This window comes from Sphingomonas yabuuchiae (assembly GCF_014199595.1).
GTDB classification, from domain to species: domain Bacteria; phylum Pseudomonadota; class Alphaproteobacteria; order Sphingomonadales; family Sphingomonadaceae; genus Sphingomonas; species Sphingomonas yabuuchiae.
Genome location: NZ_JACHNX010000019.1, coordinates 1 through 57,671, shown reverse-complemented (window position 1 = coordinate 57,671; position 57,671 = coordinate 1). Strand labels below are relative to the sequence as shown.

Sequence of the window (57,671 nt, the reverse complement as noted above, 5' to 3'; positions counted from 1 at the left end):
GACCTACACGATCCGCCTGACCGTCCATCATGACGGCAGCGCCGCCGATCTCGACCGCTTCGCCGCGATGGCGCAGAAGGTCACTGCACAGCAGATCGCGATCTTCGGCGAGACGCCCGCCTATGATTACGGCACCTATACTTTCCTGGCCGATTACATGCCGCAGATCAGCGGCGACGGCATGGAGCATCGCAACTCGACGGTGATCAGCCAGGCGCGCTCGCTGGCGGCGGGCAAATTCTCGCAGATCCAGACGCTCAGCCACGAATTCTTCCACAGCTGGAATGTCGAGCGGATCCGCCCGGCCGAGCTGGAGCCGTTCGATTTCACCCGCGCCAATGCCACGCCCTCGCTTTGGCTGGCCGAGGGCTTCACCCAATATTACGGACCCCTCGCAGTGGTCCGCGCGGGCGAGATGCCGGTCGAGGATTATGTCGCCCAGCTGTCGGGCACGCTGAACGCGCTGATCAATTCCCCGGCGCGGCGTTATGGTGGACCGCAGGAAATGAGCCTGCGCGCGCCCTTCGTCGATGCGGCGCAGTCGATCGACCCGACCAACCCGAACATCTTCTTCTCCTATTATCCCTATGGCGCGGTCATCGCACTGGCGCTGGACATGGAGTTGCGGCAGCGTTTCCCGCAGCTGACGCTGGACGATTACATGCGCCAGCTCTGGCGCAGCTTCGGCAAACCCGAGCGCAGCTATCGCCCCGACGATCTGCGCATCGCGCTGGGGCAGGTGACGGGCGACCAGGCTTTTGCCGACCGCTTCTTCGCACGCAGCATCACCGCCAGCGGCCTGCCCGATTTCGCGCCGCTGCTCGCCCAGGCCGGGCTGACCCTGCGCAAGGCGAACCCGAATGCGGCCTGGGCGGGCGGCATGCCGGGTCCGCTCGACGGCGGTATGGCGCTGACTGTGCCGACCCTACCAGGCACACCGCTTTATGAGGCGGGGCTCGACAAGGGCGACCGGATCGTCAGCGTCGATGGCCGCCCACTGGCCGACCAGCAGGCCTGGACCGCGATGCTGGCACGTCATGCGCCCGGCGACCGCCTGCCCATCGTCTATCGCCAGCGCGGCGGCGAGCGCAGCGCCACCCTGACGCTGGCCGCCGATCCGACCATCGAAGTGGTCCCGAACGAAAAGATCGGCCAGCCGCTGACGCCGGAGCAGACGCGCTTCCGCCAGTCCTGGCTGGGACCGCGTCCCGTCCCGACGACCCTCTCACCTGTTCCACCCTCGCAATGATTTTGAGGCGAGACGGGAACGCCACGGCGCCCTAAAGGGTTTATCCATGTGAAGATTTCGGGGGGCGCCGGAAGTTACGGCACTTGCGGAGGGGAGGACGCCATGCGAATGCGCGTCATGGAGCCAGATTTCGTGGACGATACAGAAATTCCGAGTCATCTGGCCGCTTATCTGGACCAGTCCCCCATCGCTTTGGCTTTGGCCGATGCGCGCGATGACAATCCGCTGATTTTCATCAATCACGGCTTTCGCGAACTGACCGGCTATACCAGCGAAGATGTCGTCGGACAGAATTGCCGGATGCTTCAGCGCGATGCCGACAATGAAGAGGCCCGCGAGCGCATTCGCGAATTCCTGGCCAATGATCGTCAGGTGAACGTCCGCACCATGCTGATCAATTTCCGCAAGGACGGCTCGCCCTTCGTCAATCTGCTCTACATGTCGAAGCTGCGCCAACTGGGCGGTGAGATGCCCTATATCTTCGCGTCGCAATTCGACGTCAGCCGCTCCCAGCCCGAACGACTGGCTGCCTATGACGCGGAACTGGGCCGCACCCTGGGCAAGCTGACCCCGATCCTGGCGGAAAGCGGCATCGTGCTGGAGGGGTCGCTGACCGCGATCGCCAACACTGCCGCCACCATCGCCCAAGCCAAGCTCACCTTGTCGGATCTCGACCGGGCCGCCTTTCCGTGAGCGCGGACGCAGAGGCTCCGCAGACCGCCCCCCATCAGGATAGCACCGCGAAAGACGGGATCGCCCCGGTGCCCGTGGTCGGCATCGGTGCGTCGGCGGGCGGGCTGGAGGCCCTGCGCGAGATGCTGACCCCGGCACGCGCGCCGACCGGCATGGCGTTCGTCGTCGTTCAGCATCTCGACCCCAATCACGAATCCATGCTGGCCCAGCTGCTCGACCGGCATACCAATTTGGAAGTGCGCCAGTGCGAGGGGCTGGAGCGGATCGAGGCCGACCGCGTCTATATCATCCCGCCCGGCCGGGGCCTGGCCATTCGCGGCGGCGTGTTGGAGCTGACCGACTTCATCCAGCCGCGCGGGCTCCGTCGTCCGATCGACGACTTCTTCCTGTCGCTGGCCAGCGACCAGCAGGCCAATGCCGCCTGCGTCATCCTGTCGGGCACGGGCGCTGACGGCACCACGGGGCTGCGCGCGATCAAGGAAAATGGCGGGGTCAGCGTCGTCCAGAAGCCGGAAAGCGCCCGTTATGACGGGATGCCCCTGTCGGCGGTCGGCACCGGGTTGGTCGATTTCGTCAAGCATCCCGGCGAGATCCTCGACTGCCTCCATGCCTTCTTCGCGCGCCGCTCGGGCGATCCCAAGGAGCAGGAAGCCGAGGTCGTCGCCGACCATATCGACGATATGTGCCGGGTGCTGCGCAACGCGGTCGGCCATGACTTTTCGGGCTATAAGCGCACGACGCTGGTCCGCCGGGTCGAACGGCGGATGCACGTGCTCGGCATCGGCACCGGCTCGGCCTATCTGGCGCGGGTCAAGAGCGATGCGGACGAGTGCGAGGCGCTGTTCCGCGACCTGCTGATCAACGTCACCCGCTTCTTTCGCGACGCCGAACTGTTCGAGACGCTGCGCACCAAGGCGGTCGAGCCGCTGACGCGCGGGCGCGATCCGGACGAGGATATCCGTGTCTGGATCCCCGGCTGCTCCAGCGGCGAGGAAGCGTACAGCATCGCGATGCTGTTCGCCGAGGCGGCGCGCGAAACCGGACAGCCGCTGGCGGTGCAGATCTTCGCGACCGACATCGACGAACAGATGCTCCAGATCGCGCGCGAGGGCAGCTATCCCGCCTCCGCCATGGCCGACATTCCGGCCCATTTGCGCGAACGCTATACCATGCCGCACGCCGAGCGATTCAGCATCGCCGCGCCGATCCGCGACATGATCCGCTTTTCCAACCACAGCCTGGTCAAGGACCCGCCCTTCTCGCGGATCGACCTGGTGTCGTGCCGCAACCTGCTGATCTATTTCGACGATCGGTTGCAGCAATCGGTGCTGCCGCTGCTCCATTATGCACTGCGGCCCGGCGGCTGTCTCTTCCTGGGTCCGTCCGAAAGCGTCGGGCGGTTCGATCACCTGTTCCCCGCGATCGACGGCCATGCCCGGTTGTTCGAGCGGTCGCCCGGCTCCCCCTCCTACCCCATCGACCTGCCCGGCGGCATGAGCCGCAGCCCGCGTCGGCGCGGCGAGCGGGGCGAACGCGACGGGGGTACGCCCAGCGGCGACGAGAGCACGGCGATGCGCCGCATCGTCGACCGCTATTCCCCGCCCAGCATGGTGGTGGACCAGGACGGCGGCATCCTGGCCGCGTTCGGGCGGCTGAGCCGCTATTTCAACTTCCCCGTGACCCGTGCGGGCGGATCGAGCGCGATCACGCTCGCCCGCCCCGGCCTGCGCGAGGTGATCGGCCCGATGCTCCGCCAGGCCCGCGACGCGCGCAAGCGGATCGCGGCGCGCGACGTGGCGGTGACGACCGAGTTCGGCGTGCAGAAGGTCGAGGTGATCTGCGACCCCCTGACCGACGGATCGCTGCTGTTCCTGTTCCGCGACTCCGCGCCGTTCAGCCCGGTCGAGGCGAGCGACCTCGCCGATCTGGAGCCGGGCGACGACCATATCGAGGCGCTGGAGGACGAACTGCGCCTGACCCGCCACCGGCTGCGCTCGACGGTCGAGGAGCTGGAGACGGCGAATGAGGAGCTGAAAAGCTCCAACGAAGAAATGATGTCGATGAACGAGGAGCTTCAATCGACCAACGAGGAATTGTCGACCGTCAATGACGAGCTGAAGACCAAGGTCGACCAGCTGACCGTCGCCAATTCCGACCTGCGCAATTTCTTCGAATCGACCGATCTCGCGGTGGTCGTGCTCGACCGCAACCTGCGGATCCGCAGCTATACCGAGGCGGCACGGGCCATCTTCCCGTTGCAGCCCAGCGACCGGGGGCGGTTGCTGGCCGATGTCTCGACCCGTCTGGCGACAACCGACTATCTCGACGGCGCGGCGCAGGTCGCGGGCGGCGGCGCCTCGATGCAGCAGCGGGTGACGACGCGCGACGGCGGGCGCACCCTGTCGCTGCGCGTTCTGCCCTATCGTACGCAGGGCGACGGGATCGACGGCGCGACGTTGGTCCTGACCGACATCACCGACGCGCTGAGCCTGGAGCGTGAGCTGGCCGCCGAGCGCGAGCGGCTGGACCTGGCCATCAAGGCAGGCGGCATCGGAGTCTGGGAATATCGCGGCGGCACCGGCGAGATCTTTCTGGACGAAACCGGCCGCCACCTGTTCGGCTTCGACCCCCAGGACAGCGCGGACCAGGTGCATCAGGTCTTCGACCGGATCGTCCCCGAGGACCGGCCCGGCGTCGAGCTGGCGCTGGCAGAGGCGATGGCCGGGCGCGGCGATTTCGAGATGACGTTCCGGCTCGACCTGAACGGCAAGGAACGCTGGATCAAGGGGTTCGGCCGGGTCGTCACCGCCTCGGCGCCGCACCGGATGGTCGGCGTGTCGATCGACGTCACCGCCGAATATGCCATCGCCGAAACGCGCGAGCTGATGCTGCGCGAGATGAACCACCGGGTGAAGAACCTGTTCGCCATCATCTCCGGCATCGTATCGGCGGCGTCGCGCTCGCATGACGACGTGACCGAGATGGCCGACGATGTGCGCGAGCGGATCGCGACCCTTGGCCGCGCCCATTCGCTCGCCTCGCCCGCAGGGGAACAGCAGGCGATCCCGCTGGCCGCGCTGGTCGACGCGACGATCGCCCCCTATCGCGGTCAGTCGACCATCACTATCGACGGACCGCCGCTGCTGGTCGACCGCCGCTGCCTGTCCCCGCTGGCGCTGATCCTGCACGAATGGGCGACCAATTCGGTCAAGTACGGCGCGCTGGCGCAGCCCTCGGGCGAATTGTCGATCGGCTGGACGCTGGCGGACGGCAAGTTGCGGCTCGACTGGTCCGAGACCGGCGGCCAGGTGCCCGACGATAGCAGCGCCAAGGGCTTCGGCACGGTGCTTGTCCAGACTTCTTCACGCCAATTGGGGGCGGAGCTGGAGCGCAAAAGCCTCGATGGGCGTTTCCTCCTCAGCCTCACCTTGCCGGAGACGGTGCTCTCGCATGACTAAAACCATTTTGCTGGTCGAGGACGAATTCTTCGTCGCCCTGGATCTTCAGTCCATCATCGAGGATGGCGGCTATCAGGTGGACGGTCCCTATGTCAGCGTCGAGGACGTGCTGGCGCATCTGGACGGCGACAAGCCCGAACTGGCCTGCGCGATCCTGGACGTGCGGCTGCGCGACGGCGAAGTCTTCCCGGCGGCCGAACGGCTGCACGAGGCGGGTGTGCCGCTGATCTTTCATTCGGGCCATGCCGACGAACATGCGCTGCAATCGCGCTATCCGGGCGCGGCGGTATGCGGCAAGCCGTGCTCGCCGTCCCTGCTTCGGCGGACCCTGTCGATGGCGGTGTCGGGACCGGCCGAAGGGGATCGGGCGGCGGGGTGAATTGGGGGCACCAGGCTCGGTGAGACACCCTGCCCTCCCCCAGCCCAGTTTCAGGTAAACGATGCCCCGCATCGTTTAGGTCATGCCGGGGGCATGACCGACCTGAAACTCGCTTGCGGGAGGGGAGAAGTTTTTGGGCTGAGGCGGGATATTTATCACTCCCCTCCCGCAGGCGGGAGGGGCTGGGGGAGGGTAAGGTGTCTCACCGAGACCAACCCTCTCCACCCCCCTCAATCAAACGCCCCCCGCCCCATCCGCCCCGTCGCGCGCAAAAGTGCCGCTTGCGCCGTCAGCACATCGACCTGCGCCCGAGCCACCGCCAGCTGCGCCGCGCGATAGCTCTGGTCGGCCACCAATATGTCGATCGTCGAGCGCAGGCCGAAGCCATATTCGGCCCGCACGCCCTTCAGCGCCAGATCGGCCGCCTTCAGCCCCTCCGCACTCGCGGTCAGCCGTCCTTGCGCGGCGGTGAGCGAAGCCCAGGCCGAGTCGGCCGCCCGCACCACGCCGCGCGCCACGGCATCCGCATCGAAGCGCTCCGCCCGCCGCACCGCCTCCGCCTGCCGCACGCGTGAGGAAACGAGGCCGCCGGTCAGCAACGGAATACGCAGCGCCAGTCCGGCATTGGCGGCACTGTCGAAGCCGTTCGTCCGCCCTCCCGCCCATTGCACGCCGCGCCCATAGCCCCCGGCCAGATCGACCGCCGGAGCGCCATCGGCGCGTGCCTGATCGATGCGCGCGGCGGCGGCATCCACCCGTCGCTGCTGGGCGAGGAGCAGCGGATTGCCCGCCTCCGCCGCCGCCCGTGCATCGGCCAGTGTGCGCGGCAGGGCGGCGGGGGTCGCGATCGTCGCGTCCAGCATCCCTGCGTCACGCCCCACGATCGCGCGGTACGCCGCCGCTGCCGTTGCCGCCGCTCCTTCGGCATCGACCAGGTTGGAGACGACGCTGGCCCGCTGCGCCTCCAACTGCGCGACATCGGTCCGCGTCGCCTGCCCCAGGCGGTAGCGGGACTTGGCCTCGGCCACCTGGCTGTCGAGCCGCTCGATCCCGACCCGTGCGACCTCGACCGCCTGCTGGGTATAGAGCAGATCGGCATAGGCGCCGACGACCCGCTCCAGCACATCGGCTTCGGCATCGCGCAGGGCTTCGCCCCCCGCCGCGACGTCACCCCTCGCTGCCCGCACTGCCGAGGACACCCGCCCGCCGGTCCAGATCGGCAGGGTCGCGTTGACACCGCCCAGCGCCGAGGTCGTCCCCGTCCGCGTGCCGGTGCCGTCATAGCCCAGCCGGTCGTAGCCCGCATTGCCCGTCGCCCCTGCCGTCAGCCGCCCGGCGGCGCGTGCCTGATTGGGGGTTTCCGCCAGCGCATCCTGCCGGGCGCGTGCAGCGGCGAGTTCGGGATTGCCCTCCCACGCCGCCGCCATCGCCTCCCGCAGCGTCTCGGCCGAGGCGGGGGCGGCGGCGACCAGAGCCACGCCCATCAGCCACCACCGCCTAGTCATGGCGCAATGCCCAGGCGGGTGCGGCGCGGCTGGCCTTGAGCGACTGACCCAGCACGGTCAGTACCGCGATGGTCAGGGCCAGCGCCGTGGCGGCCACGAAATAGAGCGGCGACAGCGACACGCGGTCGTCGAACCCCGCCAGCCATGTCCGCATCGCGACATAGGCCAGCGGCCAGGCGACCAGATTGGCCATCAGCACCGGCCGCAGGAACTGCCCGACTAGCAGCTTGACGATATCGGTGGCCGACGCGCCCAGCGTCTTGCGGATACCGATCTCCTTCACCCGCCGCTGCGTATTGAAGGAGGCCAGGCCCCAGAGACCCACGCAGCCGATCAGGACCGCTAGCCCCGCACCGATGCCGAACAGGCGCGTCGCGCGGTCGTCGGCCTTGTAATATTCCTCCATGTTTTGGTTTGCGGTCTGAGCTTCGAACGGCACCTGTGGCGCGATCTGGCGCCAGATGCCCCGCAGCGCCGCGATCGTCTCACGCGGATCGCCCTCGACACGCAGGGTCGTGCGCGGGATCGTCGAGAAGCGCGAATGGTAATAATACATGGTCGGATTGACGGGATCGCGCGGCGAGAAGAAACGGGCATTCTCCACCACACCTATGATCGTGCGGGGATTGCTCCGCCCGACCGTCTTGCCGATCGCCGCCTCCGGGCTGTCGAAGCCCAGTGCCTCGGCGCCCTTGCGGTTGACGACGACGTTCGGAATCTTTCGCGCGGCGTCATCGGCATTGCGTGCGTCATCGGCCCGGTGGGAATCATCGGGCAGACGTCCCGCGATCAGCTTGATCCCGAAGGTCGGATAGAAGTTCGGTGATGTGATGATTGCCTGAAGGCTGGGGCCGGGTTCCGGCTTTCCAGCCACGGCATAGCTGTCGCTGTTCAAGCTGCTCGACCCTGGCGACGAATCCGACGTCGTGACCGATCGTACCCCTGGCAAGGCTGCCGCCCGCGCCATGAACGCCGTCAGTTGGGGTTCGGTCACGGCACCGTCGCTCGTGGAGCTGACGATCACCAGCCCGTCGCGGCGAAATCCGACATCGGTTTTGCGGACATGGCGGGTCTGCGCGACCAGCACGATCGTTCCGATCATGAAGGCGATGGCAAGCGCGAACTGGAACACCACCAGCATCTCACGGACCCGCGCCCCCACCCGGCCCCCGCCCGGCGAGCGGGACGAGGCCAGCACCGCCGCCGCCGGAAAGCGCGACAGCAACAGCGCCGGGTACAGGCCCGCCAGCCCTCCGACAATCATCGCCAGCAGCGCCAGACCGGGCAGGACCACGGCATAATCGAGCGACAGCTTCAGTCCCCCGGCGGCGTTGATCATTGGAAGGCCGAGCTCAGCGAGGATCAGACCGCCCAACGCCGCAAGCAGCGCGACAAGCAGCGCCTCCCCTAGAAACTGCCGGACCAGCACGCCCCGGCTCGCCCCCAGCACCTTGCGCATCGCGACCTCCCGCGCCCGCAGCCCAGCCCGCGCCGTCGCCAGATTCACGTAATTGACGATCGCGATCAGCAGGGTCAGTACGCCGACGATACCTAGCGTCGCCGCCGTCATCTTGCGACCCGGTGTGCTTTGCAGGTGGATATCTGCAATCGGCGTGAGCTTCAGGCTGAGATTGCGAACCGAAGTACTCTGGTCCTTCGCCGCGCGCCGGTCGACGAAGCCGCGCAACTGTGCCTCACGGCTCTTTGCCGCCTGGGAGGTCTCAAAACGCAGGATCGTCCAGGCGCGCGAACTACCCCAGTGAAACCACATCTTGTCCGGGTGCGGATAGGGCGTCTTGGCCAGCATCGAGAAGCGCAGCTCGGTATTTGGGGGCAGGTCGCGGAAGATGCCCGCCACGCGATAGTTAGCCGTTTTGCCGAGGACCGTCAGGGTCATGGTCTGCCCGATCGGATTGCTACCCGGAAAATAGCGCTTCGCGATTGTCTCATTGATCAGGACATTGTCCGGCGCTTGCAAAGCGCGGGCAGCCTCACCGAAAATCATCGGCAGGCGAAGGATCTCAAACAGGTCGGAATCGGCATACGCGAAGGGTTCGCTGGTAGCATTTTCCCCCTTCACCACATTGGCGTCAGTCTCCTGAAAGCGGGTTCCGACCGTATCCGGGAAATCCTCCCGAAGCTGATCGATCAAGCCTCCCATGGTGCTGACCGAATAGCCATCGGCTGGACTGCCCGGCATGTCCCAATATTCCTGGGTCAGATACAGCTTATCATATCCCGGCAGCCATTTCTCATACCCCGTCTCGAACCGGACATAGAGGCTGAGGACCAGGAAGACGGCGATACCCACCGCCAGGCCGCCGATGTTGAGCGCGGCGTAGAGCTTATGGCGCACAAGCGAGCGATAGAGCGACAGAAGCGCAAAGCGGTTCATGATGTGATGTCCCCCATGATCCCGGCCATCAACCGCAGGTGACGCGGGCAAAGCCGCTCTTGTCGACGGTGCACTGCGGACGGCCGCCAACCACGACGCGGGTCATGCCGCTGGCGTCGATCGCCGCCGGGCCGTTCGCCTGGGCTCGCACGCCGCCGGTGCCGCTGGCATCGACCGACAACATGCGCGTGGTCATCGCGGTGGTGTCGACATTGCCGGTGCCGCTGCTGTCGATCGACAGCGCGTCGACCGCGCCCGCTCCTCGGATCGAACCCGTGCCGTTCGTTTCCAGCGCCAGCGTCGTCACGCGGATATCCTGTATCTGGGCGTTGCCCGTCCCGGACATGGTGATGCCCACCTTCCGACCGCGCAAACCTTCCATCGTCAGATTACCGGTGCCGGACATTTCGGCCTCGAACTCCCCCGCCTCGAACGGATGCAGTCGCATGGAACCCGTACCCTCCGATTCGACGCCGCGCAGGCGCGGGACGGTGATCTCGATCGTCGCGCCGGGGCGCTTGGCACGGCTGTCGCACATGCCGTTCGGACGCGTGATGATCAGCTTCTGCTGCCGAACCTCGGCGCGGATGACCTCCAGTGAGACGGGCTGGCCGACCGCCCGAACCGAGAATGCGTTGCCGATGGTGACCACGGCATTGTCACAGCCCTCCAGCGATATCCGGTCGAAGCCCGACAGCGCGAAGCTGCGTGCAGTCTGCGCCTGGGCCGGGGTCGCGGCGACCGGCAGGACGGAAAGGATCAGCGGAAGCGGCAGGATCGTCTTCATGGCGTAACTCCGAAAAATGGGGTCAGATCGCGCGCATGGCGCTGGCGACGATGCGGCCGTCGAGCATGTCGATGCGGCGCTTGGCGAGGTCGGCATGGCTGGGCGAGTGGGTCACCATCACGATGGTCGCACCCGCATCATTCAGCCCGGTCAGGATGTTCATCACCTGCTCGCCATTGGCGGTGTCGAGATTGCCGGTCGGCTCGTCGGCCAGGATCAGCTTGGGATCGCCGACGATGGCGCGGGCGATGGCGGCGCGCTGCTGCTGGCCGCCCGACAGCTGATGCGGGAAGTGGCGCGCGCGGTGGGCGATGCCGACCTTGTCCATCGCGGCGGCCACCCGCCCCCGGCGGTCCCCCACGTCGCCGCGATAGGCGAGGCCAAGTGCGACATTCTCCTCGATGGTCAATTCGTCGATCAGGTTGAAGCTCTGGAAGACGAAGCCCAAAGTCTCGGCGCGAAACCTGGCCAGCTGCTTCTCGTCCATCGCCGCCAGGTCGCGATCGCCGAACATGTAGCGCCCGCCCGTCGGCCGATCGACCGTGCCCAGCGTGTTGAGCAGCGTCGACTTGCCGCAGCCCGACGGCCCCATGATGGCCAGGAACTCGCCCGCCGCGACATGCAGGTCGATATCGTGCAGCGCGGTCGTCTCCACCTCGTCGGAGACGTAGCGGCGCTGAATGCCTTCCAGTCGGATCATCAATCTTCCCCCTTATCGGATGTTCAGGATGTCGCCCTTCACGGACGCGGTGTTGCTGATGACGATGCGCTCGCCGGGATTGAGGCCGGAGAGGATCTCCACCTGTTCGGGATTGCGGCGGCCGATGCGGACGGCGCGGCGGCGGGCATGGGCACCGTCGGGATCGAGCACGAAGGCGGAAGCACCCCCCGCCTCCAGCCAGCCGCCGACCGGCGCCACCACCTCGCGGCTCGCAGCGCCCAGCGTGATGCGGATGTCGATCGTCTGCCCGCGATTGAGCCCGGCCGGTGCCTTGTCGAAGGTCAGTTCGACCTGGAACCGCCCGTCCTTCACCGCCGGAAGCACCTTGGACACGGTCAGCCTGGCGCCGTCCGAGCCGGTCGCCGTCTGGCCCGGCGCGACGCGGCCGAGATAATATTCGTCGACCTGCGCGACCAGCTTCCACGAGCCCTCGCTATCGACCTGCCCCGCCGGATCGCCGGGCTTCAGCGTCTGGCCCGGCTGGATGGTGAAGTTGGTCAGCCGCCCAGCGGCAGGCGCACGGATGGTCAGCGCCTCCAGCCCCGCGCGTACCGCCGCCAAATTGCCTGACAGCCTTACTTGGGTGTCGTTCAGCCGTGCGGACTGGGTGGCGGTGATCCGCGCCTCAGTGGCGCGGCCTGACCTTAGCTGGGCAAGGCGCTTTTCCTGATAGGCGGCCTCCTCCTCGAAGCTCTTCACGCCCGCGTCCGACAGAAAGCCCTGATCGTGCAACTGGCGGCGGATGCCCAGGTCGCGGCGCGCCTTGATGAGGTCATATTCGGCCTGCGCCACCTGCCCGGCGCGGTCGAGCTTGTTACGCTCGATCCCCAGCCCCTCGCTCGCCACGCCGCCCAGCTGGCTGGCGATCTGCGCCTCGCGGGTCAGCACATCGAGTTTCAGCTGCGGATTGGCGAGCGTGGCCAGCGGCTGTCCCGCGCTGACCATCTGCCCGTCCTGCGCCAGCAGCTTTTCCACCTGCCCGCCCGACAGCACGCCGACCAGCGTGGTGATGCGCGGCGTGACGGTGGCACGGACGGGCAGATAATCGTCGAAGGCGGCGCGGGTGACCTCGCCCGTTTCGATATTGGCGGCGGCGATATCGGTCGATCCGGCGGCAGGCAGCAGTCGCCAGACCAGCACCGCGCCGATCGCCAGCAAGACGGCGATCACCACCGGGCGGCGACGCCACCAAGGCACAGCCTTGCGCGCGATTACGCGGTCCATTCCCGCCCCCGGTGAAGCGCTTGCGTGTACGGGCTGTTCGGTCATCATGGATGGAGTGTCACCCCGAACGGGCGAAAAACCTAAACCCCTATGAATACGCCATTTTCACCCACCCCGGCCGAATCCGACCGTTCGTGTCCGGACGCACCGCCCGGAAATGGACGGTCCGGGGATGCGTCAAGCCCGCTCTCGATCCTCCTGATCGACGACAATCCGCGCATCGCCGAATCGCTGGCCATCGCGATCGATCTGGCGGGACATAGGCTGGATGTGGCGCAGGGGCCGGAGGACGGCTTTTCGCTTCTGGCGGCCCGGCGCTACGACGCGATCCTGCTCGACCTCAACTACGCCGCCGGGCGAACGGACGGGGCGGAGGGACTGGCGATGCTCGACCGGCTGCTCGCCGACGATCCGGGTGCGTGCATCATCGTCATCACCGCGCATAGCGGCATCCGGCTGGCCGTGACGGCGATGCAGGCGGGCGCGCGCGACTTTGTGATGAAGCCGTGGCGCAATGCCGAGCTGATCGCCAAGATCGAACTGGCTGCGCGTCGCCGCGCCGCGCCCCGCGATCATGCCGTGACCGAGGGCACCGCCGAACCCGCCCGCCTGCTGGGCGACAGCCCCGCCATCGCGCGTGTCCGCGACCTGATCCGCCGTGTCGGCCCGACCATGGCGGGTGTCGTCGTGACCGGGCCATCGGGCGCGGGGCGCGGCCTGATCGCCGCCGCGCTCCATGCCGCCTCCCACGCGGCCGGGCGGCCGATGCAGCGGATCGACGTGCGCGATCCGCTGGCCTGGACGCGGCTGGACGGCGCCGAGAGGGGGACGAGCTGGCTGCTCCGCCATCCCGACAAGCTGGACGACGTGACACAGGCCCGGCTGCTCGACCGGTTGCGACCGGAGGACCGCTATATCACCATCGCCGACGATCCCCGCGCGATCACACCCGCGCTGGCTCGGCGGATCGCGGCCGTGGAGATCGCAGCACCCTCGCTGGCCGAACGACAGGACGATGTGCCGCTGCTTGCCCGCCATTTCGCGCGGATCGCGGCCGAGCGGCACGGCCTGCCCGCGCCCCGCTTCACTCCCGCCGCCGAGGCGTTGCTGGCAACGGCGCACTGGCCCGACGAGGCACGCGGCCTTGCCGCCGCGATCGAGCGGGCGCTGTTGCTGGGCGAACAGGGCGTGATCGAGGCCGCGCTGCTCGCCCCACCGGTCGCCCCCAATGCGGCCCCGGCGCTTTCCCGCGCCAGTTTCGATCTGGACGAAAGCGAACGCGTGATGATCGAGGCGGCGCTGGTCGAACATCACCACAATGTCACCCAGGCGGCGCAGGCGCTGGGGCTCAGTCGCGGGGCGCTGTATCGGCGGATGGCGCGCCATGGGCTTTGACCTGTCGCGGCGACGCGCGGTCGCGGCGGGGCTGTCCGGGCTGGCGCTGACCGTCCTGGGTGCGGCGATGCTGTTGGCGTGGCAGCAGGGAATGCTGGGATCGATCCTGGGTGCGGGGCTGTGCGTCGCCTGGCTGATCGGAGCCGGCTGCTGGACGGCGGCGCGGACGGGACGCGGGCGTCGCGATCATGAGACGACGCGCCCGGCCCCGGACGGCCCGCCGCTGGACGCTCTGTTCGACCAGATCCCGCTGCCGCTGCTCCGCGTCGATGCCGGGCGAGCGCAGGCGATCAACCGGGCCAGCCGCCGCCTGTTCGCCACCGACGATCGGGTGATCCCGACACCGACCGCACTGCTCAACACCGGGCAGACGCAATTGCGCCATGAGGGCAGGAGCTGGCGGATCGAGCGGGTGGCGGGCACCGGCCGTGCGCTGGTGATGCTGGTCGATATCGAGGCCGAACGCCGCGCGGCCGAGGCCCATGCCGATAACGAGATGATCGATATCCTCGGCCACGAACTGCTCAACGGCCTGTCGCCGATCGTCTCGCTGGCCGACAGCGCGCAGGTGGCGGCGGAGCGTGGCGATGCGCGGCTGCCCGGAATCCTGGCGACACTGACCCGCCGGATCGAGGGGCTGGAGCGCTTTACACGGGCGTATCGGATGCTGGCCAGGCTGCCCGATCCGGTGCGGGCTATGGTTGATATGGGGGAACTGGTCGGCGATCTGTCCCGCCTGTTCACCGAGCGTTTCGGTGACCGGGTGACGCTGTCGGTCGACATGCCCGAGGCCGCGACCGGCTGGTGCGACCGGGACCAGTTGACGCAAGGGCTGTGGGCGCTGCTCCACAATGCGGCCGAAGCCGCTCTGGCCGGAACGGTCGCCCCGGCGGTGACGCTTGCCGTCATCAGGCAGGCGGACCGGCTGGTGGTGCGCGTGTCGGACAGCGGCCAAGGCGTCCCCGCGCCGGAGCGGGCACGGATCTTCCGCCCCTTCCACACCACCAAGCCGGAGGGCTCGGGCATCGGCCTGACCCTGGCCCGCCGGATCGCGCAAGGGCATGGGGGTGAGTTGAACCTGCTGCCGGTGGCGGTGACGACATTTGAATGGGTGGTGCCGCACGACCCACTTTCCTCCCCTGCAAGGGGAGGTGGCAGCGCGCAGCGCTGACGGAGGGGTGTCCGCTATCGAGAGGGCGGACACCCTTCCACCGGCTTCGCTGGTCCCCCTATCCTTGCAGGGGAGGAAGTTTAGCGTATTGCCGCGTCCATCAATTCCAGGATCGCCGTGAACGCCTCGGCATCCAAACTCTGTCGACCGACCAGAAAGCCGTCGACCCCGCCCTCCTCGAACAGCGCCGCACCGTTATCGGGCGTTACCGAACCGCCGTACAAAGCGCGTATGCCAGAAACCGTATCGCGGATCAGCCCGGCCATCGCCGCGACCTCCGCAGGATCGGGGGTACGGTCGCCACCGATCGCCCAGACGGGTTCATAGGCGATGGCGATCCCCTGCCCGTCCATCCCGGCGAGCGAACGGGTCAGTTGCTCCCGAACCACCTGCGCCGAGCGACCGGCGGCATGATCCTCCGCCGTCTCGCCGACGCAGAGCACGACCTCCAGCCCCGCCGCCCGCGCCGCGCGCAGCTTGGCGACGATCAGCGCATCGTCCTCATGATGATCGTGCCGCCGCTCGCTATGACCCAGCAGGACCAGCGACGCGCCCGCCTCGCGCAGCATCGAGGCGGAAATGTCGCCGGTATGCGCGCCGTTCGGCTCGGCATGGCAGTCCTGCCCCCCGATGGCGAGGCCCCCAGAGACGCCACGCGCCCTGTCGATCAGCGTGGCGGGGACGCACAGCGCGACATCGACCGCCGGATGCCGCCGCGCCGCCTCACCGATCGCGACGATGACGGCCAAATCGCCGCCATCGCCATGCATCTTCCAATTGCCGACCAGCAGCGGCCGCTTCGCCATCGTCACGCGCCCGGCTTGGCCAGCGTCCGAGCGACCGCGTCGCGCCACCCGGCGACCAGCGGCGCGCGGGCCTCCTCGGTCATGGAGGGCTCGAAACATTCTTCCCGCGACCAGAGCGCCTCCAGCGCATCGAGGCCCGACCACACCCCCGTCGCCAGCCCGGCATGAAAGGCCGCGCCGCGCGCCGTCGTCTCGAGGTCCGCAGGCCGTTCGACCGGCGTACGGATCATGTTGGCGAGGAAGCGGCACAACCAGTCATTTGCCGCCATGCCGCCATCGACGCGCAGGATGGCCGGGCCTTCGCCCGCATCGGCCTTCATTGCCTCGGCCAGATCCATCGTCTGATAGGCGACCGATTCCAGCGCCGCGCGCGCCAGATGCGCCGCACTCGCGCCCAAAGTGAGGCCATAGATCGCGCCGCGCGCATCCGGCTCCCAATAGGGCGCGCCCATGCCGACAAAGGCGGGGACCATATAGACGCCGTGACTGTCGGGCACTTGCGTCGCCAGATCGTCGGTCTGGCTGGCATGGGTGATGACGCCCAAGCCGTCACGCAGCCATTTCACCGCCGCGCCCGCGACGAAGATCGATCCCTCCAGCGCATAGGTCGTCCTGCCGTCCAGCCGATAGGCGGGCGTAGTCAGCAGCCGGTGCTTCGAGGCGACCGCGGTCTCGCCGGTGTTGAGCAGCATGAAGCAGCCCGTGCCATAGGTCGACTTGGCCATGCCGTGACGGAAACAGGCCTGGCCGAACAAAGCCGCCTGCTGGTCCCCCGCCATCCCTGCGATCGGGATCGCCGCGCCGAGCAGATCGGGCGTGGTGGTGCCGAAGACATGCGCATTGTCATGCACCTCCGGCAGCATCGCCATCGGCACGCGCAGCAACCGGCACAATTCCTCGTCCCAGACCCCGCGATGGATGTCGAACAGCATCGTGCGGCTGGCATTGGTGATATCGGTCGCATGCACCGCGCCGCCGGTCAGTCGCCAGAGCAGGAAGCTGTCGATCGTGCCGAACGCCAGTTCACCGCGTTCGGCCCGCCCCCGCGCGCCATCGACATGGTCGAGCAGCCAGGCGAGCTTGGTCGCCGAAAAATAGGGATCGATCAGCAAACCCGTCCGCTCGCGCACCAGCTCCTCGGCGCCGTCCGCCTTCAGCGTCTGGCACAGCTCCGTCCCGCGCCGGTCCTGCCAGACGATGGCGCGGTGGATCGGCTCGCCGGTGGCGCGGTCCCAAACGACCGCCGTCTCGCGCTGGTTGGTGATGCCGATCGCGGCGATCTGCGCCGGAGCGACGCCGCTCTCCGCGATCGCCTTGCGCGCGGTAGCCAGCGCGTCGCGCCAGATATCCTCCGGATCATGTTCGACCCAGCCCAGCGCAGGGTAATGCTGCGCGAACTCGGCCTGTGCGATGGCGACCCGCCGGGCCTGTCCATCGAACACGATGCTGCGCGTCGAGGTCGTCCCCTGATCGATCACCAGAATGTGCGACGCCATCGCTCACCCCTCTCCCTGTTTTCGTTTCGAAACGTCACACGCTTTCATATGAACGTCAATGCTTTCGTTTTGTGTTGACATGGTATAGCAAGGGGGGCGCTCAAGAACAGGGACAAGCGGCATGACGGACCACGCGATGGAGAGGATCGACCTGCTGATCGTCGGCGGCGGGATCAACGGCGCAGGGATCGCGCGCGATGCCGCCGGGCGCGGCCTGTCGGTGCTGCTGGTCGAGCAAGACGATCTGGCGAGCCACACCTCCTCGGCATCGACCAAACTGATCCATGGCGGCTTGCGCTATCTGGAATATGGCGAGTTCCGGCTGGTGCGAGAGGCGCTGATCGAGCGAGAGCGGCTGCTGGGCATGGCGCCGCACATCATCTGGCCGCTGTCCTTCGTCCTGCCGCAGACCCAGTCGCCGCGCCCCGCCTGGATGGTGCGGCTGGGCCTGTTTCTCTACGATCATCTGGGCGGTCGTGAGAAGCTGCCGGGCACGCGCACCGTCGCGCTGGAACGCTCGGCGCTGGGCGACGGGCTTTCGCCGCGAAAGGGCAAGGCTTTCGTATATTCGGACTGCTGGGTCGAGGACAGCCGCCTGGTCGTGCTCAACGCGATGGACGCCGCCGAGCGGGGCGCGACGATCGCGACCCGCACCAGGCTGATCGATGCCCGGCGTGAGGGCGACGGCTGGATCGCGGCGATCCAGACGGTGGGCGAAGCGGCGGGCGAAACCCGCACCGTCCGTGCCCGCGCGCTGGTCAATGCGGCGGGGCCATGGGTCGCCGACGTCATCGGCCGCACGCACGGCGCACGCGCCGATCGCGGCGTCCGGCTGGTCAAGGGCAGCCATATCATCGTGCCGCGCCTCTATGAGGGCGACCATGCCTTCATGCTCCAGAATGACGACCGGCGGATCGTCTTCGCCATTCCCTATGAGGGCAAGTTCACGCTGGTCGGCACCACCGACGAACCCTGGACCGACGCGCCCGCCAAGGCGCAGATCGGCGCGGCGGAAACCACCTATCTGCTCGACACGGTGAACCGCTATTTCGCGCGGAAGACCGGGGAGGCCGATATCGTGTGGAGCTATGCTGGTATCCGCCCGCTCTATGACGATCATTCGGCCAATGCCTCGGCGGTGACGCGCGACTATGTGCTCGACCTCGACACCGGCGCGGAGGGCGAAAGCCGGGCGCCGATGCTCAACATCTTCGGCGGCAAGATCACCACCTATCGCAAGCTCGCCGAGCACGCGATGCGCGAACTGGCGCGTTTCTTCCCCGCTGCCGGGGGGGCATGGACGGCCGGGGCGGTGCTGCCCGGTGGGGATATCGCGGACGCGGATTTCGATGGTTTCCTGCGCAATCTGACCGCCCGGCATCCCGACCTGCCCCCTGCTCTGTTGCGCCGTCTGACCCGCGCCTATGGTACGCGCGTCGAGGCGGTGCTGGGCCAGGGCGATCTCGGCCCCGATCTGGGCGGCGGGCTGCACACCGCCGAGGTCGATTATCTGGTGAAGACCGAATGGGCGCGCACGGCGGAGGACATCCTCTATCGCCGCAGTAAGCTGGGCCTGCACGTGCCCCCCGAAACGCCCGAGCGGCTGGCCGCCTATCTGGCCGGGCAGGGCGTCGCGTGAAGCCCACCGCCCCCGGATCGGCGGAGGTCGTCGCAAGCCGCCATGCCGCGATCCTCGACGTCGCGCGCCGGACGGGCAGCGTCAGCGTGGACGAACTGGCCGAAAAGCTGGGCGTGACGCCGCAGACCATCCGCAAGGACCTCAACATCCTGGCGGGCCAGTCGATGCTGGCGCGGGTCCATGGCGGCGCTGTCGTGACCTCGGGCACCGACAATCTCGCCTATGCCGAGCGGCGCAGCGTCGCCGCCCCCGCCAAGGCCGCGATCGGCGCCGCCGCCGCCGCGCTCGTCCCCAACGGGGCCAGCCTGTTCATCAATATCGGCTCCACGACGGAGGCGATCGCCAGGGCGCTGGTCGATCACCGCGACCTGATGGTCATCACCAACAATCTGAACGTCGTCGACATATTGGGTGGCCGCCCCTCGATCGAGGTCATCGCCGCCGGGGGGCGGGTGCGCGCCAGCGACCGCGCGGTGGTGGGCGCATTGGCCATGGACTTCATCCGGGGGTTCAAGGTCGACATGGCGCTGATCGGCGCGTCGGCGATCGACCCCGACGGCAGCTTCCTCGACTTCGACGTGGACGAGGTGCGGGTGTCGCAGACGATCATCGCCCAGGCGCGACAGGTGCTGCTGGCCATTGACGGCTCCAAGCTGAAACGCGCCGCGCCGGTGCGGGTCGGCGACATGGGCGATGTCGATTTCCTCGTCACCGACACGGCGGATGCCCGGCTGGCGGAGGCCGCGCGTACCGCCGGGACGGTCGTCGTGGAAACCGACCGCGATGGAATGTCGCAATTGGCCTGACAAACATTGGTCTGACACTGGCGCTTGACCAGCATCCCGCCTCGGCCCCTATAAGGGTCGTGATGGACAACAACACGACCCAGGACCGGCTCTACCGGGAACTCGCCCGCACGCTGATCACCGAGTTGCAGGAGGGGCGCTACCCGATCGGTACGCGCATGCCCGCCGAACGCGAACTGGCGACGCGGTTCGACGTCAGCCGTCCGGTCATCCGCGAGGCGCTGATCGCACTGGAAGTCCAGGGTTTCATCGAAGTGCGGATCGGGTCGGGCGCGCATGTCGTGGCGCTGCCGGGCCAGGGCGAGACGCCCGATTTCGGCGTGTCCGCGATGGAAGTGGCCGAGGCGCGCCTGTTGTTCGAGCCAGAAGCGGCGGCGCTGGCGGCGTCGCAGATCACCGACAGCGAGTTGGATGAGCTGGCGACCTTGGTCGATGCGATCGAGGAGGAGAACAACACGGTCGGCGGCGCATTCCATGCCGACCGCGCCTTCCACACGCTGATCGCCCGGTCGACGCGCAACAGCGCAATCCTGGAGACGATCGACCGGCTGTGGGAGCAGCGACTGCGTTCGGCCGAAAGCGTGCTGCTCGACGCCAAGGTCCGCGAGATCGATGTGCGCCCGATCGTCGAGCATCATGCCGCGATCTTGGAGGTATTGCGCTCGCGCGATGCCGTGGCGGCACGGGTCGCGATGCAGCGGCATTTGACGGCGGCGCTCGAGGGTCTGCTGATCGCCAGCGAAGCCCGCGCGGTGGCAGAGGTGCGTCAGGCGCTGGCGGCAAAGCGCGACCGGACGGCGCATCTGAAGATTTGAAGTCTAAGTGAGCCCCTCCCCTTCAGGGGAGGGGTGATTTGAATCAGAAGTTCACGCCGAACCGTACGCCCGCATAGCGGCGGAAGTCGCGCGGTAGAACCGCCTGGGTCGCCATGCGGCCGCTGAAATTGCCCGCCGTGTTGACCAGCGACGCATAATATTGCTGGTCGAACAGGTTGTTGACGAACGCCGTCACGTCCCAGCGTTTGTCATGCGAGCGCACCCCCAGCCGCAAGTCGAAGATCGCGAAGCCCGGCTGGAAGGTCTGGGGATCGGCCGCGACATAATAGAGGCTCGACTGATATTCCCCGGCGACCTGCGCGAAGCCGTCGAGCGTGTCGGTCAGCGGCGGCGTATAGTCGATCGACCAATTGCCCTTCCACACCGGGGCCTGCGGCGCGCGCACGCCGGTCAGGTCGCGACGGGCGGGCGATCCGCTGCACCCCTGCGCCGCCGTCTGCATCGGATAGCATTGCGCCGAGGGGAAGGAAGTGTACTTCGCATCCAGATAGGTGATCGCCCCGCGCAGCGCGATGTCGCGGCCCAGGCGCGCCGCCGTTTCGATCTCGATCCCACGCGTCTTGAACTTGCCGACATTGGTCAGGCGGAAATTGCTGGTGCCGTCCGCCAGCGTCTCGATCGTCTGCGCCTGGAGATCGGTATAGTCGGTGTCGAACAGCGTCGCGTTCAGCGTCAGGTGCCGGTCGAAGAACTGCGTACGAATGCCCAGTTCTTTGTCGCGCGACCGCTCCGGCTTGACCGGCCCCGCTGCCGCCCGGTTCCGGTTGAACCCGGTCGTCAGATCATAGGTCTGGCCCTTATAGCCGGTCGAATAGCTGGCGAAGGTCATGACATCGGGCGTCGCCTGATAGGTCAGGCCCAGATGATAGGTGGCGGCGGTATCGTCGGCATTCCCGGCATAGCTGGTCCGCGCCAGATTGTCGGCGAAGGTATATTTGACGCGCTCGTTCTGGATACGACCGCCGACGGTGCCGGTCAATTTCGACACGAATTCCCAGTCGATCTGGCCGAAGGCGGCGACCTGTCGCGATCCGGTGGTGGCATACCAGTTGGCGAGCGAGAAGGCCGGGCCGCGCTGGAACGGGCGATCGAAGCCGGTATTGGCGTAATAGACGCCCAGCGCATAACGGAACGCGTCCTCGCCCGGCGACAACAGGCGAAGTTCCTGCGTGAACATCCGCGACTTGAAGGCGCCGACCTGGATGTTGCTGCCGATCGCCGCCGGGGACGCGGTGTCGTCCTGGTCGAGATAATCGTCCAGGCGGAAGCGGTCAAAAGAGGTCAGCGACAGGATGTTCATCCGGCCGATATTGGCCTCGCTTCGCAGCAGCGCGCCGCCGCCCGAGAATTTGTTGTGCGACCAGTAATTGTTGCTGACGTCCTGATTGTCGCGGCCGGGCGTCACGCCGGGGAAGACGACCGACGGAGTCTGCCCCGCCACGCCGCGCAGCAGCGCGTCCGGTGCGACCGCCACGAAGGGGCGCGCGATGGTGGCGTTGCCGTCGACATAATTGCCCGACAGGGTGAAAGTGACGTCGGGCGACGCCTTCCAGCGCAGCTTGCCGCGCGTGTTGAAGGTCTCGCGACCATTGGTCTGCTTACCGTTGAAGACGTTACGGACATTGCCGTCCCAATTGGAATAGCCGGTCGACAGGACATAGCCGAGCGTATCGCTGATCGGCCCGGTCACGCTGACATTGGTGCCATATTCGCGGTCGCCGGTGACGGTTGCGTTGGCGCGGACATGGAAATCGTCGGTCGGCCGCACCGTCATGATCTTGACCAGACCGGCCGAGGCCGCCTTGCCGTACAGCGTGCTCTGCGGCCCGCGCAGCACCTCGATCTGGGCGATGTCGGGCAGGTCGGTATAGACCCGCGCCATGAAGGGCAGCGCGGCGCCGTCGACGGTGATCGCCACGGCGGTCTCGACGCCAATGCCGAAGGCCAGCGTGCCGACACCCCGCAGCGAGACGGTGCCGTTGACCGGCTGTTCGGCGGGACGGATCACCAGCGAGGGGCTGACCTTGCCCAGTTCCTGGAAGTGGCGCACGCCGTGCGCGTCCAGTTCGGCGGGGGAGATGACCTGGACGGCCAGCGGCACGTTCTGGATATTCTCGAAACGCTTCTGCGCCGTCGTGGTGACGACGATACCGTCCTTCTTGGCGGTGCCCTTCGCCTCGGCCGGATGGGCCGCTTCGGTGGGCGCGGACGGCGAGGTTTCCGCCCGAGCCTGAGTCACCGACAGCACACACAGAGCCACGCCGCACAACAGGCGCGGAACACATATGTTCATTCTTGATCCCCTCCTTGTATGAAAAGGAGGGATAGGAACGATTGCTTAAATTAAGATTATTCGGCTGTCCTACGCCTTACAGAAGTTGGAAGGTCCCGATCACCCCGCTTCCAGCGCCAGCAGGGCGAAGGTGGCGAGCCAGTGTTCGCCCATATAATCGTTGCCCAGATGCGGCAGGCTGGCCGCCAGATGCGCCTCCGCCGTGGCCTCCGCACGGGCCGCCACCGGGTGCGCCGGGCCCAGCTTCGCGGCGATCACCCGCCAGCACCACGCACGGGTCAGGTTCAGCCCGTCGAGATGCGCGATCTTGCCGTCGGTCCGGTCGGACACGATGGCGGGGGTGAACAAGGTTGCGGGCTCGCCCGCCCCGACATGCGGCAGGAAGGCGTCGAACCATGTCCGGAAAGAGGCCTTGTCGAGCACCCGGCTCATCAACAACGCCTCGCATAAGGCGGGCGACAGGAACTCGTCGCCGCCGGGCTCCCAGGCCTGACAGGCGCGATCCTGCCCGAACCAGCCCTGCGCCGCCACCGCGATCCGTTCGCGCAAGCCCGGGTCGCGCCGCTCTGCCCAGTCCCATGCCAGCGTCAGGGCGAAGCCGCTGTTGAAATGGGTGCCGACCCGCAACGGATAGGTCAGGCGCGGCAGGAAGTCGGCGAAACGGCGGGCGAAGACCAGCGCGAGCGGCTCCAGCACCTCGGCCCAGCCCGCATCGTGACGGCTCGCCTCGTCATGCAGCGCCAGCATCCACGCCCAGCCATAGGGTCGCTCGAACCCCGCCGCACCGGGTCGCTCCAGATAGGCTAGTTCGCCCGCGACCTTGTCGGCGACGAACATCGCGTCGGCGCGCGCGCGGATGGCGGGGGCGGCGTCCAGATCGGGATAGTGGCGGATCAGCCGCAACAACTGCCACCAGCCATGGACGCAGCTATGCCAGTCGAAACTGCCATAGAAGATCGGGTGCAACTCGGCCGGGGTGCGCGCATCCTCCGGCCCGTTGAGCACATGCATCAGAACATTGGGATATTCGCGCCCGACATGGCCCAGCGTCATGGCGGCAAAGCGTTCGGCGACGGATCGGTCCAACCGGGTCATGCGATCATTCCGTAAAGAAGAAGGATGTTGAAGACGAGCAGCGGCAGCGCGGTCGGCACCTGTGCGCGGATGACGGCATATTTGTCCTTCAGCCCCAGCAGCGCGGCGGGCAGCAGGTTGAAGTTCGCCGCCATCGGCGTCATCAACGTCCCGCAAAAGCCCGCCAGCATGCCCACCGCCGCGACGATCGCGGGGTCCGCGCCCATCTGTCGGATCAGGATCGGCACGCCGACCGCCGCCGCCATCACCGGAAAGGCGGCAAAGGCATTGCCCATGACGATGGTGAACAACGCCATGCCCAGCGCATAGGCCAGCACCGCGCCGATCACGCTGCCCGCCGGGATCACTGCACCGATCAGCGTACCGACAACGCCCCCTACCCCGGCCAGCGCGAAGACCGCGCCCAGGCTGGCCAACATTTGCGGCATCACCGCGACCCAGCCGATATCGTCGATCAGGCCACGTCCGGCACCGAACGGCTCAGCGGGCCGTGCGCGCAGCAGCACTCCGCATAGAACCAAAGCGATCACGGTACCCAATGTCAGCGCGACCAGCGTCGCCTGTTTGGGATCGACGAGCATAGGCACATGCTTGAACGCCAGCGTCCCGAGCAGCGCAACCGCCGGAATTATGAGCGCGGGCACGAACACCTTTGCGCCATGGCGATCCCCGGCAGGTTCCACCGTTTCGGCGCGCCGCATCCGCCCCGATGCCGCAATGCCGACCAGCGCCAGCACGAGCACACCATTGGCGACATCGCCCAGCCTGTTGCCGAACAGGAACGACAGGGTGATCAGCGCGTAAAAGGCGGCATTGGCGAAGCGCCGATCCCGCGCCGACAGAAGCGCGAAGACCGCAAAGACGATCCCCGCCACCGCATAGACCAGGTTCAGCCCGATCATCGCGCGCCGCCCCGCGACAGGCGCCGGTCGAGCCACCACAATCGCGTCCCGTGGATGACAAAGGCCGCGATTGCCGTTGGGATCGCCCAGATGGACAGCTGGAACGGCTCCAGCAGGATGCCATAGCCCTCCAGCACACCCTTCATCAGCAGGATCGATCCGACCGCCAGGAAGATGTCCTCGCCGAAGAACAGCCCGACCGTGTCAGTCGCCGCCGCCATCGCCTTGACCCGTTCCGCGTCATCCGCCGCCCCGCCCTGACGCTCTGCGGCGGCCTCCGCCATGGGGGCGACCAGCGGGCGGACGGTCTGGGCAGGTCCGGCGACCGAGGTCAGGCCCAGCGCCGCCGTGACCTGCCGGAACAGCAGATAACCGGTCAGCAGCCGCCCCGCCGTCGCGCCGCGCAGGCCCGCAACCAAGGCCCGTGCCCGCGCCTGAAGCCCCCGCCGCTCCAACAGGCCGATCACGGGCAGGACCATATAGATCGCGGTCACATAACGCGTCTCGTTAAAGGCATGGCCGAAGGTCGCGACGATCCGCACGGGGTCCAGCCCCGCCGCAAAGCCGGTGACGAACGCCGAGACGATGATGACCAGCAGCGGATTGAAGCGGAGCAGGAAGCCGCCCGCAATGACGACGATCCCGGCCAGCACCCACATCAGCGCACCCCCCGCCCAAAGCCGCCGCCACCCGGCGTCTCGATGACCAGCACATCCCCCTCGCCCATGTCGATCCCGGCGGTCGAGGCGAGATCCTGCACGCTTCCGTCGGCGCGCTCGACACGATTGCGGCCCAACTGCCCCGCCCCGCCGCCGTTCAGGCCGAAGGGCGGGACGACGCGCCGGTTGCTGAGGATCGCGGCGCGCAGGGGGTGGCGGAAGCGCAGGCGGCGGACAGTGCCGTCGCCGCCCTGCCATTCGCCCGCGCCACCCGACCCGCGCCGGATGGCGAATTGTTCGAGCAGCACCGGATAGCGCGCTTCCAGCACCTCCGGGTCGGTCAGGCGGCTGTTGGTCATGTGCGTCTGGATGGCATCGGCCCCGTCATGCCCCGGCCCCGCGCCCGCGCCACCCGCGATCGTCTCGTAATATTGATAGCTGTCGTCGCCGAAGGTCAGGTTGTTCATGGTGCCCTGGCTACCCGCCATCGCTCCCAGCGCACCCAGCAGCGTGTCGGTCACCACCTGGCTGACCTCGACATTGCCCGCCACCACGGCGGCGGGGAAGCGCGGGTTGAGCATCGACCCCTCCGGCACGATCAGCGTGACGGGACGCAGGAACCCTTCGTTCAGCGGCACCGCCTCGTCGACCAGCAGGCGCAGGACATAGAGGACGGCGGCGCGCGTCACCGCCAAAGGCGCGTTGAAGTTGGTCGGCCGCTGCTCGCTGGTGCCGGTGAAGTCGATCGTCGCGCGCCCCTGTTCGGCATCGATCGTGACGCGGACCGCGACGACCGCGCCGTCGTCCAGTTCGTAGCGGAAGCTGCCGTTCGACAGCCTCGCGATCATCCGCCGCGCCATCGCCTCGGCATGGGCCTGAACATAGCCCATATAGCGGGTGACGACGCCCTGCCCCTGTTGCGCGGCCAGTTGGCGAAGCCCGTCCGCCCCGCGCGCGCAGGCCGCGACCTGCGCGGCGAGATCGGCGATATTCTGGTCGATATTGCGCGCCGGGTAGGGCCCGCTGGCCAGCAGGTCGCGGATCGCCTGTTCGCGCATCGCGCCATCCTCGACGATCAGCACATCGTCGAAGACCACACCCTCCTCCGCCAGCGTCCGGCTGTCCGGCGGCATCGATCCGGGCGTCGTGCCGCCGACATCGGCATGATGGCCGCGTGCCGCGACGAAGAAGGCGGGCGCATCGCCGCCCGCAAAGACCGGCATGACGACGGTGATATCGGGCAGGTGCGTGCCGCCGCGATAGGGGTCGTTCAGCGCATAGACCTGCCCCTCGCGCATCATGCCCCCACGCGCCTGGATGACGGTGCGGATGCTCTCCCCCATCGATCCCAGATGGACGGGGATATGCGGCGCATTGGCGACCAGCCCGCCCTCCGCATCGAAGATCGCGCAGGAGAAATCCAGCCGCTCGCGGATGTTGACCGAGGCCGCGCTCCGCTGAAGCGCCGCGCCCATTTCCTCGGCGATACCCATGAATAGACCGGCAAAGATTTCCAGCCGGACCGGATCGACGCTTTCCTCCGCCGCCTGCGCGCGCCGGGCCGCGACGCGTTCCAGCAGCAGCGTGCCCTCGGCCAGCACCCGCGCCTGCCAGCCGGGCTCGACCACCACGGTCGACACCGGATCGATGATCAGCACCGGGCCCGCCAGCACCCCACCGGCTGCCAGCCCCTCGCGGGCGTGGACCGGCACGTCATGAGACGCCCCGGCCAGATACATGGTGACGCGATCGACCGGATCGGCGGTCCGTTCGGCCAGCGCGGGTACGGGCAGATCCTGCGCCTCGCCGCCCGCAATCGCCTCGACCCGCAGCTGCTCGACGATCAGCGCATCCTCGCCGACAAAGCCGAAACGCTGGCGATGCGCCTCGGCAAAGGAGGCGGCCATGGCTTCCGGACTGTCCCAGGCGACACCGATCGTCTGGTCGTTCCGCGCATAGCGAAGCTGCGCCAGCACGTTCAGCCGCACCGACGCCGGATCGACACCCTGCTCGGCCAGCCCCGCAATGGCGGCGGCGCGGAGATCGGCCAGCGCCGCGTCCAGCGCATCGTCGCCCAGCGGCAGGCCGACCGTCGCCTCACGCACCACGCTGCGATCGGCCAGCCCGATGCCGACCGCCGACAACACGCCCGCCAGCGGATGGATCAGCACCTGCGCCATGCCCAGCGCATCGGCGACCAGACAGGCATGCTGCCCACCCGCCCCGCCGAAACAGGCCAGCGCATAAGAGGCCGGGTCCTCGCCCCGCGCGACCGAGACGGCGCGGATCGCCCGCGCCATGCTGGCCACCGCGATCGCGACCAGCCCCTCGGCCGCCGCCATCGGGTCAAGCCGTTCGCCGGTCGTTGCCTCGACCTGATCGAGCAATGCGGCCAGCGCGCGCTCGGCGGCGGCGCGGTCGGGCGGCAGGTTGCGGTCGGGGCCGAACAGCGCGGGGAAATGCCTCGGCTGGATCTTGCCCAGGATCATGTTGCAGTCGGTGACGGTCAACGGCCCGCCGCGCCGGTAACAGGCCGGTCCCGGCTCCGCCCCCGCCGAGGCCGGACCGACCAGCAATCGCCCGCCGTCGAAATGACAGATCGACCCGCCGCCCGCCGCGACCGTGTCGATCCGCATCATCGGCACCGCCACGCGCACCCCCGCCAGCACGGCATCGGAGCGCCGGTCGTAACTGCCCGCGAACAGTGACACGTCGGTCGAGGTGCCGCCCATGTCGAAGCCGATCACCCGGTCGAAACCCGCCCCGCTTGCGGTACGCGCCATGCCGACGATGCCGCCCGCCGGGCCCGACAGCAGCGCATCTTTGCCATGGAAATGCTCGCCTGCGACCAGCCCGCCGCTCGACTGCATGAACAGCAGACCGCCCGCCGCCGCCTCGCCCAGCCCCGCTTCCAGCCCCCGCACATAACGGCCCAGAACCGGCGAGAGATATGCATCGGCCAGCGTCGTATCGCCGCGCGCGACCAGCCGGATCAGCGGCGCGGTGCGATGGCTGACCGAAATCTGGGTGAAGCCCGCCGCCTCGGCCAGTTCGGCCAGCGCGACTTCATGCGCCTGATGCTTCCAGCCATGCATCAGCACGATGGCGATCGACCGCAGCCCGCGCGCATAGGCCTGCGCAAACGAAGCCGCCGCCGCGTCGCGGTCCAGCGGGGTCAGGACCTGGCCGTCCTCGGTGACACGCTCATCGATCTCGACGACCTCGGCGAACAACGGCGGCGCGCGGCGGATGTCGCGCGCGAAAATGTCGGGCCGGTCCTGATAACCGATCGCCAGTGCATCGCCGAAGCCGCGCGTGATCGCCAGCAGCACCGGCTCGCCTTCGCGCTCCAGCAGGGCATTGGTCGCGATGGTCGTGCCGATACGGACGCCGCAGGGCGGCAGCGGTCCGTCGCCGACCCCGGTCAGCTGCCGGATCGCCGCCTCGGCGGCGTCATAGCGGCGATCCGGGTCTTCGGACAGCAGCTTGGTCGTAATCACGCCACCATCGGGGCGACGTGCCACCACGTCGGTGAAGGTGCCCCCACGATCGATCCAGAACTGCCACTGCGTCATCGCACCCTGCATGCCATTCTCCGTCGACGCATTTAGTATCATTTGAAACCACTTCTGCCAGTGACATGCGCGCTACACAATTACCGCCTATCCGCCCGACGGCATGCATATGATTTGGTAGCGACGGGAACGGCAGGAGACGAATGAATTCCGGTCCGCCAGAGGGGTGGCCATGACGATGTTCGTCGCGCTGGCGCTGGTCGCCGCGCAAGGTGACCCCCTGCTCTCCATCGATCTTCCGGCCCAGTCGGTGGGTGCCGGGCTCGACCGGCTGGCGCGTCAGGCAGGCGACGCACTGGTCGCGCGGCCTGGCGATCTGGCCGGACGGCGTTCGCCCGCGCTGAATGGGCGGATGCGCCTGTCGACCGCGCTCGCCCGCTGGTGCGCGCCCGCCGGTCTGTCCTGCCGCCGGATCGCGGGCGGAATCGTGGTGCGCGCGCTGGGGCCGGTGCCGCGCGCGATCCCCCTTCGCGCCCACCCCGCGCCGCCGCCGGAAGACCCGATGACCGGCCCCGATGTGATCGTCAGCGGCCGTCGCGGGATGACCGTGCAGGGCGAGTTGGAGCGCAGCTATTCCGCCTCGCACCTCGATGCCGTCGAACTGGCGCGACGGGCGCCGCAAAGTCTGGCGGAATTGCTCTCCGGTCTGCCCGGGCTCTGGGTGGACAGCTCGGCCGGGGTCGCGGCCAATACCATCCGGGTGCGCGGCATCCCGCTCGACGGGTATCAGGCGATCGCGGTGCAGGAAGACGGGCTGCCGGTGCAGCACGACACGCTGCCCTGGACCGATATCGACCAGTTCGTCCGCCCCGACCTGATGATCGAAAGCAGCGACTATGTCCGCGGCGGTCCCTCGGCGATCTTTGCCAGCAACGCGCCGGGCGGCGTGCTGAACCTGCGCACCCGCGCACCCCGCGACCGGGCAGGCGGGGAAATGCGAGCCACCACGACCGATTACGGCCTGATCCGCTGGGAAGGTTATGCGACCGGGCCGGTCGGCGGCGGCGGCTGGCGGGTGATCGCGGGCGGCTCGGTGGCGCGCGATCCGACGGTTCGACGCATCGCCTCGACGCTGGGCGGCGGGCAGTTTCGACTGCGCGCGGACCATGATCTGGGTGGCGGCGGACACGTGTCGCTGGGCGTGCACAGACTGGACGACGATACGCTCAACATCTCGTCCTTTCCGATGCGGTATGACGGCGGGCGGATCACGCCGCTGCCTGGCTTTGATCCCCGGCGGGGCAGTTTTCTGGGGCCGGAGCTGACCCGGCTGCGCTTTGCGGCGCTGGGCGACCGGCCGCTAGGACGCAACAACCGCAACCGCATGGTGACGCCCTCGCTAACCTGGACCCAGCCGGTCGCGGGCGGCGTGCTGAACCTGCGCACCCATTACCGTGCCTCGCGAACCGAGCGTTATGCGCTGTCCTCGTCGGGTGGCGCCATCCCGGCGGCACAGGCCATCGCCGACGCGCTGCCGCGCCTGACCGCCGCCTTCCCTGCCACCACGCAGATCGCATTACGCCATGCGAGCGACGGCAGCGCCTTTGTGCCCCTGCCCGGCAACGACCGCGTCATCGTGCTGAACCCGGTGGCGGCGGATACGCGGCTGAACGAGGCAATCGTCGACCTGTCCTATGCTCATGCGCTGGAGGCGGCGGGGCATCATGACCTGACGCTGGGGCTCTATGCCGTCGGTTATCGCTGGGATTTTCGACGGGCCGTCGCCCGTGCGCTGCTGGAGGCGCGCGATCAGGGACGGCGGCTCGATCTGGTCGCCCTGGATGGCAGCGGGCAGGTGCTGAGACGGGCGACCGATGAGGGGCTGCTCAGCACGGGTTCGACCTATGAGGCCGTGCAGGGGCGCCAGCATATGATCGCGCTCTATGCCGCCGACGAATGGCAGCTGGGCCCGCGCTGGCGGCTCGACTGGGGGCTGCGGCATGAGCGGGCGGCGCTGTCGGCGACGGTCGAGCGTCCTGCGATGCGTGACGGCGGCGATCCCACGACCCTGGCCGATGACCGGATCGCGGTCGGGTCGGGGCTGTCGGACGCACGGGCAAAGCGTATCGCCCGCACCGCAGCGACGCTGGCCGTGCACTGGCGGGCGAGCGACCGGCTGGGCGCCTTTGCCCGCGCCACCCGTGCAATGCGGCTGCCCGACCCCGGTGTGTTCCGCATCGGCGGCAGCGACCAGCCCCGCGCGCTGACCATCGAGCAGGCCGAGCTGGGGCTGATCTGGCGACACGGCACCACCGGCCTGGACGCGACGCTGTTCGCCAGTCGCTTTCCCGACATCGCGCTGCCCGACCTGTCGCTCGATCCGGCGACCGGCGCGGTTCGGGTCGGGGCCTATCAGGCGGCAGCACGCACCATCGGGCTGGAGGTCGGGGCCGGGGCGGCTCCCCTGCCCGGCCTGTCCCTGCGTGCCACGGTGACATGGCAGGACCCGCGCCTGCAATCCTATCGCATCGCCAGCCTGACCGACGGTGCGGTGACGGTCATGGACCTGAGCGGCCGCATCCCCCGCCGGGTGCCGCGCATCATGGCCAGCCTGTCGGCCAACGCCGCCCTGCCCGGCACCGGCGTCACACTGGGCGGCGACCTGTCGGCGATGGGACGGCGCTATGCCGACGATGCCAACAGTCTGGCGCTGCCCGGCTTTGCGCTGGTGAATATGGGCGCGCGTTTCGACGCGACCGAGGCACTGACGCTCCGCCTGCGCGCGACGAACCTCTTCGACCGGATCGCGATCATGCAGGGCGACGCGCTGGGCGGCGAAGTCCGTGCCGGGGACAATGGCGGTATCGTCACCGTCCGCGCGCAGCAGGGCCGGGTCGTCTCGCTCAGCGCGGACTGGCGATTTTAGCGCGGTAGCGCGCCAATTCCTCGGCCGCCGCCGCCATGTCGCGCCGGAATGCCGCATCGCCATGCTCCCGCGCCACGACGGCGCTGGCCGCCATATAGCCCCCCTCGACCGCGCTTCGGCTGTGCGAGCCGCAGATCCAGCGGCTGTCGCCATAATCCCGCCCGCGCGCCAGGATCGGCTGCGCCCGGTCGGGCAGCAGCTCGGCCATTAGCAACGCGAAGCCCCAGCCATGCGCGGTATGCCCCGAGGGATAGTCGCCATTGGCGATCAGCGAAGGCCTGCGCGGCTCGCAGATTGGAAGGTCGCTGCCGATAAAGGGCCGCTTCGACTGCCAATGCGCCTTGGCCGATCCGATCGCCGCCGAGCGATCCGCATCGAACTTCGCCAACAGCGCAGCGGTGATGGGCAGCTTGGTCCAGTCGGGCCGGAAACCCAGCGCGGTGGCGAAACGCTCGCCCAGGTCGCTGGAGACATCGGCCGTCGCCTGTTGCCAGCGCGCCATGCCGTTCAGCGCACGGCTGTCGCGAAAGGCCCGCGCATCGGCCAGCGCGCGCGGCGATCCCGGCGTCGGCGGCCCGGGCAGCACCGCCGCCAGGTCCAGCCCCTCGCCCGCCGCCAGATAGCCAGCCGTCTCCCGCCCGGACGCCGCCGCCGCCGGTGCCAGCGTGACGAGCGCCATCGAAGCCGCCAGCCCCCAACGCCTTGTCCGCTTCGCCATGTTACCCATCCCTTTCCAAGACTTGGACCAATGCCCCCAAGAGCCCGTTGGCCGCCTATCGGGGACAGGGTCTTTCAAAACTTTCAACGCCCAAGACAAGCCTGATCGGACTTGTAACAAAAACGCCATAAATGTCTTAAAACTTTTACAAAAATCCTTGTCCCCGTTTGGCGGCGCCCCCCGTCTTCCCCGCGATCGTCCTTATGGCTGGACGAGCCATTTGTCTTTTGGGGGTTTGAAGTGATGGGAACGAAGCGGACGCTGTTGCTGGCGTCGAGCGCGCTGTTTGTCGCGCAGCCGGTACTGGCGCAGGATCAGGCCGAACAGGTGGCCGAGGCCACCGGCGGTGCGACCAACGAAGGGGGCGATGTCGTCGTCACCGGATACCGCACCAGCCTGGCGCAGGCGCGCAACTCGAAGCGTGACGCGACGATCATCAAGGACTCGATCTCGGCCTCCGACATCGCCGCCTTCCCCGACCTGAACCTGGCCGAGGCGCTGCAGCGCCTGCCGGGCGTCGCGATCAACCGCGAAGCGGGCGAAGGTCGCCGCATCTCCCTGCGCGGCCTGGGCCCCGACTTCACCCGCGTCCAGCTGAACGGCATGGAGGTGCTGGGCAATGTCGACTCGCCGCAGGACAGCCGCGGCCAGAGCACGCGCGACCGCGCTTTCGACTTCAACCTGTTCGCCGCCGAACTGTTCAACCATGTCGATGTCGAGAAGTCGTACCAGGCGCAGCAGACCGAGGGCGGTCTGGCGGGCACCGTCGGCCTCTTCACCGCACGCCCTTTCGACTACAAGGGCAGCAAGATCGCGCTGTCGGCGCAGGGCGGCAGCAACACGCTGACCCGCGATTTCCAGCCGCGCCTGACCGGCCTCATCTCCAAGAACTGGGGAAATTTCGGCATCCTGGTGTCGGGTGCTTACAGCCGCCGCAACACCCGTGAGGAAGGTTTCGACACCTATCGCTGGCGCCGCAACCGCGCGAACGGCAGCAACATCAGCGCCCTGACCGCCGCCGAGCAGGCCAAGATCAATTCGGGCGACCTGCTGTTCGCGCGCGGCAACCGCCTGTCGGTATGGGACAGCAAGCAGGAGCGGATCGGCCTGACCTCGTCGATTCAATGGGCGCCGACCGACAAGGTCCATGTCACGCTCGACGGCCTGTACGGCCAGTTCAAGGGCGACCGGTTCGAGACCCACCTCGCCTCGCGCGGCGGCGGCAGCTCGACCTGGCTGGGCGGCGGCGAGACCTTTGCGGGCACCGTCTATCCGAACTCGCGCGTCAACGCGATCCAGTGGAACGACCGTAACGAGGTAACCTATCTCGACGTGTCGGGCGGCAAGGCGTCGACCGAAACCCGCGTCCAGAACACCAAGAACGTCTTCAAGCAGGTCGTGCTGAGCGGCGATGCCGAGCTGGTCGAAGGCCTGAAGTTCACCTGGCTGGGCGGTGTCGAGCGTTCGCGCTACGACATGCCGGTCAACGACAAGTTCACCCTCGAAGGGTTTGGCGACGTCATCTCCGACTATCGCGGCGGCACCTATTCGCTGGTCAACACGTACAAGTTCAACACGGCCGACCCCAATTTCTGGCACGCCAAACGCCTGTATGCGAACAACACCTTCCAGGATTCGGCGTTCGACAACGTCAAGGGCCGCTTCGACTATAAGTTCAGCCCCGACGACACGATCAGCGTGGGCGGCGAATGGCGTCGCTTCGCCAATGGCGGCTATTATGCCGAGCAGGACAATATCCTGACCAGCAGCTTCGTGTCGGGCAAGGTCAACGCCAATCCCAGCGCCTATGCCCAGACCTATACCGGCTATTCGGGCCAGGACTGGACGATCGTCAACTTCCCCAAGATGCTCCAGACGCTGGGAATCGACCGGTCGCAATATCTGACCAACAAGATCGGCGTCTATGCGGTCGAGGAGCGGACGGCGGCGGGCTTCGTCCAGTATGACTGGAACCACATATTGGGCGGCATCCCCTTCCGCGGCAATATTGGTGCGCGCTATTATCGCACCACCGTCACCTCGAACGGCACGGCCAATGTCGGCCCCGTCACGGTGCGCGGCGAATATGAGGGCGTGCTGCCCGCCGCCAACCTGATCTTCGAGCTGAACCCCGGCCTGATGCTGCGCTTCGCCGCGTCGAAGAACATCAACCGTCCCGCGCTCGGTGCGCTGGCGGTCAATGGCTCGGTGACGAACGACAATGGCAATGTCACCGTGTCGATCGGCAACCCGAATTTGCGCCCCTACAAGTCGAACGACTATAATATTTCGACCGAATATTATTTCGGCTCGGTCGGTTATGTCGCCGCCGCCCTGTTCTACAAGAATCTCAACGGTTATATCTCGACCCAGACGGTCAACAATGTGCCCTATTCACAGACGGGCCTGCCCGACAATCTCTATCCGGGCGTGACCGGATCGACGGTGGTCGACAGCTATTCGCGCCCCGTCAACCTGGCAAAGACCAACCTGTTCGGCATCGAGCTGTCCGGCCAGACCGACTTCAAGTTCCTGCCCGCCCCCTTCGACCGGTTGGGGACGGCGGTGAACTTCACCTATGTCGACTCGCGGCTGGATTATTCGAAGATCTATGCGGGCAGCATCCCGACCACGCTGGAGGGCCTGAGCAAGTATAACGCCAACGCCACGCTCTATTACCAGGACAAGGCGTTCGACGCCCGCGTCTCGGCCAATTACCGCAGCGGCTATATCTTCGGTGCCTCGCCGGTGCTGACGGCGCTGGGGCCGGACCAGGACGTGACCGGGTTCGAGGGCACGGTCTATGTTGACATGTCGGCGCATTATTCGGTCACGAAGAACGTCCAGCTGACGCTGAACGGCATCAACCTGACCAACCAGCGCGAGCGGCAATATTCGAACAGCACCCGGCGACTGTACGTCGTGACCCGTTCGGGCTCGACGCTGCTGGGCGGTATCCGCGTCACCTTCTGATCCTGATCCCAACGCCCTTGATGTCCTGCCCGTGCGGGATATCAAGGGCCCCCTGTGCCGCGTCGGCCCGTCACGGGCCGGCGCGGTGTTTTTTCGACGAGGATTGTCCCCGGATGCGATGCAACCGGCTCTTCCTGAACGGGACCGAATGACCGCCGCGAACGCCTGGATCGCGGAGGGGCGCGAGCGTTTGCTGACCTATGTCCGCAGGCGAATTCGCGAACCCGAACAGGCGGAGGATATCGTGCAGGAGGCGATCATGCGGGTCATCGAGCAGGAGCGGAAGCAGGTCATCGACCAGCCGCTTGCCTATGGCTTTCGCGTGGCGGACTCGGTCATCTACAATCGCGCGCGGCGCGGTGGCGAGCATCATGCGCCGGTCGATCCCGAGATAGCCTGCGCCCTGCCGCTGGCCGATGAGATCCTCGACTATCGCCAGCGTTACGACCGGTTTCAGGCCGCCCTGTCGCGCTTGCCCGCCCAACGCCGCGCGGTCTTTGTCGAACGGCATCTGGAGGGCAAGTCGCGCCAGCAGATCGCCGAGGACATGGGCCTGAGCATCGAAGCGGTGAAGAAGCATCTGGTCCGCGCGATGATCGATCTGGACGGCTGTATCGACGACCTGCCCGTGCGGGGAGGTCGCCTGCATGACTGATCGCGAAACCATGCTGGAGCAGGCCGCCGATTGGGCCGACCGGCTCGATACGCTGTCGCCCGACGAACGCGCCGAGCTGGGCGCATGGCTGAACGCGGCATCGGAGCACCGCGCTGCGCTGTCGCGGATGGTGCAGTTGCTGGGCGATCCGGCGCTGTTCGATGTGGTCGAGCAGGCCTCGCCCGATACCGCCATTCCCCCGCCCCGCGCACGTCCGCGTCGCTGGGTGGCATCGGGGACGGTGCACCGCCGCCGGGTGGCGATGGGCCTCGCCGCCGGACTGGCCGTCATCTTCGCCGCGCCGATCGTCTGGCATGTCGCAACCCCGGACGCGGCGCCGGTCGAACAGGTCTATGCCTCGACGGTCGGACAGCAGCGCCAGGTGGCGCTGCCCGATGGCTCGGACATGACGCTGGATGCGGACTCGCGGGTCGCCATCGCCTTTTCGGTCAGTGGCCGCGACCTGCGGCTGGAAAGCGGAGCGGCCCGGTTCGAGGTGCGGCACGACGCCACCCGCCCCTTTGCCGTGACCACGCCCGAAGGCCAGATGGTCGCGCTGGGCACCAATTTCAGCGTGGATCGCGGCGCGGGGCATAGCGAGCTTCGCGTCTATCGCGGGCGTGTGCGGCTGACCGTGCCGGGTCAGGCGGCAGTGGTCGTGACCGGCGGCCACTGGGCGGAGGCAGGCGCGGGGCGGATCGTCGTGCACGACTTCGACATCGCCCGCTATCAGGGGTGGCAGGACCGCTGGCTGAGCGGGGACCGGATCCGGCTGGGCGATGCGGTCGCCCGGTTGGGCCGTTACAGCGCGCGGCCGATCCGGCTGGCCGATCCGGCCCTGGCGGAGGAGACGTTCAACGGTCGGTTCCGACTGGACACGCCGGTCGAGAGCCTGACGCTGATCGGTGCGCTCTTTGATCTGTCGGTCAGAGATGATGGCCGGACCATCCATGTGTCGCGCACCGGCCGGATCAAATAGGCCAATTGGCCCAACCAATAGCCGCAATACCAATTCAGACTCGACGTTGCAGCGGTCGGCTCATTGCGTCCGCGGGAGACCGGATCGGCATGAATATGCCCCGGGGGATCTTTCATGACAAAATCTTCATAAGGTGTAACTCGCTGCAATATAGCGACTATTTCCAAACGAAGACCGTTCTGACCAATTTTTGCGTGGAACCATTTCCGGCCCCGTTGACAGGCATGACCATTCCATGTCACCGATAAGACCATAAGATTACAACACCGCGATGCAGGAAGAAATATTCGGTCTTTCGGCGTGACGGCCGCACATGGTCCAAAGGATCAGGCGGCCTTTATGACGGCGGACTTCGGACAGGCTCCGCGTCCCGACGTAGCAGATGAGACGGCCGATCCCGGTCCGTGAACGCTCACCCGTTCCGGCCGCCGACGCCCCCTGCTTTCCGCCGGTCACAAGGGTCCTTTTCGGCAAAGTCTCGGGGAAGCCCGGCGTGATGTGCCCGCGCAGGGATCAGAGGGAGGGAAAGAGCATGACCATGTCACCGTGCCACGATGCGTTGCGTCTTCGGCGCAAACGCCTGCTTCACACGACGGCCTTTACTATGGCCTGGGCTGCTTCGGCGATGATCGCCGCGCCGGCCATGGCGCAGACCAGCGGCCCCGCCGCCGCTTCCACCACCAGCATCGCCGCCGCCTCGGATGCCGCACAGGCGACGCCCCAGGCCGACACCGCCGGGGCCGATGCGCAGAACGAGATCACCGTCACCGGCTATCGCCAGAGCATCGCCTCCGCCCTCGCCGCCAAGCGCAACGACATCCGCATCACCGACGGCATCTCGTCGGAGGATATCGGCAAATTTCCCGCCCAGAACATCACCGAAGCGATCCAGCGTATCGCGGGTGTCCAGATGTCGAACATCAACGGCCGCGGCTCGACGATCAGCATCCGTGGCCTGGGCCCGCAATATGCCCGCACCACGATCAACGGCCAGACCTTCGCCAGCGCCGACTTCAAGGACGGCTTCCGCTACGACATCATCCAGACCGATCTGGCGAGCGCGATCCAGGTCATCAAGTCGCCGACCGCCGACATGGACACGGGCGGCCTGGCGGGCACGGTCAACATCGATACGGTCAAGCCGCTCGCCTATAAGGGCCCCAGCTTCATCGCCGGGATCAAGGGCTATTATTCCGACTATCGCAAGGACGCGACGCCCAAGGTCAACGCGGCCTATATCAAGCGCTTCGCCGACGACACGATCGGCGTCATGCTGGATGTCGGCTATCAGAAGCTGAAGGATCGCGGCGACTATCTGTTCATCAAGAACTGGTATCAGCCGGGCGCCGTGGCCGGGGCCGCCAATGTCCAGGTGCCGGGCAATCTCCGCTATCGCCGGATCGACCGCGACACCGAGCAACTGATGGGCAGCGGCGCGATCCAGTGGAAGCCACAGGACAATTTCGAGGTCCTGTTGCAGGGCGAATATTCGCGCGACCATACCCGTTACGACACGCGCCAGATGGTCTTCGGCCGCTGGGCCGCCTCGGCGGTGACGGTGAACGGCACGTCCAACGGCGTGGCCGACAAGATTTCGATCAGCAATTTCAACGTCGACAACAACGACCAGCCCGAACTGCGCAACCTCCAGACCCAGGCCTATACCGGCACCATCAACTGGAGCCCGACCGACACCACCCATATCCATGCGGTCGGCCATTATACCCAGGGTGATGCCAAGCTGTACGAATGGGCGACGATCGACGAGGTGCGCTTCGCGAACGGCGGCCAGCTCGACATTTCCGATCCGTTCAACGTCCGCTGGAACACCGCCAGCCTGACCGACGGGTCGATCTACACTATGGCGAACCGCACCTGGTACGCCTTTGTCGACGGTGCAACGCATATCCAGTCGGCCCGCGACCGTGCGATCCAGACCGACCTGACCCAGGATCTCGACTGGCACGGGATCAAGGCGCTGGTCATCGGCGCGAAATATCATCACGAAAGCTTCGACACCAAGGCGTATCGCCACGACCGCGACGCCGATGTCAGCGATCCCGTGACCTATCCCGAATTCGCCTGGATCCCCGACCTGTCGAAGACCGGCGTGCTGGTGAACAACTTCCTGGGCGGGTCGATGTCGATCCCGCACAGCTTCCTGTCGGTCAATGCCCCGCTGTGGCAGCAGATCCTGCGCGACAAGGGCATTTCGGTGCCCGACACGCCCGACTGGCCCAACACCTATAAGGTCGATCGCTATATCCCGGCGGTCTATGCGATGGCCAATATCGACGGCACGCTGTTCGACCTGCCGGTGCGCGGCAATGTCGGCGTCCGGTACGAACACACCCATCAGAACGTCACCAGCAGCCTGACCAACGGCACCGGCAGCGACGCGACCCTGTTGGGCCAGCAGCATGTCGTGCAGGATTATGGCAATGTCCTGCCCAGTGCCAGCTTCGCGCTGGACCTGACGCCGCGCCTGGTCGCCCGCATCGCCGCCGCCAAGGTGCTGGTCCGCCCGCTGCTCAACAGCCAGACGCAGATGGCCGACACGATCAGCCGCGTCACCACCAGCCTGCGTCCGAGCGTCTCGGTGGCGCAGGGCGAGAGCCGGTTGAAGCCGTTGACCGCCAACCAGCTGGACCTCAGCCTGGAATTCTACCACGGCAAGGGTAATTCGATCACGCTGGCCGGTTTCTACAAGGCGGTGAAGAACGGCACCTTCACCCAATTCTACTGCCCCGGCTCGTTCGACGGCGTGGCGCTAAACGGCGTGGTCAGCGATTGCCAGTCGGCCGACCTAAAGACCGATTACAGCTTCAGCCGGGTGCTGAACGACGACCGGGTCATCCATATCAAGGGGCTGGAACTGGGCGCGTCGCAGAATTTCGATGCGATCCTGCCCGTCAAGGGCTTCGGCGCGGTCGGCAACGTCACCATGGTGGACACCGATGCCAGCGCGATCGGCACCGGCTTCAACCTGCGCGACCTGTCGAAGCTGACCTGGAACCTGACGCCGTACTGGGAGAACGAGATGTTCAGCGTGCGGCTGTCGGTCAATCACCGCAGCTCGTATGTGCAGGATGCGGCTTCCAGCTTCTTCGTCAATGGCGGCCTGACCCATGTCGTGCGCCCGCGCACCCAGATGGACCTGGCGCTGGGCTTCAATCCCGCCAGCTATCTCAGCTTCACGGCGGGCATCATCAACCTGAACAACACGCACGAAGACGCCTACCAGACCAACGCGAACACATTCCAGCTCGCCAGCCGGACGGGTCGCACCATCTACCTCTCGGCATCGACGCGCTTTTAAACCTCCCCCTGGAGGGCGGACGGCCATGTGGACCGGACCGCCCTTCCTTTTCTTGGGACGGAAGCCGCCCACAAGGCGGCTTTTTGTCATTCGGAAGAGGCTCATATTGCTGATCTGGAACAGTTTTTCCGCCTCAACCCAGATGCAATAATTTTGACCAATCGGCGAGCTGCAACCGTTGACAGGTCAGACCATTCCATGTCACCGATAAGACCATAAGATAACAACATCGCGAAGCAGGAAGACGTTTTCGATCAACGGCGCGCGCCACCACGACTGCAAAATGCAGCGGGGGTCGTGACGGTGATCGGTGGAAGGTGACGCGGTTCGACGCAAGCAATGGGTCCGGCTCGACGGGCTCGGGCGCGGTTTTGCCGTCCCGGCCGATGCGCCCCCCTGCCCGCGCGACGGCGACATCGTCCGATCGGATTCGACGTCCGGTGCCATGTCGGGGGCCGGTCGACTTGGGGGGAAGACCATGACTGTATCGCAACCAAATGAGAAACGACGCCCGACGCGCACGGGCCTGCTTCATGGCACGGCCTGGCTGGTGGCGGTCGCGGGAGCCGCGCCCGCACTGGCACAGACCACACCCACCGCCGACACGGCCCAGGCGGCGGCCGAGGACGGCCAGAACGAGATCACCGTCACCGGCTATCGCCAGAGCATCGCCTCGGCCCTCGCCACCAAGCGCAAGGACATCCGGGTCAGCGACGGCATCTCGGCCGAAGATATCGGCAAGTTCCCGGCGCAGAACATCACCGAATCGATCCAGCGCATCTCGGGCGTCCAGATGCAGAACATCAACGGGCGCGGTGCGACGATCAGCATCCGGGGCCTGGGTCCGCAATACGCCCTGACCACGATCAACGGCCAGACCTTCAAGAGCGCCGACTTCACCGACGGCTTCCGCTACGACATCATCCAGACCGAGCTGGCCAATGCGGTGCAGGTCATCAAGTCGCCGACCGCCGACATGGACAGTGGCGGCCTGTCCGGCACGGTCAACATCAACACGCTGAAGCCGCTGGATTACAAGACGCGGAAAGTCGTGCTGTCGGCCAAGGCGCAGAATTCCGAATATGCGGGCCGCGCGATCACGCCCAAATTCGGCGCCAGCTATGTCGATCAGCTCGCGGGCGGGACGCTCGGCGTCTATCTGAACCTGGGCTATCAGAAGCTGAAGGATCGCGCCGACTATCTGTTCCAGGACCGCTGGGCGACGCAGAATGTGAACGGCGCAACGATCGCCGTGCCGCGCCGACCGCGCTATCGCCGGATCGACCGCTCGATCGACCAGATCATGGGCAGCGGCGGCGTGCAGTGGCGGCCCAACGATCAGTGGGAGATCGACGCCAACGCCATCTATGCGCGCGACGATACGCATTACGACGTCAACCAGCAGGTCTTTCTGTTCAACACCGCGCGCCTGACTCCGGTCAGCGTGGCGAACGGCGCTTCCATGGTCACGACCGCGACCAACTTCACGCTGGAGAACAACCGCCAGGAGGAAACCCGCAAGCTGTCGAGCCAGGGCTATACGCTCAGCGCCAAGTGGCGGGGAGAGGACGGCTGGACGGCGCGCGCGGTCGGCAACTACACGCGCGGCCACGCCTATTCGCGCGAGGATGCCGCGATCCTGGGCGTCACCATCCCCTCGGCGACGCTGGACATCACCGATCCGTTCAACGTCAAATACAGCGTGGCGGCCAATCTGACCGACCCGGCGCTCTACAACCGCTCCACGCTGGTGCGGAACGAGTTTCCGGTCGGCGCGACCCGCCGGACGACGGGTAAGGAAATCTCCGGACAGGGCGACGTGACCAAGGACGTGTCGCTGGGCCCGATCTCGCAATTCGCGGTCGGCGCGAAATATCGGCATGAGAGCTTCGTGCGCGATGTCGGCCGCCACGACCTTGCCTCGCTGGCCAACCGCCCCGGCGCCACCGCCACCGTCTTCCCGGCGCTGTCGAGCAGCAGCTATCCGGTCGGCGGCTTCCTGAACGGCATGGGCAGCATCCCGACCAGTTGGATCGCCCCCGATATCGGCGCGTACAGCCAGGCGCTGGCCGGGGCCGGGATCAGCGTGCCGGACCTGCCCGCGCCGGAATCCAGCTATACCGTCGATCGCTATATCCCGGCGGTCTATGCGATGGCCAATATCGACACGACGCTGTTCGACGCGCCGCTGCGCGGCAATGTCGGCGTGCGGTACGAGCATACGTTGCAGGTGGTGAAGGGCAATATCACCGCCCCGCGCACCGGATCCTATACCAACGTCACCAACAAGATCGGCGATTACACGTCGCGCCAGGACTATCAGAACGTCCTGCCCAGCCTGAACCTGGTGCTGGAGCCGACCTCCAGGCTGCAACTGCGTTTCGCCGCCGCCAAGGTGCTGGTCCGCCCGATCCTGGACGCCAATACCTCGATGGCGCAGACGACCTCGTCGGTGGCGAACACCTTCCCCGCCGGGACCAACACCGTCACCGTCGATCTGGGCCAGGCGGGCCTGAAGCCGCTGACCGCCGATCAGATCGATCTGGGTGCGGAATGGTATTATGGCGCGGCCAGTGCGATCTCGGTCAACGGCTTCTACAAATGGGTGAAGAACGGCACCTTCTCGTCGCTGGTCTGCCCGGCCTCGTTCCGGGGCACGACGCTGAGCCGCGCGTCGAGCGGCGATTGCGTCGATAGTTCGGGCAATATCTACAACGTCACCCAGACGTCGAACGACCCGCGCATCATCCGCATCCGGGGCGTCGAGTTCAGCTGGAACCAGTCGCTCGACCGCATCCTGCCGGTCGACGGCTTCGGCTTCATGGCCAATTACACCCGCGTCATCCCGACGCAGGTGGCGATCGGCACCGGCTTTACCGTGCGCAACCTGTCGAAGGACACGGTCAACATCACGCCCTATTGGGAAAACCGCCACTTCAGCCTGCGCCTGTCGGCCAATTACCGCAGCTCCTATGTCCAGAACGGCGCGGACAGCTTCTTCGCGACCGAGGGGCATACGGTGCGCGGCCGCACCCAGTTCGACCTGAGCGCAGGCTATACCCCGAACGAGACGCTCAGCTTCGCGGCCGGGATCATCAACCTGAACAACAGCCGCGAACAGGCCTATTACAACAACAATCCCGCGATCTGGCAGGAGACGAGCTTCTATGGCCGCTCCTTCTACCTGTCGGTGTCGACGCGGTTCTGATCTACCCGAGTGGGGGGGGCGGGCCGGACGGACGGTCGGTTCGCCCTTTCCTTTCGGGATTTCCTTGAGGACAATGCCGCCCGTGAAGACCTTATTCCCCGCGCTCGGCCTGATCGGCACCCTGTTCGTCACCACCTCGGCGGCCCATGCCCAAAGCGACGGCGGACAGGCCGCCCGCGCCGCGCTCCGGCGGCTGGGCGTCCCGGAGCGGCAGGTTTCGGTGGCGATCCAGCCTTCGACCGCACCCCGCTACCGGGTCCGGGTGGATCATGACCGGCTGAAGGTTGAGGCCTCCTCGCCCGTCGCGGCGGTGCGCGGGGCGGCGGCGATGCTGAATGCGCAAGGGCGGCTGTCGGTCAGTTGGGAGGGCGATCGCGTCGGTCCGATGACCCGCCTGACGCCCGGCGACAGCGGCTGGGTATCCTCGCCCTTCAACATCCGCGCCTATCTGAATACCTGCACCTATGGCTATACGACGCCGTGGTGGAACTGGGCTCGCTGGGAGCGCGAGATCGACGCGATGGCGGTGCACGGCGTCGACATGCCGCTGGCCATGGAGGGGCAGGATTATGTCTGGCGCCAGCTATGGCGCGAACAGGGGTTGAGCGAGGCGCAACTGGCGCAGCATTTCTCCGGCCCCGCCTTTCTGCCGTGGCAACGCATGGGCAATATAGAGGGCTATCGCGCGCGCCTGCCCACCGGGTGGATCGACAAGAAGCACGCGTTGCAAAAGCGTATCCTGACCCGCATGCGCGATTTGGGCATGACGCCGATCCTGCCCGCCTTTGCCGGGTATGTGCCCAAGGCCTTTGCCGAGGCGCATCCCAAGGCGCGGATCTACAAGATGCGATCCTGGGAGGGGTTCGAGGGCACCTATTGGCTCGACCCTTCCGATCCGCTGTTCGCCCCGCTCGCCAAGCGTTTCCTGCAACTCTACACCGCCGAATACGGGCCGGGGCAGTATTATCTCGCCGACGCCTTCAACGAGATGGTGCCGCCCATCGCCGAGGATGGCAGCGACACCGCGAACGCCGCTTATGGTGACGCGACGGCCAACACGCCTGCACTGGACGCGGCGACCAAGGCGGCCGCCCTGCCCCGCGAAGTCCGCGACGCCCGGCTGGCGGCCTATGGCCAGCGGCTCTACGCCGCGATCGCCGCCGCCGCGCCGGGGGCGACCTGGGTGATGCAGGGCTGGCTGTTCGGGGCGGACAAGAAATTCTGGACGCCCGACGCCATCGCCGCCTTCCTGCGCGACGTGCCGGATGAGAAGATGCTGATCCTCGACATCGGCAACGACCGCTATCCGGGCATCTGGAAGACCACCAACGGCTTCGACGGCAAGAACTGGGTTTACGGCTATGTCCATAATTATGGCGGCAGCAACCCGGTCTATGGCGCGCCCGACTTCTATCGCCGCGACGTGGCGGCGATGTTCGCCGACAAGGGGCGCGGGAATGTGCGCGGCTTCGGCATGTTCCCCGAAGGACTGCACAGCAACAGCCTGATCTACGACTATGCCTATGACGTGGCCTGGCCGGGCGGCGACATGGGTCTGGGGCCCTGGCTGAGCCGCTATACCGCCGCGCGCTATGGCCGGAGCGATCCGGCGATGACGGCGGCATGGCAGGACGTCGTCGCGGGTGCCTATGACGTGCGCTACTGGACGCCGCGCTGGTGGAACGAGCGGGCGGGCGCCTATCTCTTCTTCAAGCGCCCCGCCGCCGATGCGCCGACCTATCCCGTCGAACCGGGCGACCGCGCCAAGCTGCGCGCCGGGATCGCGGCGATGCTCAAGCTCGCGCCTGCCTATGGTGCAAGCCCGCTCTACCGCTATGATCTGGTCGACCTGACCCGCCACGCCGCCAGCCTGTCGCTGGACGACAGCGTGAAGGCCGCCGTCGCCGCCTATCAGAAGGGCGATGTCACGACCGGCGACCGAGAGACGGCGCGGGTCAAGGCGCTGGCCCTTGCCATCGACCATCTGATCGGCGGACAGCAGGAAAGCCTCGCCAGCTGGATCGCCGATGCGCGGGCCTATGGCGATACGCCCGCCGAGAAGACCGCCTACGAACAGAATGCCAAGGCGCAGGTGACGGTCTGGGGCGGCCGCGGCCATCTGGGCGATTATGCGTCCAAGGCCTGGGCGGGCATGTATGCCGATTATTACCTGCCGCGCTGGACCCGTTATCTGGCCGAGGCGCGCGCTGCCGCGCTCGCCAAGCGGCCGGTCGACGATGCCGCGTTCACGGCCAGGTTGCTCGATTGGGAAAAGGCCTGGGTCGCCGATCCCCGCCCCTACGAGGCCAGCGCCCCCGCCGATCCGGTGGCAGAGGCCCGCGCCTTGATGACGGAGACCGCCCGGTGACGACCATGACCGCCAGACCCGAGCGCTTCGCCTCGCTCGACATGTTCCGGGGCGCGACCATCTTCCTGATGATCGTGGTCAACACGGCGGGCGCGGGCGGGGCCTTTACCCAGTTGCAGCACGCGCCGTGGTTCGGCTTCACGCTGGCGGACCTGATCTATCCCAGCTTCCTGTTCGCGGTCGGCAATGCGATGAGCTTCGCGCTGACCCGGCCGATGCCCGAACATGTCTTCCTGCGCCGGGTGTTCAAACGGGCCGCCCTGATCTTCCTGCTCGGCGTGCTGATGTACTGGTTCCCCTTCGTCACCCACCAGCCGGACGGCAGCTGGGTCGCCAAGCCCTTTGCCGACACAAGGCTGACCGGCGTGCTGCAACGCATTGCGCTCTGCTATCTGCTGGGGGCGCTGTGCGCGCGCTATCTGAAGCCCAGCCAGTTGGTGATGGTCGCGATCGGTCTGGTCGTCGCGCACTGGGCGATCCTGGTCGGCCTCAGCCCGGCGGGCGAGGCGTTCGGGCGGTATAAGAATGCGGGCACGCTGTTCGACCTGTGGCTGATCGGACCGGAACATCTTTACAAGAAGGATCACGGCTTCGATCCCGAGGGACTGCTCGGCACCCTGCCCGCCACCGCCAATGTCATCGCGGGCTATCTGACAGGGCTGGCCATCCAGCGTTGGGGCAAGCACGCGGCGACCGTCGGGCGGCTGGCGGCGATCGGGGCCGGGCTGGTCGTCGTGGCGCTGCTGCTGTCGCCGATGCTGCCGATCGGCAAGAAAATGTGGACCGGCTCGTTTGTCGCGCTGACCGTCGGCATCGACCTGATCCTGCTGGGCGCGGTGCTGTGGCTGGTCGAGATACGCGGCGTGAAGGTCGGGCGGTCCTTCCTCCAGATGCTGGGTCGCAATCCGCTCGCCATCTATCTGTTCTCCGAGCTGCTCGTCGTCGTGCTGGAGCTGATCCATGTCGATGGCGAGGGGCTCTATACCTGGGTCGGCCTCAACGCGTTCCAGCCGGTCGCGCCAGGGCCGGTGGGTTCGCTGCTTTGCGCGTTGGCCTATACGCTGATCTGCTGCGGGTTCGGGTGGGTGCTGGATCGCAAGGGGATTATCTTGAAGGTTTGACCCTTGGCCTTCGACTTCGCTCAGGCTGAACGGAGGTCCGCATACCGTTCAACCTGAGCGAAGTCGAAGCGCACGGGTCACCTCTCCCGAACCGAAATCGTCCGCCCCAGGCCCGAAGCCTTGCCGGGCGCCGCCTCCACGACCAGCACGACCTGCCGCTCGCCCGCCCCGGCCGGGAACGGCACCACCAGCGGCGCAGCCCCAAAGTCCGTCTTCTCCGCCCGCTTCACCCCATCGACCCAGACCTCGGCCCGCCCGACGACCTCGGCGAAGACCACCGCGCCACCCTGCTCCGCGACCCGGCGGCGCGGCTTGAAGCTGGTGCGATAAGTCGACCAAACGCCCTCGCCCGGCCCCTCCAGCCGTCCGGGCCGTGCATAGACCAGGCTGTTCATGTCGTTGCCCGCATAACGTCGCAACGGATCGGGCCGGGTCGCGGTGAAGTCGCTCCGCTTCCAGTCGGTCAGCATCGCGACGGGGCGCGTCGCAGGCAGTGCGGGCAGAGGCTCGGCGGCAATCACCCGCACCGTGGCCCGCGCTGGTTTCAAGCCCGGCGCGGTCGCCTCGACCGTCAGCGTCCCCGCCCCCGCCTCGGCCCGGACCAGCGCCTGGGCCAGCCCGTGGAACAGGCGACGCGCGGGCACGACTTCCGAGTCATGATCATTGGGATCGCCATTGCCGACCCCGATCACCACACCCCGCGTCACCCGGAAGCTCACCGCTGCGTCCGCATCCGGCACCACCCGCCCGCGCGCATCGACCGCCATCACGGTGAAGGGCTGGACGTCGCTGCCCGTGCCCAGCATCCCGCCACGATCCGCGACCAGCCTCAACGCGACCGGCTGCCCCGCCGTTTCGACGGCCGTGCGCGACACCTCCCGCCCGGCGCGGTAGCCGACCGCCTCAAGCCGTCCGGGGCTATAGGGCACCTGCCATTCGGGCATCGCCAGCCGGTCAACCGTCTTCGTGGCTAAGCTCTTTCCGTTCAGGCGCAACTCGACCGTCTCGGCATTGGTCAGCGCCAGCACCCGGATCGCCTGCCCCTCGCGCCCCGGCCAGGTCCAGTGCGGCGCGATGGCGAGGGCGGGCGCATCGTCCACCCATTGTGCGCGGCGCAGATGGAAGGCCATCTTGGCGAAACCGCACAGATCCATGATGCCGAACACGCTGCTGGTCGTCGGCCATTCGAACGGCGTCGGCTCGCCATGATAGTCGAAACCGGTCCACACGAACGTCCCCGCGACGAAGGGCCGCGTGTCGATCATCCGCCAGCTTTCGTGATGGGTCAGGCCCCATTCGGCAGCGTCGGTGTCGTAGGAACTGACTTCATGCGCGGCCATGTCGGTCTTCCACACACCGCGAGTCATGAAGGCGCTGGTATCCTCCGAACTGGTCATCGGCTTGGTCGGATGCGCCGCATGGAAGCTGTCATAGCGGCGATGCTGGTAGTTGAAGCCCATCACATCCACCGCATCCGACACGTTGAGCGGCGAAAACATCCCGTCGTTCATCGCCGCCGTGACGGGGCGTGAGGTGTCGAGTTGCTTCACCGCCTCTGCCATGCGGCGGACCATCTCATAGCCCTGCTCGGTGCCCTGCATCGGCTCCTCGTTGAAGACCGACCAGAGGAAGACGCTCGGGTGATTGCGGTCGCGGCGGACCAGCCACTCCAGCTGGCGCAGATAGTCGGGGCTGGGGTTGAAGTTGCGGTTCTCGTCCATGACCAGCATCCCCAGCCGGTCGCAGGCATCGAGCAGTTCGGGCGCGGGCGCATGGTGCGAGCAGCGCAGCGCGTTGCAGCCCATCGCCTTCAGCCGCCGGATGCGCCACTCCCACATCGCATCGGGCATGGCGACGCCGACCCCGGCATGGTCCTGATGGACGCAGACGCCCTTGATCTTCGTCGCCACGCCGTTGAGATAAAAACCGGTGCCTGCATCGAAGCGGATCTCGCGAAAACCGATCCGGGTGGCACGAGCGTCGATGGGCTTGCCGTCGCGCAGCAGCCGCGTCTCCACCCGGTAGAGCGTCGGCTGGTCGACCGACCAGAGTCGCGGCGATGTAACCGGGATCGTAACCTTCGCCTCGGCGGTCTTGAGCGGATCGACGGTCACGTCCGTCTCCGCCCGGCCGATGGTCCGGCCCGCCGGGTCGATCAGCACTGCCTCGGCTCGCACGGTCGCCGCCGTCTTCTGGATGTTGGAGACGGTCAGCGCGACCGGCACCGTCCAGCCCGTACCCTCGCGACGCGGATCGGCGTGCAGGCCATCGGTGACGATGCTCACCCCGTCGCGCACCGCCAGCCAATTGTGGCGATAGAGCCCCGCGCCCTCATACCACCAGCCCTCCATCGTCTCGGCATCGACGCGGACGGCCAGCGTGTTCACCTCCTCGCCGAACCGGGCATAGGGGGTGATATCGATCAGGATCGCGGTATAGCCGCTGAAGCTGTGCGCCACGAGCACACCGTTGAACCAGACCCTGGCATTGGTTGCCGCCGCGCCCAGTTGCACCTCCAGATAGCGGCCGCGCCATTCGCTGGGCAGTTTCAGCGTGCGACGATACCAGCCGATCCCGCGCCGCCGGTATCCTTGCGCGACATTGGCCTGGGGATCGACCACCTCCTCCATCGCCCAGTCATGCGGCAGTTCGACGCTGCGCCAGTCGCTATCGTCATAGCTGACCGCCGCCGCCCCCTGCGCGATCCCGGCCTTGGCATTCTGGTAGCTTTCCTCATGCCCCAGGATCGGCGGCACCGCGATGTCGCCCTTGTGGAACAGCCAGCCGCTATCGAGCCGGAGCAGCCCCGGGTCGGAAACGAATGGCGGTTCGGGCATCGCGTCGAAGGGCGCGGGCGCATCGCCGCTGTCGAGGTCGAGCCGGGTGTTCGCCGCCAGGGCGGGCGTGCCCAGCGCGGGCGCGGCCAGCCCGCTGACGAGCAGGGTGCGGCGGGTCACGGTCATCGGGCAGTCTCCGGGAGGGGCGCGTAAAGCGGGCGGGCGCCATCGAGCACCAGCTCGACACGATCGAGGGTCAGTCCGGGATCGAGCGGCACGATAGCCACCCGGTGATGCCCGGCGGCGAAGCTCTTGAGCGGCAGGGTTACGAGGGCGGTGTTGGTCAGGACATTCTGCCGCCACTGATCGCTGCGCCCCGTGGTCGCGAAATCGACCGTCTGCCACTCGCCATCGTCCAGCCGGACGGCGGCGCGCAAGCCGTGCGCGGGATCGCGGGGATGGGTCGGCAGCGCGACGACGCGAAGGGTCGCGCCAGCCTCGGTCATGGTCGCGAAGCGCCATGTCGCGGGCGTCCCCTGCGCCGCCGAGCCACGCGTCGGCAGGGTCAGCTTCGCCCGCAACGCGCCATGCTGGCTGCCGAGGTCGGGGATCGCTTCCCAATCTCCACCATAGCGCGCCGCGAGCGCAGGCATGGTGACGCGGCGTTCGTCCTCGATCACCGTGCCCGGCTCTGCCTTGGGCGGGGCGAGCGTGGTTGCATGGACGACCACCGGCTGCTCGCCGCAGCGCAGTGTCACCGGCCCGACCGCGCCCTTGCCGTCATAACGCAGCGTCAACCGCTGCTCATACCCGCCGCGCTCGTTCAACTCGCCCGTGCGCTGCGACAAGGACAGGCCCGCCGGCATGTCGCTTACGGCCCAGGAAGTCGCCTGCGGCTGATGCTGATACAGGGTCACGGGTCGCTCGGCTGGAACGCCACGGGTGAAAGTCAGGACATTCTCATCGCCGATCCATGCGCCCCAATGCCCGGTGGCGCAGCCCTTCTGCGTCGAGGGTCGCCAGCTCGGCCACATCGGCTCGGCAAAGACGGGCAGGCGGCGCGGCGCCATGTCCATCATCTCCCGCCACTTGCCCCCGGCCAGCGCATTGTAGCGCACCGTGTCCGCGACCAGCCCGGCATGCGCCGCCTTGGCCCACGCGACATAGGCATTGGCGCTGGCGCGTTGATCGCGCGCGTACAGCTCGGCCAGGTCGAGCGACAGGATGCGCGTGTTCAGCCCCGCCGCGCCGCGCACCGGATAGAGGACCAGCTCGTAAAAGGCGTCCTGCCGATCCTTCGCGATACGCACACCGATCGCCTCGGCCTGCGCCGCGAGCGTGCGATACGCCGCGACCCGCGCCTGTGCTTCCTCACCATCCGACTGCACATAGGCGCTAGGCCGGTTGGGCGTGACCCATTCGGTCTGGCCGAAGCCCATGAACTCGGGCTTGCGCGGCCAGGCCAAGTCATAGAAGCGCATCATCACATCGGCGATATTGCCCGCCTCCGCATCGCCGAACTGCTCGGCCATGAAGCGGCGCAGATGCTCGCGCGGCGATTGGTCCAGCAGCTTGGCGTCGAAGGCCAGATCGAGGAAATATTGCGAGAGATATTCGATCGGCTTGATGTCGCCGACATTGACCACCCAGATGCGCCGCGCGTCGGTGGCCCAGGCGCGCCCCATCTCCTCACGGATCAGCGCCGGGTGCGTCGTGCCCAGCCACAGATAGTCGTGCGGCCGCCCCCAATAGGACAAGTGATAATAGACCCCCGCCCCGCCCGGCCGTTTCTGCTCCTCGGGCGTGCTCAACCGCCGCAGATAGCCGTAATTGTCGTCGGTCCACATCAGCGTGACGTCGCCCGGCAGGGTCAGCCCGGCGTCATAGGCCTCCTGCAATTCATGGTACGCCACATAGAGTTGCGGAACCTGCGCCGCCGGTTTGCCCAGCGTGTCGGCCAGAAGGCCACGCTGCCGCCCGACCACGTCCTCCAGGATGCTGCGCCGCGCCGCCGTGGTCGTTACCCCCTGCATCGGCCCGTCATGCAGGCCGCGCAGGCCGACCGTGTAGAACGCCTCCTGCCCCCTGGTCTCGCCCACCCGCTCGCGCCAGTAATCCAGGATCGCCTGAGGCCGCCGGGTGAAGTCGAAGCCGCCGCGCTGGCCCTCGTCCCATTCGCGCAGATTGTTGCGAAGCATCGGCTCGGCATGGGAGCTGCCGATGACGATCGCATAGCGTTTGGCGAGCGGCGCATTGCCCGGATCGCCAAAAAAGGGCGTCGAGATCGAGTGCATCGCGGGCCACAGCGTGTTGGCCTTCAACCGCCACATCAGCTCGAAAACGCGCTGATAGGTCTTGGGGCCGATATTGCCCCTTTGCGGATCGAAGGTCTTGGCCGCCCAGGGCTCCAACCCCCAATCCTCATCGTTCAGGAAGATGCCGCGATACTTCACCGACGGCTCGCGCGAGACGAAGGCGGCGTCATCGATGGCGATCCGGTTACGACGGCGCGGGGTGACGTCCGCCCACCATTCCCAGGGCGACACGCCCAGCGCACGGGAAAGGTCGGTCACGCCATAAGCGGCGCCGCGTGCGTCCGATCCGGCGATCAGCAAATAGCGTCGCCCCGCCACGCGGACCCCGGCGCGGACATAGCGTTCCCAGCCACCCTTGATCGGCGACAGATCGACCCCGCCCTCCGCCGCCAGCCGTTGGACGATCGGCGAAGCCGTCGTTCCGATCACGATGCACATCGGGGCGCAGTTCGCCACATCCTCGACGATCGCGCCAGGCCGCCCGCCAAGCCCGGTCAGATCGCGGGCCAGAAGCTCGGCGGCGATACGGGTCGTCCCCTCACCGTCCGGGGCGGCCAACAGGCTAGCCCGCACCAGGTCGAACTCGGCAGCCTGGGCGGGAGCGGTGAGGCCAAGCAACGATGCCAGGCCTGCGCCCATGACCGTGATCCGTGCCCGCTTCATCCGCCCACCCCCATGGTTATCGGATCAGTCTAACCCGGCGGCTCAAGCTGTAAAGCTCATTTGCCTGACCAATTAGAGGCCGCTTAGAGGCCAACGAAAGGGCCCCCCCCCCGAAACGGCCCCTTATGTCATCAAGCCGTGACGCCGTTGCCCGAAATGATCAGCGGAATGCCGATCTCATGCCGCACGCCCAGTGGCAGCGTGACTTCCAGTGCCTCGGCGGTGCGCTTGAACGGCAGCGGGCTATTGTCGCCCAGCAACGTCACCCGCTGGATCTGGCCCGGCATGGTCGGGTTGCCCTGCGCCAGCAGGGTCATGCGCGCGATATTGTCCTCGGGCCAGCCCATCACCAGCGCATGGAGATTGCCGTTGCGCGTCACATATCGCACGTCGCGCGCGGTATAGGCGGACTTGGGACCGCCTTCGGAGAAATTGCCCGAATTGCCGCGCGTCGGGCCTTCGCCGTTCAGCTTCCAGGGGCGACTGGCATAGATCGCCTCGCCATAACGGCCCATCCATTCGGCGATGTCGTTGACGATCCTCTCTTCCTTGTCGTCGATCGTCCCGTCGCCGCGCATCGGCACCGACAGCATCAGATTGCCGTTCTTCGACACCACGTCGCACAAGGTGTGGATGACCGTCGCCGCCGACTTGTAGCCGTCGTTCCGATAGGTCTCGATATCATAATGCCAGTTGCCGATGCAGGTGTCGGTCTGCCACGGAAAGCGCTCGATGTAATTCTTGCCGCCACGCTCGACATCGTCGACGATGCCCGTGCGCCGCTGCGGCGGCGTCATCTTGCTGGTGACGACGGCCTCCAGGCGGCCGCCATTCCACTGTATCGACTGGTTGTAGAACCAGGATGTGAAATCCAGGCCATATTGCTCCAGCGGCAGGTCGAAATTGTCGAAATAGACCATGTCCGGCCGGTATTTCTGGACCAGATCCTTGGCGCGGAGCAGCCAGTTGGGCGCGAAGTTCGAGCCTGCTGGAACCCCCTCGTTCCATACGCGGTCGGTCGCCTCGTGCCAGGCATTGGCCTCCGCCTCGGTACGGATGCCATCGGGCATCGGCATGTGGCGGCCGGTATAAAGCTGCTGCGGGTCGAGCCCTTCCCACCATTGCCCGCGTCCTTGCGCGGCGGTCAGCTTATAGGCGTCATAGCGCTCCCCCGCGCGCGGGCCGGTCGGGTCATAGCCATAAGCGGGCTGGTTCCAGTGCCAGGCATGGGCCGAATGGTTCGACACGGCGAAGCGCAGGTCCCGCGCACGCGCGCCCTTCGCCCATTCGCCGACGATGTCCCGGCGCGGCCCCACCCGCGTCGTATTCCATGCATGATATTTGGAATCATAGGCGTCGAGATTGTCGTGATGGTTGGCCAGCGCCATGAAGTATTTCGCGCCCGCCTTCTTGTAGAGGTCGAGCAAGCGGCCGGGGTCCCAGCGGTCCGCCTTCCACTTGTTCTGGATCTGCATGAAGCCGACATCGGCGGGGTGGCCATAGGTCTTCAGGTGATGGTTATAGGCGCGGCTGCCGGGCAGATACATCTCGCGGGCATACCAGTCGCCCTGTTCGGGCACGCACTGCGCGGTCCAGTGCGCCCACATGCCGAACTTGGCGTCGCGGAACCAGTCGGGCACGCTGTAGCCGGCGGTCAGCGACGCCCAGTCCGGCGTGAAGCGCGAGGGCGGCGGCACCTTCAGCGCACGCCCCGCTCCCATGGCCTGCGGCGCCGTGGGCACTGCCGAGGCCGCTGCGGGCGCCAGTGCCGCCGCCGCGATCGCCCCCCCGATCATCTCGCGTCTGTTCGCCTTCATCCCTCGCTCTCCCTGCCATCGATCCGGTCGCTCGTACCGGCACCCTCAAGTCCGTCCGCTCGGGTTTCGCCACCCGCGCCACTCTCTTCTGTGAAAGCATTATGTTATAAGCGCGATCATAATTCACATTTGTCGGAGTTTGCAAGGCGTGTCGCTGGGCGCCAGAATAGCGGCGCGCTCCGCAATCCCGTCGCGCATTCAACGCTACTGCACCGCACCATGCAATCGATGACTGTAATCGGGTTATCTCGCTTTGCCATCGAGACCCGGTTTTCTAATCGCCCCCCGCAACACGAATAACAGACCAAAGGGGCCCCCATGCCGATTGCACCCGTTTCCCTGATCGCGATGATGGCCGCGCTGACCAGCGCGCCGCAGCAGACCGACCGCCCCCAGCCCAAGGCGCCGACCGCCGCCAAGACCGTGACGCAGGACCCGCCCGCGCCGGTCGTCGCCCGCCCCGGCGGCATGACGAACCGCGACTGGTGGCCCAGCCGCCTCGACCTGACGGCGCTGCGCCAGCATGAGGACACCCGTGCCAATCCCTACGGTGCGGACTATGACTATGTGAAGGAGTTCAACAGCCTGGACCTGGAGGCGGTCAAGGCCGACATCCGCCGCGTCCTGCACAGGTCGCAGCCCTGGTGGCCGTCCGACTATGGCAATTACGGCCCCTTCTTCATCCGCATGGCCTGGCACAGCGCGGGCACCTATCGCGCCGGTGACGGGCGCGGCGGTTCGGACGGTGGCGAGCAGCGCTTCGACCCGCTGAACAGCTGGCCGGACAATGTCAGCCTGGACAAGGCCCGGCGCCTGGTCTGGCCGATCAAGCAGAAATATGGCCGCAAGCTCAGCTGGGGCGACCTGATGGTGCTCAGCGGCAATGTCGCGCTGGAGGATATGGGCTTCAAGACGGTCGGCTTTGCCGGTGGTCGTGTCGATGCGTGGCAGCCGGACGTCGTCTACTGGGGCCCCGAAACCAAGATGATGGGTACTGAGCGCACTAAGGCGGACGGCACGCTGAAGCGTCCGCTGGCGGCGACCACCATGGGCCTCATCTACGTCAATCCGGAAGGTCCGAACGGCAATCACGATCCGATCGGTGCCGCCGCCGATATCCGCCGCGCCTTCGGCAACATGGCGATGAACGACGAGGAGACGCTGGCGCTGATCGCGGGCGGTCACACCTTCGGCAAGGCGCATGGCGCACATGCCCAAAAGCCGTGCCTCGGCGCCGAGCCGACCGCGGGCGCCATCGAGCAGCAGGGCCTGGGCTGGGCCAACAGGTGCGGCAAGGGCAATGCCCAGGACACGATCACTTCGGGCCTGGAAGGTGCCTGGTCGGCGACGCCCACCCAGTTCACCACCCAATATATCGACAATCTGCTCAACTATGACTGGGTGAAGACCAAGAGCCCGGCGGGCGCCACCCAGTGGATTCCGACCGATCCGGCGGCGGCGCAGCTGGTGCCCGACGCGCATCTGCCGGGGGTGCGCCACGCGCCGATCATGTTCACCACCGACATGGCGCTGAAGGACGATCCCGCCTTCCGCAAGATCCTGGAGAGCTGGCAGAAGAATCCCGACCTGTTCGCCCAGGCCTTTGCGCGCGCGTGGTTCAAGCTGACCCATCGCGACCTTGGCCCGCGTGCGCGCTATCTGGGCAAGGACGTGCCGACCGAGTCCTATGTCTGGCAGGACGTCCTGCCCGCCGCCAGCTTCGCACCGATCGGTATGGAGGATCAGGCCCGGCTGAAGGCGATGGTCCTGGCATCGGGCCTGTCGGGTCCGGCGTTGATCCGCACCGCCTGGGCCTCCGCCTCGACCTTCCGCAGCACCGATATGCGCGGCGGGGCGAACGGCGCGCGCCTGCGCCTGAACCCGCAACAGGGCTGGGCGGTCAACGATCCGGCCGAGCTGAAGACGGTGCTGGCCAGGCTGACCGCGATCCAGAAGAACTTCGCCCGTAGCGGACGGCAGGTGTCGATGGCCGACCTGATCGTGCTGGGCGGCAATGCGGCGGTCGAGCAGGCCGCGCGGGCCGGGGGCATGACGGTCAGCGTGCCGTTCAAGCCCGGCCGCGTCGACGCCACCCAGGCGCAGACCGACCCCATATCCTTTGCCCATCTGGAACCGGTCGCCGATGGCTTCCGCAACTATTACGGGCCCAAGGCGGAAGTCAGCGCGCCAGAGGCGCTGGTCGACAAGGCGGACTCGCTGGACCTGACCGTGCCGGAAATGACCGTGCTGGTCGGCGGGATGCGCGCGCTGGCCGCCAATAGCGGCGGGTCGAAGAACGGCGTGCTGACGACCCGTCCGGGGACGCTGAGCAACGACTTCTTCGTCAACCTGCTGAGCATGGACACGGTGTGGACCAAGTCGGCGACGCCGGGCCTGTACGAGGGCAAGGACCGCGCGACGGGCGCTGCCCGCTGGACCGCGACGCCGGTCGACCTGATCTTCGGGTCGAACTCCGAACTGCGCGCCGTGGCGGAAGTCTATGCCGCCGACGACGCCAAGGAGAAGTTCGTGAACGACTTCGTCGCCTCCTGGACGAAGGTCATGGACGCGGATCGCTTCTGAAGCGGAATGACATGAGATGCTCCCCTCCCCTTCAGGGGAGGGGTCGGGGGTGGGGCGCGTCCGCAAGCATGTCGTCCGTGGCGAGGGCCCCCCCCCCCCCCCCCCCGGGGGGGGGGGGGGGCGCCCCGGCAAAAGAAAAGGCAAGGCCGGCCCACCCCCCCCCCCAAGCCCCACGGGACGCGCCGGCCGCCCCCCGGATTAAACCTAAACACAGCCCCACAGAGG

At 67.1% G+C, this 57,671-nt stretch carries 34 protein-coding genes (1 of these 34 running past the window's edge); 18 read left to right on the top strand and 16 right to left on the bottom strand.

What is annotated here, in order from left to right; all coding sequences use genetic code 11:
• The 4 genes from GGQ89_RS16520 to GGQ89_RS16505 all read left to right on the top strand — a co-directional run.
• Nucleotides 1-1,249, top strand: partial view of a M61 family metallopeptidase gene (locus tag GGQ89_RS16520; RefSeq protein WP_184106482.1) — the 3' portion only. Its footprint begins 638 nt before the window's first position; 1,249 of the gene's 1,887 nt are visible here — the last part of the coding sequence; its start codon lies off the left edge, out of view; its stop codon occupies nt 1,247-1,249.
• 132 nt (nt 1,250-1,381) lie between these two features.
• Nucleotides 1,382-1,942: a PAS domain-containing protein gene (locus GGQ89_RS16515; RefSeq protein ID WP_338112317.1), complete on the top strand. Its 561-nt coding sequence runs from the start codon at nt 1,382-1,384 to the stop codon at nt 1,940-1,942.
• Nucleotides 1,939-5,400, top strand: a complete 3,462-nt coding sequence (locus GGQ89_RS16510) for a CheR family methyltransferase (RefSeq protein WP_338112318.1) — start codon at nt 1,939-1,941, stop codon at nt 5,398-5,400. The genes GGQ89_RS16515 and GGQ89_RS16510 overlap by 4 nt, the downstream gene beginning before the upstream one ends.
• Complete coding sequence (locus GGQ89_RS16505; protein WP_056439694.1) at nt 5,393-5,779, top strand: response regulator; 387 nt, start codon at nt 5,393-5,395, stop codon at nt 5,777-5,779. Before GGQ89_RS16510 ends, GGQ89_RS16505 begins: the two co-directional genes overlap by 8 nt.
• Before the next feature lie 230 nt (nt 5,780-6,009).
• Here GGQ89_RS16505 and GGQ89_RS16500 read toward each other — a convergent pair whose 3' ends face one another.
• The 5 genes from GGQ89_RS16500 to GGQ89_RS16480 are packed head-to-tail and all read right to left on the bottom strand — an operon-like array spanning nt 6,010 to nt 12,411.
• Nucleotides 6,010-7,263: a TolC family outer membrane protein gene (locus GGQ89_RS16500; protein WP_240456466.1), complete on the bottom strand. Its 1,254-nt coding sequence runs from the start codon at nt 7,261-7,263 to the stop codon at nt 6,010-6,012.
• A 13-nt stretch (nt 7,264-7,276) separates the two neighbouring features.
• Nucleotides 7,277-9,679: an ABC transporter permease gene (locus GGQ89_RS16495; protein WP_184106479.1), complete on the bottom strand. Its 2,403-nt coding sequence runs from the start codon at nt 9,677-9,679 to the stop codon at nt 7,277-7,279.
• Between the two features lie 28 nt (nt 9,680-9,707).
• Complete coding sequence (locus tag GGQ89_RS16490) at nt 9,708-10,466, bottom strand: GIN domain-containing protein (protein ID WP_184106478.1); 759 nt, start codon at nt 10,464-10,466, stop codon at nt 9,708-9,710.
• A gap of 22 nt (nt 10,467-10,488) precedes the next feature.
• Nucleotides 10,489-11,166 (bottom strand): ABC transporter ATP-binding protein, encoded by a 678-nt coding sequence (locus GGQ89_RS16485; RefSeq protein WP_056439707.1) that lies wholly within the window; start codon nt 11,164-11,166, stop codon nt 10,489-10,491.
• Between the two features lie 12 nt (nt 11,167-11,178).
• Nucleotides 11,179-12,411, bottom strand: coding sequence for an efflux RND transporter periplasmic adaptor subunit (locus GGQ89_RS16480; protein WP_184106477.1), 1,233 nt, complete (start codon nt 12,409-12,411; stop codon nt 11,179-11,181).
• 90 nt (nt 12,412-12,501) lie between these two features.
• On the opposite strand from GGQ89_RS16480, the gene GGQ89_RS16475 reads away from it, so the two are divergent.
• Together GGQ89_RS16475 and GGQ89_RS16470 are read left to right on the top strand one after the other, a co-directional pair.
• Nucleotides 12,502-13,806 carry a sigma-54-dependent transcriptional regulator gene (locus tag GGQ89_RS16475; RefSeq protein ID WP_184106476.1) on the top strand — a complete coding sequence of 435 codons (1,305 nt, stop codon included), beginning with the start codon at nt 12,502-12,504 and terminating at the stop codon, nt 13,804-13,806.
• A complete protein-coding gene (locus GGQ89_RS16470; RefSeq protein WP_184106475.1) occupies nt 13,796-14,977 on the top strand; it encodes a sensor histidine kinase in 1,182 nt (393 codons plus the stop codon). The genes GGQ89_RS16475 and GGQ89_RS16470 overlap by 11 nt, the downstream gene beginning before the upstream one ends.
• Before the next feature lie 80 nt (nt 14,978-15,057).
• On the opposite strand, the gene tpiA is transcribed toward GGQ89_RS16470, so the two are convergent.
• The gene (gene tpiA / locus GGQ89_RS16465; RefSeq protein WP_184106474.1) at nt 15,058-15,783 is read right to left on the bottom strand and encodes a triose-phosphate isomerase; all 726 of its coding nucleotides are present in this window, start codon (nt 15,781-15,783) and stop codon (nt 15,058-15,060) included.
• A 2-nt stretch (nt 15,784-15,785) separates the two neighbouring features.
• Complete coding sequence (glpK, locus tag GGQ89_RS16460; protein WP_184106473.1) at nt 15,786-17,279, bottom strand: glycerol kinase GlpK; 1,494 nt, start codon at nt 17,277-17,279, stop codon at nt 15,786-15,788.
• Nucleotides 17,280-17,400: 121 nt separating this feature from the next.
• Here glpK and GGQ89_RS16455 point away from each other — a divergent pair, with 121 nt between their 5' ends.
• From GGQ89_RS16455 to GGQ89_RS16445, 3 genes are all read left to right on the top strand, one after another.
• On the top strand, nt 17,401-18,918 hold the full coding sequence (locus GGQ89_RS16455; protein ID WP_206362753.1) for a glycerol-3-phosphate dehydrogenase: 1,518 nt from the start codon (nt 17,401-17,403) through the stop codon (nt 18,916-18,918).
• Nucleotides 18,915-19,724, top strand: a complete 810-nt coding sequence (locus GGQ89_RS16450; RefSeq protein ID WP_184106472.1) for a DeoR family transcriptional regulator — start codon at nt 18,915-18,917, stop codon at nt 19,722-19,724. The genes GGQ89_RS16455 and GGQ89_RS16450 overlap by 4 nt, the downstream gene beginning before the upstream one ends.
• Before the next feature lie 62 nt (nt 19,725-19,786).
• Entirely contained in the window at nt 19,787-20,539 is a 753-nt protein-coding gene (locus GGQ89_RS16445) for a FadR/GntR family transcriptional regulator (protein ID WP_184106471.1), read from the top strand.
• A gap of 43 nt (nt 20,540-20,582) precedes the next feature.
• Here the strand turns inward: GGQ89_RS16445 and GGQ89_RS16440 are convergent, their stop codons facing one another.
• From GGQ89_RS16440 to GGQ89_RS16420, 5 genes are all read right to left on the bottom strand, one after another.
• Nucleotides 20,583-22,853 carry a TonB-dependent receptor gene (locus GGQ89_RS16440; protein ID WP_240456467.1) on the bottom strand — a complete coding sequence of 757 codons (2,271 nt, stop codon included), beginning with the start codon at nt 22,851-22,853 and terminating at the stop codon, nt 20,583-20,585.
• A 99-nt stretch (nt 22,854-22,952) separates the two neighbouring features.
• A complete protein-coding gene (locus GGQ89_RS16435; protein ID WP_184106470.1) occupies nt 22,953-23,948 on the bottom strand; it encodes a DUF2891 domain-containing protein in 996 nt (331 codons plus the stop codon).
• Complete coding sequence (locus GGQ89_RS16430) at nt 23,945-24,850, bottom strand: DUF979 domain-containing protein (protein ID WP_184106469.1); 906 nt, start codon at nt 24,848-24,850, stop codon at nt 23,945-23,947. Before GGQ89_RS16430 ends, GGQ89_RS16435 begins: the two co-directional genes overlap by 4 nt.
• A complete protein-coding gene (locus GGQ89_RS16425; protein WP_056439731.1) occupies nt 24,847-25,509 on the bottom strand; it encodes a DUF969 domain-containing protein in 663 nt (220 codons plus the stop codon). The genes GGQ89_RS16430 and GGQ89_RS16425 overlap by 4 nt, the downstream gene beginning before the upstream one ends.
• Nucleotides 25,509-29,084, bottom strand: a complete 3,576-nt coding sequence (locus GGQ89_RS16420) for a hydantoinase B/oxoprolinase family protein (protein WP_184106490.1) — start codon at nt 29,082-29,084, stop codon at nt 25,509-25,511. The genes GGQ89_RS16425 and GGQ89_RS16420 overlap by 1 nt, the downstream gene beginning before the upstream one ends.
• Nucleotides 29,085-29,256: 172 nt before the next feature.
• Between GGQ89_RS16420 and GGQ89_RS16415 the strand changes: the two genes are divergently transcribed.
• Nucleotides 29,257-31,950: a TonB-dependent receptor gene (locus GGQ89_RS16415; protein ID WP_184106468.1), complete on the top strand. Its 2,694-nt coding sequence runs from the start codon at nt 29,257-29,259 to the stop codon at nt 31,948-31,950.
• On the opposite strand, the gene GGQ89_RS16410 is transcribed toward GGQ89_RS16415, so the two are convergent.
• A complete protein-coding gene (locus GGQ89_RS16410; protein WP_184106467.1) occupies nt 31,928-32,668 on the bottom strand; it encodes an acid phosphatase in 741 nt (246 codons plus the stop codon). The genes GGQ89_RS16415 and GGQ89_RS16410 overlap by 23 nt on opposite strands.
• A gap of 243 nt (nt 32,669-32,911) precedes the next feature.
• On the opposite strand from GGQ89_RS16410, the gene GGQ89_RS16405 reads away from it, so the two are divergent.
• The 7 genes from GGQ89_RS16405 (at nt 32,912) to GGQ89_RS16375 (ending at nt 47,291) form a co-directional block, all read left to right on the top strand.
• Nucleotides 32,912-35,641 carry a TonB-dependent receptor gene (locus GGQ89_RS16405; RefSeq protein ID WP_184106489.1) on the top strand — a complete coding sequence of 910 codons (2,730 nt, stop codon included), beginning with the start codon at nt 32,912-32,914 and terminating at the stop codon, nt 35,639-35,641.
• 148 nt (nt 35,642-35,789) lie between these two features.
• Nucleotides 35,790-36,296, top strand: a complete 507-nt coding sequence (locus tag GGQ89_RS16400; RefSeq protein ID WP_056439749.1) for an RNA polymerase sigma factor — start codon at nt 35,790-35,792, stop codon at nt 36,294-36,296.
• Nucleotides 36,289-37,275 carry a FecR family protein gene (locus tag GGQ89_RS16395; protein ID WP_184106466.1) on the top strand — a complete coding sequence of 329 codons (987 nt, stop codon included), beginning with the start codon at nt 36,289-36,291 and terminating at the stop codon, nt 37,273-37,275. Before GGQ89_RS16400 ends, GGQ89_RS16395 begins: the two co-directional genes overlap by 8 nt.
• A gap of 532 nt (nt 37,276-37,807) precedes the next feature.
• A complete protein-coding gene (locus tag GGQ89_RS16390) occupies nt 37,808-40,594 on the top strand; it encodes a TonB-dependent receptor (RefSeq protein ID WP_184106465.1) in 2,787 nt (928 codons plus the stop codon).
• Between the two features lie 478 nt (nt 40,595-41,072).
• Nucleotides 41,073-43,802, top strand: coding sequence for a TonB-dependent receptor (locus GGQ89_RS16385; protein WP_184106464.1), 2,730 nt, complete (start codon nt 41,073-41,075; stop codon nt 43,800-43,802).
• Between the two features lie 82 nt (nt 43,803-43,884).
• Entirely contained in the window at nt 43,885-46,170 is a 2,286-nt protein-coding gene (locus GGQ89_RS16380; protein ID WP_338112319.1) for an alpha-N-acetylglucosaminidase, read from the top strand.
• 5 nt (nt 46,171-46,175) lie between these two features.
• Nucleotides 46,176-47,291 (top strand): acyltransferase family protein, encoded by a 1,116-nt coding sequence (locus GGQ89_RS16375; RefSeq protein WP_184106488.1) that lies wholly within the window; start codon nt 46,176-46,178, stop codon nt 47,289-47,291.
• Nucleotides 47,292-47,368: 77 nt separating this feature from the next.
• Here the strand turns inward: GGQ89_RS16375 and galA are convergent, their stop codons facing one another.
• The 3 genes from galA to GGQ89_RS16360 all read right to left on the bottom strand — a co-directional run bounded on the left by galA (nt 47,369) and on the right by GGQ89_RS16360 (nt 54,863).
• Complete coding sequence (galA, locus tag GGQ89_RS16370; protein WP_184106462.1) at nt 47,369-50,254, bottom strand: beta-galactosidase GalA; 2,886 nt, start codon at nt 50,252-50,254, stop codon at nt 47,369-47,371.
• A complete protein-coding gene (locus GGQ89_RS16365) occupies nt 50,251-53,046 on the bottom strand; it encodes a glycosyl hydrolase 115 family protein (RefSeq protein ID WP_184106461.1) in 2,796 nt (931 codons plus the stop codon). The genes galA and GGQ89_RS16365 overlap by 4 nt, the downstream gene beginning before the upstream one ends.
• A 131-nt stretch (nt 53,047-53,177) precedes the next feature.
• Nucleotides 53,178-54,863 (bottom strand): alpha-L-fucosidase, encoded by a 1,686-nt coding sequence (locus GGQ89_RS16360; protein ID WP_184106460.1) that lies wholly within the window; start codon nt 54,861-54,863, stop codon nt 53,178-53,180.
• A 351-nt stretch (nt 54,864-55,214) separates the two neighbouring features.
• Between GGQ89_RS16360 and katG the strand changes: the two genes are divergently transcribed.
• The gene (katG, locus tag GGQ89_RS16355) at nt 55,215-57,446 is read left to right on the top strand and encodes a catalase/peroxidase HPI (RefSeq protein WP_380772976.1); all 2,232 of its coding nucleotides are present in this window, start codon (nt 55,215-55,217) and stop codon (nt 57,444-57,446) included.
• Nucleotides 57,447-57,671: the final 225 nt, after the last annotated feature.

Coding starts and splice junctions, on each gene's coding strand:
- GGQ89_RS16375 (WP_184106488.1), top strand. CDS start 46,176: ATGACCGCCAGACCCGAGCGCTTCGCCTCGCTCGACATGTTCCGGGGC.
- GGQ89_RS16390 (WP_184106465.1), top strand. CDS start 37,808: ATGACCATGTCACCGTGCCACGATGCGTTGCGTCTTCGGCGCAAACGC.
- GGQ89_RS16385 (WP_184106464.1), top strand. CDS start 41,073: ATGACTGTATCGCAACCAAATGAGAAACGACGCCCGACGCGCACGGGC.
- GGQ89_RS16360 (WP_184106460.1), bottom strand. CDS start 54,863: ATGAAGGCGAACAGACGCGAGATGATCGGGGGGGCGATCGCGGCGGCG.
- tpiA (WP_184106474.1), bottom strand. CDS start 15,783: ATGGCGAAGCGGCCGCTGCTGGTCGGCAATTGGAAGATGCATGGCGAT.
- GGQ89_RS16490 (WP_184106478.1), bottom strand. CDS start 10,466: ATGAAGACGATCCTGCCGCTTCCGCTGATCCTTTCCGTCCTGCCGGTC.
- GGQ89_RS16445 (WP_184106471.1), top strand. CDS start 19,787: ATGGACAACAACACGACCCAGGACCGGCTCTACCGGGAACTCGCCCGC.
- GGQ89_RS16500 (WP_240456466.1), bottom strand. CDS start 7,263: ATGGGCGTGGCTCTGGTCGCCGCCGCCCCCGCCTCGGCCGAGACGCTG.
- GGQ89_RS16430 (WP_184106469.1), bottom strand. CDS start 24,850: ATGATCGGGCTGAACCTGGTCTATGCGGTGGCGGGGATCGTCTTTGCG.
- GGQ89_RS16480 (WP_184106477.1), bottom strand. CDS start 12,411: ATGGACCGCGTAATCGCGCGCAAGGCTGTGCCTTGGTGGCGTCGCCGC.
- GGQ89_RS16470 (WP_184106475.1), top strand. CDS start 13,796: ATGGGCTTTGACCTGTCGCGGCGACGCGCGGTCGCGGCGGGGCTGTCC.
- glpK (WP_184106473.1), bottom strand. CDS start 17,279: ATGGCGTCGCACATTCTGGTGATCGATCAGGGGACGACCTCGACGCGC.
- galA (WP_184106462.1), bottom strand. CDS start 50,254: ATGACCGTGACCCGCCGCACCCTGCTCGTCAGCGGGCTGGCCGCGCCC.
- GGQ89_RS16405 (WP_184106489.1), top strand. CDS start 32,912: ATGGGAACGAAGCGGACGCTGTTGCTGGCGTCGAGCGCGCTGTTTGTC.
- GGQ89_RS16475 (WP_184106476.1), top strand. CDS start 12,502: ATGAATACGCCATTTTCACCCACCCCGGCCGAATCCGACCGTTCGTGT.
- GGQ89_RS16505 (WP_056439694.1), top strand. CDS start 5,393: ATGACTAAAACCATTTTGCTGGTCGAGGACGAATTCTTCGTCGCCCTG.
- GGQ89_RS16400 (WP_056439749.1), top strand. CDS start 35,790: ATGACCGCCGCGAACGCCTGGATCGCGGAGGGGCGCGAGCGTTTGCTG.
- GGQ89_RS16495 (WP_184106479.1), bottom strand. CDS start 9,679: ATGAACCGCTTTGCGCTTCTGTCGCTCTATCGCTCGCTTGTGCGCCAT.
- GGQ89_RS16425 (WP_056439731.1), bottom strand. CDS start 25,509: ATGTGGGTGCTGGCCGGGATCGTCGTCATTGCGGGCGGCTTCCTGCTC.
- GGQ89_RS16485 (WP_056439707.1), bottom strand. CDS start 11,166: ATGATCCGACTGGAAGGCATTCAGCGCCGCTACGTCTCCGACGAGGTG.
- GGQ89_RS16410 (WP_184106467.1), bottom strand. CDS start 32,668: ATGGCGAAGCGGACAAGGCGTTGGGGGCTGGCGGCTTCGATGGCGCTC.
- GGQ89_RS16365 (WP_184106461.1), bottom strand. CDS start 53,046: ATGAAGCGGGCACGGATCACGGTCATGGGCGCAGGCCTGGCATCGTTG.
- GGQ89_RS16455 (WP_206362753.1), top strand. CDS start 17,401: ATGACGGACCACGCGATGGAGAGGATCGACCTGCTGATCGTCGGCGGC.
- GGQ89_RS16420 (WP_184106490.1), bottom strand. CDS start 29,084: ATGACGCAGTGGCAGTTCTGGATCGATCGTGGGGGCACCTTCACCGAC.
- GGQ89_RS16395 (WP_184106466.1), top strand. CDS start 36,289: ATGACTGATCGCGAAACCATGCTGGAGCAGGCCGCCGATTGGGCCGAC.
- katG (WP_380772976.1), top strand. CDS start 55,215: ATGGCCGCGCTGACCAGCGCGCCGCAGCAGACCGACCGCCCCCAGCCC.
- GGQ89_RS16415 (WP_184106468.1), top strand. CDS start 29,257: ATGACGATGTTCGTCGCGCTGGCGCTGGTCGCCGCGCAAGGTGACCCC.
- GGQ89_RS16435 (WP_184106470.1), bottom strand. CDS start 23,948: ATGACCCGGTTGGACCGATCCGTCGCCGAACGCTTTGCCGCCATGACG.
- GGQ89_RS16440 (WP_240456467.1), bottom strand. CDS start 22,853: ATGAACATATGTGTTCCGCGCCTGTTGTGCGGCGTGGCTCTGTGTGTG.